Below are 56,181 nucleotides of genomic sequence, written 5' to 3' on the forward strand. Positions count from 1 at the left end.
CGACACCCTCACTAGTCGCAATAACCTCGCCAGCGCATACAAAAAGTCTGGACGTTTAAAGGAAGCGATCTCCCTCCATGTAGAAAACCTCAAAGCAAGCCTTCACGTGCTTGGTGAAAACCACCCCCATACGCTCACTAGTCGCAATAACCTCGCCAGCGCATACCGAGATACCGGGAGTTTAGACAAAGCCGTCCCCCTCTTTGAAGAAAACCTTGAAGCAAGAAAACGAATCCTTGGTGAAGACCACCCCGACACCCTCACTAGTCGCAATAACCTCGCCAGCGCATACAAAAAGTCTGGACGTTTAAAGGAAGCGATCTCCCTCCATGTAGAAAACCTCAAAGCAAGCCTTCACGTGCTTGGTGAAAACCACCCCGACACCCTCGCAAGCCGCAATAACCTCGCCAGCGCATACCAAGAGGCTGAGCGCATAGACGAAGCCATCCCCCTCTTTGAAGAAAACCTAGAAGCAAGTAAACGCTTACTTGGAAAAAACCACCCTTTCACTCAGACGGCTATTTCTAATCTAATGGCTGCCTATATAGAAGCTGGAAAATTTACGGAAGCATATCAACTAAAACAAAGTCATTAACAGCGTTCGCCCATTTCAAGACACTAGAATTCAAATCAACATTCACCTACGCCCTCGGGAATCAGCTTAGGAAACTGTGGAATATGCCAGTGAAATACTTGCCGGGAACTGTAAAACCGCTAACCTAGAAACGACAGCACATACTTAACCTAAGGAAAATCGTGAAAAACAAAGGTCTCCCTCTACTGGCAATATTGTCATTTGCTCTCCCCCTGGCTGCTTGTAGCAACACTCCTAATAGCGCAGACACACAACTACCAGCCTCATTATCCGATGCCAAAAAACAGCAAGCTGAAGCGCAAAACTCCTCTAACTCACAAACTGGAACTACAGTGACTAAAGACGAGGACGGGAGCACCACCACAACCACTCGAGCGAATCTAACCCCGACCGATATCCCAAACGTTTACAAGTCAGATACTAAGATCCCCCGGCCGCCCCTATCAGCAAAATACTCGAATCTAAAATACCCTGCAGAGGGTTACGTTAAATCTCTCGAGGGAGCCACAGAAGTAGCCAAATACTTTGAAGAATCTCTGACAATCTACACCATCGCTTCCGCTGACGTGAAGCTATTCAACGAAGTTTGTGATAGCAACTCAGAATTCTGCAGGCAGTTTGCTTTTATCACCGAAAATCAAACGGCGGACGGTAGCTGGTTCTCTGACTACACCCTCAACAAAATTGATTATCAGCCTGCAAAATACACTGACGATAACCAAATGGATGAAGTCGTGATAGCTTTTACCGCCCACCGTTCTGAATTTGAATATTTTAATGGCTCTGAGCTTACTTTAGAAGTTTTTCCCGCAGCCACTTTTAAACAGGAACTTATCTTAAAATACGTTGATGGTATGTGGAAAGTTACTGGATTCGAAACTAAAAAAGAGTAGGAAAACAGAATAAGTAAGCGGAGTGTTTGCGAGTTTCTTACTCGCAGGCTACCCCGTCGCCATCTCTATCTAAAGCCGGACGGTAGCCTGGCTGACCACGGTACAGTGGCGCAGCACCAGCATTTCGGGCTTCAGTGCAGTTCTTAAAATAGCTCTGCGCTGGAGCCTGTTGCTGTTGTTGCTGCACAGCTTGCTGTTGTTGCTGAATCTGTGCTTGACGCTGGGCTTCTTGCTGCCGCAAGGCTTCTTGACGGGCAGCTTCTTCTTGAGCTTTCCGTTCAGCTTCAGCGCGCTGACGAGCTTCTTCTTCAGCTTTGGCTTTCTGCGCAGCTTCTTCTTCAGCCTGTCGAGCGGCTTCTTCTTCAGCCTTACGCATTTCTTCAGCTTTGCGTTCTTCTTCCTTGCGAGCCTCTTCTTCAACCTGCGCTTTTTGGGTTTCTTCTTCATCGGTTAATTTGCTAAAGAAACCATCAGAATTACCACCGGAACAAGCAGAAACTAGCAAAGAAATAACTAAGAAACTTGCGCTGATTTTAGCCATAGCAATTTTACGCATGATAGACCTCTCAAACACTACGAAATGGGATATAAGTAGATACTAACAAGATACAACTTACTTCCCTATAACTCAAGTAGCAAAGGCATTATTTTGCACCGTTTTAGAAAAGCCCCACAGTCACCGCAACCGGATACCTAAAAGTTCCGAAATACAAGACTAAGGCGAATATTCAATCCGCCTAGAAACACAGACCTGGGAACATTCATATTGCAACACCGCAAAGATGCGGTTCAGGTAATATCCGCGTAAAACACTCTTATTACAGCAAAAATGCGGGTTGGGTTTCGCCGTAACTGGCGGAACCCAACCCGCAGGTTTAAGGTATTTACCTTTAGCAGATCTTTTTGCTTAGATTCTCTTCCCCGTTACATTCGAGCAACTTAGGGTATGCAGAACCTCAGCAGTTTAAGATCAGATGCCCTTGAGAACTGCTTTGCCTAACTGGCGGTTCAAGGTGGAGATTACGTCCAGAGGAATTTCCTTAGGACATACGGCTGCACATTCACCAATGTTGGTACAGGTACCAAAGCCTTCTGCGTCGTGCTGTGCCAACATGTTGGTTACACGGGTAAGGTTTTCAGGCTGACCTTGTGGTAGCAGGTTCAGGTGAGTGACCTTTGCAGAGGTAAATAGCATAGCGGAAGCATTTGGGCAGGCGGCGACGCAAGCGCCACAACCGATACATGCTGCTGCTTCGAATGCGCGTTCAGCTTTATCTTTAGGAACTGGAGTTGCGTGTGCGTCAGGGGCTGAACCGGTGTTTACCGAGATGTAGCCGCCTGCCTGGATGATACGGTCCAAGGCTCCGCGGTCAACTACCAGGTCTTTAATGACTGGGAATGCGGTGGCGCGCCATGGTTCGATGGTGATGGTGTCACCGTCGTTGAAGGTGCGCATATGCAACTGACAGGTGGTGGTGACTTCTGGGCCGTGGGCTACGCCGTTTACGACTACGCCACACATACCACAGATACCTTCACGACAGTCAGAGTCGAACGCTACTGGTTCTTCACCGCGTGCGAATAGTTCTTCGTTAAGGATGTCGAGCATTTCCAAGAAAGAGGAATCTTCAGAGATACCGGCAACCTTGTACTCGTGCATTGCGCCACGATCTTGTGGACCATTTTGACGCCAAATCTTGAGGGTAATGTTCACTTGTAGCTCCGCTGTTTCAGCTCGATGTTATTGTAAACTAGGTCTTCCTTGTGCAAAGTTGGGACGCCATCAGCGCCGAACTCCCACGCGGCGACGTAGAGGAAGCGATCGTCTTGACGCTTTGCTTCGCCTTCTTCTGTCTGAGATTCAGCGCGGAAGTGGCCACCGCAGGATTCTTCGCGGTGCAGTGCGTCAATACACATCAGCTCGCCCAGTTCAAGGAAGTCCACTAAACGACCCGCCTTTTCAAGGGACTGGTTCATTTCGCCAATGGACTTGCCCGGGATACGAACATCTTTCCAGAAGTCTTCGCGTAGCTTACGGATCATGCCGATTGCTTTCTTCAAGCCAGGTTCGGTACGTTCCATGCCACAGTATTCCCACATGATGTTACCCAGTTCTTTGTGGATTGAATCCACCGAACGGGTGCCGTTTACGGCCATCATCTTGTCAATACGTGCTTGGGTTTCATCCAAAGCTGCTTTAACTTCAGGAGTGTTTTCATCAACTTTATTGAAGCCAAATGCGTCGGCCAAGTAGTCGTTGATGGTGTTCGGTAGTACGAAGTAGCCATCGGACAGACCCTGCATAAGTGCGGATGCGCCCAGACGGTTTGCTCCGTGGTCAGAGAAGTTAGCTTCCCCGGCTACGTACAGACCTGGCAGGTTCGACTGCAGGTCGTAGTCAACCCACAGGCCACCCATAGTGTAGTGAACTGCCGGGTAGATACGCATTGGGGTTTCGTATGGGTTGTCACCGGTAATACGTTCGTACATGTCGAAGAGGTTACCGTATTTAGCTGATACAGCTGCCTTACCCATGCGGTTGATTGCGTCAGCGAAGTCCAGGTAAACGCCGCGGGCAACCCCGTCGATTTCTGGCCCTACGCCACGGCCTTCGTCACACATATTCTTTGCTTGACGGGAAGCGATGTCACGGGGAACCAAGTTACCGAATGCTGGGTAGATGCGTTCGAGGTAGTAGTCGCGATCTTCTTCAGGAATTTCGCGTGGATCCTTCTTGCAGTCTTCCTTGCGTTTTGGTACCCAAATACGGCCGTCGTTACGCAGCGATTCTGACATTAGGGTCAGTTTGGATTGCTGGTCGCCGTGCTGTGGAATACAGGTTGGGTGAATCTGGGTGTAGCAGGGGTTGCCGAAGTAGGCGCCCTTGCGGTGTGCACGCCACACGGCGGTGCCGTTACAGCCCATCGCGTTAGTGGAGAGGAAGAATACGTTACCGTAACCACCGGTTGCCAATACCACTGCGTCAGCGATGTGTACTTCCAGTTCACCAGTAACCATGTCACGAGCGATAATCCCGCGAGCGCGTCCTTCCACCACGATTAGTTCTACCATTTCGTGGCGGGCGTATTCGGTGACGGTTCCTGCTTTAACTTGGCGTTCCAGAGCCTGGTAAGCGCCGATTAGAAGCTGCTGTCCTGTCTGTCCGCGAGCGTAGAAGGTACGGGATACCTGTACGCCACCGAAGGAACGGTTGTCCAGCAGGCCACCGTATTCGCGGGCGAAGGGGACGCCTTGGGCGACGCATTGGTCGATGATTGCAGCGGATACTTCTGCTAGACGGTAGACGTTTGTTTCGCGTGCGCGGTAGTCGCCACCTTTTACGGTGTCGTAGAACAAGCGGTGTACTGAGTCGTTGTCGTTACGGTAGTTCTTTGCTGCGTTGATACCGCCTTGTGCTGCGATTGAGTGTGCGCGGCGGGCGGAGTCTTGGTAGAAGAATGCGGAAACTTGGTAGCCCATTTCGCCGAGGGACGCTGCGGCTGCCCCACCGGCCAGGCCGGTGCCGACGATGATTACTTTGAGTTTCCGGCGGTTAGCTGGGTTTACAAGTTTTGCGGTGAATTTGCGTGTTTCCCAGCACTGTGACAGAGGCACATCAAGAGGAGCCTTTGTGTCCGCGATTTTCTCGCCTTCGCGGTACAGGCCATGGATCATTTCAGACATGTCGCCCTACCTCAGTTAATGTATCCAATGGCGATAGCCACTGGAGGAGCCATAAATACTACGAATACTAGACCGGCCACAATGCCACCTGCGACGGTGGCTAGGTGCTGGGTGTTGCGACGGAGCCAGCCGATTGACTGGAGTGCAGACCAGATACCGTGTCCAATGTGCAGGGCCAGTGCGCCTACGAATACGGCGTACAACACTACCAGTGCGGGGTTGTTGAAGGCGCCGACCATACGGAGGTATGGGGATTCTTCGGTGGCGGGGAAGCCTGCTGGGATGTGTGCGGTGGTGAAGTGAAGAATGTGGAAGATTACCAGTAGTAGCAGGATTACTGCAGTGAACCGCATGGTGCGGGCTGCGTAGGATTCAGCTACGTTCTTCTTCACCGTGTAACGGTCTTTACGTGCTCGGTTGGAGATGTACCAGGTGTGGAAGGCTGCGCCAACGTGGATAACAGCCATGGTAATCATGGAGAGACGGAAAATTAGGATGAGACCACCGTGTGGGAGTAGTGGGTAGAAGGCGTCGCCTTTTAGCCAGTGTGCGTAGTGGTCGTATGCTTCTTGGCCGAAGAACATCTTCAAGTTGCCGTAAGCGTGAACGATAACAAACATAACGAAGAACAGGCCGGAGATTGCCATGAGCTGTTTTACGAAAACGTTTGTGCTCCAGGCTCGGCGCTGCTTCGGTGCAACAGATTTAGTAGACATACTTGAAGATTACCTAACACAGTGTCATTATTTATGCGCCGTGGGTCCTAGACTTAATCCGGGTTTTTCCAAAAACTGTATTTTCCTTGTAATAGAGGGGAAAAGTCCTTAAGGTTTGGTTTCTTCTTTCTGCTTTTTTGCGCTTGTGATTCAGAAAATTTCGCAGTTTTTTAAGCGATTTTCGCAAGCATGACTTTTCTAAATAGAAATAAGGTTAAAGATGTGCTGGTTTTTCTTTTAATTCTAAGATCATCACCAGTGCGTCCTCGACTGGGTTACGGTAGTAGCGTTTAATCTGCCCGACTTTTTCGAAGCCGAGTTTTTCGTATAAGACAATTGCCGGCTGGTTGGAAATGCGGACTTCTAGGATTAGTTTTTCCACTCGGCGGACGGGGCGGGTAATCTGTCCGGCACTGATAAATTCCACTTCAGTTGCTTTTTCGTCTTGGAAAAATACTTTTCCTTCGGGGGCGAAGCGGATTTTCTTAACTTGGTTGATTAGTTCTTTTACGAGGGCGGTTCCCAGGCCTTTTCCGCGTTGGGATGGAAGTATGCCTACGGTCATTACGTCTGAGTCTATTCCCAGCCGTACTCCGGCGTAGCCGATCAGGGTGTCTGCTTGAAAGGCTCCTAGGTAGAGTCTATCTGGGAGAGTTAGTTCCTCTGTGAGCATACTTTCAGTCCAAGCGTCGGCTGGAAATATCTGGGGTTCCAGCTCGATTACTTGAAATAAGTCGGCGGGGCCAAGCTGCCGATAGGTAATCTTTGAGGACATTTATACCTTACCGGTGTGTACGTCGGGGCGACGCAGGTAGAGTGGTTCGGTGTTAAAGTCGGTTTCTCCAGCTGCTAAACGGGTTTTCACCAGCCGGTAGGCTACCGCGATTTGCAGTGGTTTTACCGGTACGGCTGAGGCGAATACGTCACTGTAGATTTCGGTTCCTGCACCAACGAATTTAACGGGTTTACCCCTATATTGGTTGGCGATTTCACTGGCTTGGGCTACCTGCGGGCCATTTAGGCAAGTAACGTCGTCTGGGCCGTTAGCCAGGTAGTGGGCTGAGTAAACTTCTTTACGGCGAGCGTCAGTTACCACCACAAGTTCTTGGTCGGCTGCGAAATTATCTAGATATTGCCGCGCAATCACATCTAATGAACACACTCCACGAACGGGAACGTCACATACTTTCCCCAGGACTCGGGCAGTAACTAATCCTGCGCGTAAACCGGTGAACGGAGCTGGCCCTGTGCCAACAATAATCTGCGTTAAACCGGCCTTTTTCACCGGGGTGGGCAATCCTGCTTTAAGTAGCGCTTCAGAGATTAAAACTGACAACCGTTCAGTGTGAACTCTGGATGAGTTTTCTTCTACTACCGAGAGGATTTCTCCGCCGGTAGAGACAACTGCAACTGAGGCTCCGAATGAGGTGTCGATACACAAGGTAGTCATTAGTTTTCCTCCTGCGCAGCTTGTAGTGCCTGCGATAAAGTTTCTGCCAGTACTGCTTCATCCCACCGGCTGCCGATTGGTTTAAAACGGATTACTCGCTTACCGGTGTCTATATTTTCTAAATTAACGGTTTCTTCCGTATCAACCTGGGGTTCTAGAACTTCTGCCCGGATGGTAATTTCTAAGCGGTGTTCACTAAGGGATTCTGTTTTTCCTTCTCCCCATTCAACTACTACCACTGCTTCGGTTAAGAGCGTGTCCAGGTCAAGGGTTTCTAAATCGTCTAAGTCAGTAATTCGGTAGGCATCGACGTGAACTAAGTCCGGGCCTTTTACTCCGGCTTGATTCACCTGCCCGGCGTGGACGCGGGAAATAATGAAAGTGGGGGAAGCTACCCGTCCTGCGACATTCATTCCCCTACCCAGCCCCTGTGTGAAAGTGGTTTTTCCTGCCCCCAGGTCACCGCTTAACATCAGCAGGTCGCCGCCGCGAACTAAAGTTCCTAAAGCGTATCCGATCGCCTGGGTTAGTTCGGGTGAATCCACCTTAAGCTCAAACATTATCTTCCTTATTTCTTTAGCTTTTTAGCTTCTCTACTTGCCCAGCTTAAACGTATTCGCGGGGAACCCGCGACCCTAAGCGGGTTACTATCTCATAGTTAATAGTGTTACACGCTTTCGCCCAGTCATCTACGGACGGGCAGTTAGGGAATTTAAGCGGATTACCGAAAAGCACCGTGGCGTCTCCCGCCACTGCCGGTGGAGGTAACGCTTGCCCGTTTTCATCAACTGCTGGCCCTAAATCAATCATGAACTGGTCCATACAAACGCGTCCCACCACTTTGGCGCGTAACTGCCGCTGCCCCGAGTAAACAGAAACTTCTGCAGCATTTGAAGCGTGCCGAGGAACCCCGTCACCATATCCTAAAGGAACCAGTCCCAGCCACCTGTCAGTAGGTGCTTTCCAAGTCCCCCCGTATGAAACGGTTGCGCCGGCTACTACTCTTTTTACCTGCATCAAGTTGGCAACTAAGTTCATCACCGGCATTAAGCCCAGTTCAGCTGAAGTTGCTACCGCTGGGTTGGGAGTTAATCCGTAGAGTCCAATCCCGTCTCTGACCATGTCATAGCGCAGTTCAGGATGCCAAAGAGTTACCGAGGTCGCCCCTAAATGTCTTATAAAATCAGTTACGCCTGCCTCACTGAGCAGTTTACAACCAGCTTCAAAAACCTCTTTTTGCATAGCGGTAGCTTCTACACCGCCCTCGGAAAACTCATCTGCGTGAGAAAGATGCGACCAAATCCCCACTATTTTAAGTGAATCAGAAGCCAACGCCGCTTCAACTAAGGCGGGGAACTCTTCCAAGGTGGCTCCCGCTCGGCTCATCCCAGTGTCGATCTTCAGATGCAGGCGAGCCGGATTCTGCGGATTCGCGCAGTCGGCAAGCATAGCTACCTGCACCGCAGTGGAAGCGGCAACTTCAATTCCTCTTTCAATCGCTTCAGTTGCCACTAAAGTTCCATCTGCCGGAATCACCCAGGAAAATAAGGTTACATCGGAAAACCCCGCTAAATCTAAAGCATCTCTAACCGTTAAAGCTTCTTCAATTTGGGCTACCCCAATCGCCTGATAGCCGGCGCGTGCTAAAGCCACTGCAATGGAAGCGTGTCCGTGCCCATACGCGTCAGCCTTCACAATCCCCAAGTGGCGCGTCTGCGGAGCTTTTTGCATCAGCAACTTCGCATTATGCGTCAAAGCTGAAATATCAATCAACGCTCGGGCTGGATAGGAATAGACCACTGCAACTCCCCTACTACTTTTAATAACTTCTCTTATTTTATAACTTAATCGCAATTTTCCCGATTCTTGCCAGTCGCATTTTCACGCTCTTTCAGGCACAATTACAGGCGTGACCTATTATTCTGCCACTGAAAGCTCCACCCCTAAACCGGGTATTTTTGAGCATTTTTCCCGCCAAACATGGCGGCGTTTAGCCGCCGACGCGCCGCTTCCCCTAACCAGTGCAGATATTACTACCCTCACTTCCCTCGGTGACCGCCTGGACATTCGTGAAGCCGATATTATCTATCGCCCACTTTCGGCTCTTTTAGAAATGCATGTCGCAGCTAATCGAAAATTGGCTTTAGAAAGACAAGCATTTTTAAAACAATCCGCCGCTATCCGCACCCCGTTTATTATCGGCATCGGCGGTTCCGTAGCGGTAGGAAAATCCACGATCGCTAGGCTTTTGTTGGAATTGCTACGCCGTTGGCCTAATACCCCACACGTGCAGCTGGTAACCACTGATGGGTTCCTATATCCAAATGCGGTATTAGAAGAACGCGGTTTAATGACCCGCAAAGGCTTTCCCGAGTCCTATAACCGGGCGCAGTTACTGAGATTTCTAGCTGCTGTGAAAGCCGGCGAACCGGTAGTTACCGCCCCCATGTACTCGCACGTCACCTATGACGTTACCAGCGACGTAGCTGTCATCACTAACCCCGATATTCTTATCGTCGAGGGTTTAAACGTGCTCCAGCCGGCTCGTTCTGGGCCGGGCGCGTTGGGAACTGTCGCAGTTTCTGACTACTTCGACTTCTCTATCTACGTTGATGCAGACGCCACTGACATTCAAGAGTGGTACATTGAGCGGTTTAAGTCGCTGAGAGAAACTACTTTCAGCAGAGCAGACTCCTACTTCCACACGTACGCATCCCTTTCCGATGCGGAAGCAACCAGCAAAGCCCGGCAAATTTGGAAAACCATTAACCTGGTTAATCTGGAGGAAAATATCCTCCCCACTCGTGACCGTGCTTCCCTAATTATCCGTAAAGGCTGTGACCATCAGGTAGAGGGCCTGTATCTGCGTCGCCTTTAATCCACTCTGGGCAGTTTCCCTTTGAGGTAGTTTTCCCCTGAGGTATTTTTCCTCTGAGGTAGTTTGCCCAGAAATAGTCTCCCTTTGAGGTAGTTTTCCCGTGAGGTAGTTTCCTGCCCCTTATAAGTTCGCAATATCAACGCCCTCGGAAAAAACTAACTCGTATTCTCCACCCAAAATGATCTCTTGTTGGGCAGGAACTCGAACGCTAATAGTTTCCCCGCTGGCGCGCGCCACCACATCAACAACCTGCGAGTGCCCGTAAAAGTGAATACTGCGAGCTACCACCAGTTGTTCTTGCGGAACAGCCGTATCTGCCAAACGCAGCTGCACCTGTTCCGGGCGAATAAAACACTGATCGCCAGTAACCTGGGTCAGCAACTGCAACCCACCGCACAAAAGCCGGTTAGGGATCACCGATCCTTCCCCAATAAATCTTGCTATCGAAGCAGAAACCGGTTGGAAATAAACCTCCCGTGGTGACCCGCACTGCGCCACTAACCCGTCTTCTAAAATCGCCACCTGGTCAGCGGCGCTCAGAGCTTCACTGCGATCATGAGTAACAAGCAGAATCGGGATCTGCTGTTTGCGTAAAATTTGGAACACTTCAGCACGCACCTGCGTGCGAAGTTGCGCATCTAAAGCCGAAAACGGTTCATCTAAAAGCAGAAGCCGCGGCGACGGCGCTAAGGCTCGGGCTAAAGCAACTCGCTGGCGTTGTCCCCCGGAAAGTTCATGCGGGTAACGCTGCGCTAAAGTATCTATTTCTAAAAGCGCCAGCAGCTCTTTTACCCGCGGGTGAGCTGCCGCTTGTCGCTTGGAAACTCCGCGTAATCCATAGGCAATATTTTGCGCCACCGTAAGATTCGGAAACAGTGCCCCCTCTTGGGGAACCAACCCAATGCCTCGGGAGCGAATCGGAAGCTGCAATAGGTCGATTGGAGCAGTTTCACTATCACTGTAGATCGCTTCCCCAGCGTTAGCGGTATGTAACCCCGCCAGGACTCTCAAAAGCGTAGTTTTACCTGAACCAGATGCCCCTAAGACTGCGGTGACTTCACCGGTTTGCAATTGCAAATCGATACCTTTAAGTACTTCAGGCCCTTTTCCGTAATTTGCTTTAATGCCTTTAATTTCTAGCATTTCCGCTCCTTTTAACAAGGTATTTTTCATTCGTCCGAACAGGTGGTTCACTGCGGGAGGTCAGCTCAGTTGGTAACGCTTTTTTCACGCTGGCTGCTAAAAGCAAAGTGGGAACTATTCCTAAAGCTACCAGGACTACCCCAATCGGCGCTGCCGCCCCGTAGGCGTTAATGGAAGAAGCGTTCCACAGTTCAGTCGCTAAAGTCACTGTGCCAGTGGGTCGCAGCATCAATGTGGCGGGCAGTTCTTTCATTACTGAAGTCATAACTAAAAGCCATCCTGCGGCTATGCCTGGCCAAGCGTTAGGTAAGCAGAGCTTAAACCAGACGGCCAGTTTAGCGTCTCCTAAAGTTTGGGCTGTTTCTTCGACCTGCACGGGAAGTTGCGCAAAACTGGCACGGGCAGAGCCCACGGATTTAGGGATGAATAAGATTACGTAAGCAATCAGTAAAGATAAGGTCGTCTGGTAAATGCTGGGCATGAGACGCAAAGTTAAAGTCACCATCGCTAATGCCAACACTACTCCCGGAAGTGAGTTTCCAACAAAGGTAGCTGTTTCTAAAATGGCACTGTACCGTGTTTTTACGCGGGCTGTAAGATAGGCCAAAGACAGTCCAGCCACAGTGGCAATCGTCGCGGCAATAACCCCTAAAAGCAGGGTGGATAAAGCCGCTTCACCGATTCTTCCCCAGTCGGTTTCATAACGTTGATTGTTAAAGAAAGTATGTAAGAGCGCTGCTAGAGGAGCAACCACAGAGGTTAGGAAAACTGTCGTTAAGAAAACTATTCCCAGGGCATTTGCCCAAACGGGAGTTTTTTGTTGGTAACGATAGCTGCTGGTAGCAGTTTGGTTGTTAAAGGCACGGAGTTTTTGTTCCGCGTAAACAATCAGCCCAGCAGTTAAGGTTAGTATCAGCGCTAAAGAAGCGGCGCGGGCGTGTCCGGCGCCGCCGATTAGCTGGGAGTAGACTCCCACGGTAAGTGTTTCATAGCGCATCATCGAAGGCGCCCCGAAGTCTGAAAGTACGTAAAGGACCACGATTAAAGCTCCGGCGCTGGTGGCGGGGAGGATTTGGGGCAAGATTAGAGTGCGAAAGATCCGAAGGCGACTTTGTCCTAAGGTGAGGGCTACTTCTGCTGGCGCGTAGTCTGCTTTTGCGAAAGCGGCAATAGTGGGGACGGTGACAAAGGGAGTCCCGCAGAGGGTAAGCACTAAAGCCAGGGGCCAAAATCCGAATGCGGTGGGAAAACTTGATAGCCAAGCATAGGAGGCAACGAAGCTGGGAACGGCCAGGGGAAGGGCAGCTAAAGTTACCCAAAGTCGTTTACCTGAGATGGTCAGGTTGGTGATTATCCACGCGGTGGCAACTCCTAAGATGGTGGCGGCAGCTGCGACAGTGAAGATGAGCCATCCGGTATTGATAAAGAGTTCCAGCGTTCGAGGGCGCCACAGGGTGTTAAAGACTGCTTCTAACCCATCTGAAAAAGCGCGCCACAGTAGGTAGCTAATGGGAAGGACTGTAATTCCCGCGACGATTGTGGCAATTAGGTAATGGGTGGTGGAGACTACGGATTGTTGATGACGTGTCTGCATAGATTTATTAATTAAGCTAAGGGACTGCCCGCCTCTGCTTGGCAGGCAGTCCCTTATGGTTGCTTAGTTTAGAGCAAGCCTACTTTGGTGAGTAGTTTAATGGTTTCTTCCAGTGAATCTAGCTTAGCTAGGTCAATGTCAGCGCCACCAAGTTCAGCCAATGGAGGTACGTTTGCAGGTTCACCAATACCAGCTACCAGTGGGTATTCAGCAGTGTTTTCCATAAAGTACTTCTGAGCTTTTTCGGAAAGTAGGTATTCAGCGAAAGCGTATGCGTTTCCGTTGTTTTCAGCATTCTTCAAGATACCTACGCCGGTTACGTTAATGAGGGCGCCTACGGTGCCTGGCTTACCGAACTTAAGCTGTGCGCGCAGGGTCTTTGGATCCTGTTCGGAACGTGCCCAGTAGTAGTGGTTGATTAAGCCTAGTTTTACACCACCGGTGTTTACTGCTTCGAGGATTTCACCGTTCTTAGCGAACTTCTGAGGTTCGTTTGCGATGATCTTATTTAGCCATTCTTCGGCTTTTTCTTCGCCTTCAGCAACGCGTAGTGCGGTGACGAAAGATTGGAAGGAAGCATTTCCGGGGGCAATCCCAATTTGGCCCTTCCATTTTGGATCGGTTAGTTCCCAGATGTCTGCTGGTACTTCGTCTGCTTTTAGAGTCTGGGAGTCGTAGGCTACTACGCGGGCGCGTCCGGTTAGACCTACCCAGCTGTGGTCTTTAGCTGAGTACTTTGCATCAACTTTTTCTGCTAATTCGTGGGGGAAGTCAGTAAACATTCCTTTTCCGCCCACTAGCCCAAGTGCTCCTGCGTCCTGGGAAAGGAATACGTGAGCTGGGGTTTTGTCTGCTTCTTCAACTAGCTGAGCAGCTAGTTCAGGAGTCCCTGCGTAGCGAACATCTACCTTAATCCCAGTGTCTTTGGTAAATTCTTCCAGCAGTGGTCCCACAAGTTTTTCGTTACGTCCTGAGTAAACTACCAGGGTTTCGTCTTTGTTAATTTCTGGTTTTGTATGTGTGTGGGATTCACTCTTTGATTCAGTGGGCTTATCTTCTGCTTTTGGTGCTTGAGTGGCACCGCCGCAGGCAGCCAAGCTGAGAGTAAGGATTCCGGCAGTTGCGAATGTCGCTAGCTTACGGATTTGCATAGTTTGGGTCTCCTATTTGTTGATTAGTTGGGGTTTTCCTCCACCAACCCAGTTAGGCTAACCTAATAAGATTTATTTCGCAATAGTTTCATTTCCTAATTACCTGTAAGAAAGCTGAAGATTCCCTGTCTCCGACAAACGCAATCGGGAACAATCGCCTATTTTTTAAGGATTTGCACTTTCATTTTGTTTTTACGCAGCGGTTTTTAAGGCTACTTCGAATACCTCACATTTTTAAAGATTTTTGATTTTTACGCTAAAAATAGATTTTTTTAAGACAGGCAGTCACTTAATATTCGACTATTTTATAGGCTCCCTAACAGCCAATTTCTCCTCTTACTATTAGTCTCTTTATCAAACTTTCACTTTCAACTTAGAAACTATTTGGGCGCAAGGATTATCCTTACGCCCAAATAATCGAGTTATTTAATTTTCCAGTTTCAACCTGCCTTCAGCAAAGGCAGAAACCAATCGATTAATACCCTAAACGTTCTTTAACCACCCCTGCCAGAGCTTTCGCTTCCGTATCTGCAGCTTCCTGGGTCGCAGCTTCCACCATTACTCTAACTAATGGTTCAGTGCCCGATGGGCGAAGTAAAACTCGCCCGCTATTGCCCAGGCGTTGCTTAGTTTCTGCCACAGCTAATAGGAGCGCCTCATCTGTGTCGGCTCGGTTCTTATCTACTCCAGAGACGTTAATTAAAGTTTGTGGCAGGCGTTTCACGAAATCCGTAAGCTCAGCTAAAGTCTTACCGGATTCTTTAACCATCCGAGCAATGAGTAAGGAAGTGAGCACTCCATCTCCGGTAGTTGCGTGATGGGCAAAGATGGTGTGTCCGGATTGTTCACCGCCCAGGGTATATCCTGCTTCACGCATGGCTTCTAAAACGTAGCGATCCCCTACCCCGGTTTGGACTGTTTTAATTCCCTTTTCTTCCATTGCCAAAAGCAGGCCCAGGTTAGACATGACAGTTACCACCAGGGTGTCTTTTTCCAGCTGTCCACGTTTTTGTAGATCTACTGCTAAAGCACCCATGATCTTATCGCCGTCAATTAGATTTCCCAGATGATCAACTGCCAGGCAGCGGTCTGCGTCGCCGTCATATGCGACTCCGAAATCTGCATTCGCGGCAACTACAGCCGCCTGTAACTGTTCTGGATGAGTCGAACCGCAAGCTTCATTGATGTTGCGCCCATCGGGGGAAGCGTTAATTACTACTACTTCCACACCGGCTTCACGAAGTGCTTCAGGCCCCAGTTTCCAGGCAGCTCCATTAGCGCAATCAACTACCACTTTTAAGCCGGTTAGGTCTGCCCCCACCGCGTTTACTAAGTGTTCAATGTAGCTAGTTTCGGCGTGGGAGTCATTGTACTCAATTTCTCCAACTTCAGCGCCGATGGGGCGCTGCCAGTCAGTGTTGAGCAGGGCTTCAATCTGGTCTTCTACCGCGTCCTCCAGCTTATATCCTCCGTGGGCGAAGAATTTAATGCCGTTGTCAGGCATGGCATTGTGGGAAGCAGAGATCATCACGCCTAAAGCAACATCATCTTCGGTAGCGCTTAGGTGAGCTACCGTCGGGGTGGAAACTACCCCGATACGCACTACGTCCATTCCGGCAGCAGCAATTCCGGCTGCCAGGGCATGTTCTAAGAACTGCCCAGAAATTCGGGTGTCGCGCCCAATAATGGCTTTAAGTTTTCCGTGGGCAGGAGCTGGTTCATGTGCGTTAATGTAGCGAGCTACGGCTTCGCCCAGTTCCAGAGCTAAAGCTGGAGTAATTTGCCGATTGGCCAGTCCGCGCACTCCGTCGGTGCCGAATAATCTTGCCATCTGTTGCCTCCTCGAAGTCTTTTAGTACATAGAGTATTTTACGTGCTTAATCTAAAAATCAGCTCCATAGCACCTGATTTTTAACAACATCTGACGAATTTTAATGCTTTAGGTGCTTTGGAAAGGACTTTAGAAACGGAAAACCCCGCACCCAAAGGTGCGGGGTTTTGCCGAAAACGTCGAGTTGCAAATCAGCGCTTGGAGTACTGAGGTGCGCGACGAGCTTTCTTAAGACCAGCCTTCTTACGTTCGATTGCACGAGCGTCGCGAGTGAGGAAACCAGCCTTCTTCAAAGCAGGACGGTTTGCATCACGGTCGATTGCGTTCAGGGCACGGGAAATGCCCAGACGCAATGCGCCAGCCTGGCCGGAAATGCCGCCGCCGTCAATACGAGCAACAACATCAAAACGGCCGTCAAGATCTAATAGAACGAACGGAGCTTTAACTAGCTGCTGGTGCAACTTGTTAGGGAAGTATGCTTCCAAAGTGCGTCCGTTGATCTTCCATTCACCAGTGCCGGGAACCAGGCGTACACGTGCTACTGCACGCTTACGACGGCCCAAGCCTGCACCTGGAGCGGTGATGGACTTGCCTGCACCCGCAGGAGCGGATTCAGTTTCAGTTACATATGTGCTAGGGGTAGCTTCCTCTTCCAGCACATCGATTTCGGTGGTATCAGCCACAGTTCTCCTCAGTTTTCTTCACTGGCGTCCATAGCGCTGGGCGCTTACTGGGCGACCTGGGTGATCTGGTATGGAATTGGGTTCTGTGCTACGTGTGGATGCTCAGCGCCACGGTAGACCTTGAGCTTACGCATCTGTGCACGTCCAAGGGAATTCTTAGGGAGCATGCCTCGAACTGCCTTTTCTACGGCGCGTTCTGGATACTTTGCCATCAGTTCACGGTAAGAAACTGCCTTCAGACCACCTGGGAAACCAGAGTGGTGGTAAGCGAACTTCTTATCAAGCTTGTCGCCTGTTAGAGCAACCTTGTCAGCGTTAATGACGATAACGAAGTCGCCCATATCCATGTGAGGGGCGAAAGTTGGCTTATGCTTCCCACGAAGTAATTTGGCAGCTGCGGCTGCCAGGCGGCCGAGGACCAGGTCGGTAGCGTCAATGACGTACCACTGCTTGTTAGCGTCCTCTGGCTTAGGGCTGTATGTACGCAAGGGCGTGGCCTTTTCTCTAGTAATTCGGGGCGTTTCCAAGTTTAATCTACTACTTAGATGTAGCACCTGCTCGGAACGCTCACTTTAGCTTTTACTCGCGTCATTGCGTCCGGGCTGAAGACCAGCGAGTGGGAAAATATGACTGATCAGCGCACTCTGGACGCACAACATTTCTATGTTATCTACTTTTGTTACAGATAGCAAAGATAGCTATCTTTTAGTGGTAGACACCTCACTTTATTTTTCGCTTATTTCCTCAGCTTCGCAGAGGCTTCTAAAACGGCGTGTGAGACGCTGCTGGCTTTCCCATTCTTCAGCCGGCGGATAGTCTACTTTCGCTAAAGTAAGTCCGTGCGGTGGTGCCAGCGGAGCAGCCGCTTGGCGGGAAGGGTGTTCGATCAGGGACTGCAACCAGGTCAGCTCGCGTTTTCCCTTCCCTATTTCAACTAAGGCTCCCACGATGGAACGTACCATGGAGTGGCAGAATGCGTCCGCAGTTAAATGTACTTCTATCTCTGCTTCGGTGGCTCTTAGTTCCAACTTTTCTAAAGTACGTACTGTACTTGCGCCTTCTCTGGGTTTACAAAAAGAAAGAAAGTCATGTTCACCCAGCATCAGCTGAGCGCCCTCGCGCATCTTAGTTAAGTCCAGTGTTTCAGCTACCCACCAGGTGAAGTCTCCGCGCAGGGGGTCGTGTTTACCCGAGGTTGCCAGCCGGTAAATATAGTGGCGGCGTTTAGCTGCAAAGCGAGCATCAAAACTGGTTGGCACTTCGCTCAGTTGGTGCACAACCAGATCAGCTTGTCCGCCGCGTTTTTCCCGAGGGCGATCGATTAAGCGATTTAGGCGGCGCAGCAGGGCTTTTAATCCCTCCGCTACAGTATCAGTTTTGGTAACTGCGCTGAGCTCTGTAGCGTTCACCTCAAAATGAGCTACCTGGGCTTGCGCATGCACACCAGCGTCGGTACGTCCGGCAACGGTTAGTTCTATAGGGCGACGAAATACAAGTTCTAAGGCGTTTTCTAAAGTGCCCTGTACGGTGCGTTGTCCAGGTTGTTTTGCCCAGCCGTGAAAAGCGGTTCCCTTATAGGCACAGTCCAAACGGATCCGCGTAATGTTGGGAAGTTCAGTTGTTGCAGTCATATTTTAATAATACTCGGTGTACTTAGTGTCTTTTCTCTACGAAATTGCCGGTGACTACCCCGCCCGCCCAGTATCGACCATTATCGAAATGCCTTTTGGCTGGGAAATTGCAGGCGACCACCCTTTTTTACGGGGTGGTCGCCTGGGTTAGTCAGAAACTAGCAGTTCACTTGTCTTCTGAAGCTTCAGCTTCAACAACTTCTTCTGCTACTGCTTCTTCGGCTGCAGGTGCTTCTTCAGCTTCGGCAGCTTTCTTTGCAGTGTCTTCTGCTTTAGCAACAACGGCTTTCTTTTCTACCTTTTCGGTAACTAAAGAAATAACGCACATAGGGGCGTTATCGCCACGACGTGGGCCGATATTTACGATACGGGTGTAGCCACCTTGACGTTCTGGGTCAATAGATGGGGCAACAATATCGAAAAGACGGTAAAGTACGTCTTTGTTGCGGATGGTCTTAGCAACGGTACGGCGAGCGTGTAGGTCGCCGCGACGTGCCTTAGTGATCAGCTTTTCAGCCAGTGGCTGTAAGCGGCTTGCCTTGGCAACGGTGGTAGTAACCTTACCGTGTTCGAATAGATCTTGCGCAAGGTTCGCAATCATCAGGTTCTCGTGTGCGGCTGACTGGCCGAGACGAGGGCCCTTGGTGGGCTTAGGCATGATATCTCCTAGTTAAAACTCTCGATTGAAGAATGGTAAGAACCGTTCAGGACGTTTACTCGTCACTGAATTGAAGTGAGCCAGAGGATTCTGCTCCACCGGTGGGCAGTACGGAATCCTTCAAGGTCATACCCAAGCTGGCCAACTTCTCTTTGATCTCTTCAATGGACTTCAAACCGAAGTTACGGATGTCCAGCAAATCAGCCTCAGAGTGAGCAACCAGTTCGCCGACGGTAAGAATACCGCGGCGACGCAGCGCGTTGTAAGAACGGGACTGCAATCCCAGGTTCTCGATTGGCAGTGCCAGGTCAGCAGCCAGCGTCTCATCAGTTGCGGAAGGACCAATTTCGATACCTTCAGCTTCTACATTGAGTTCGCGGGCCAGACCGAATAGCTCTACAAGGGTCTTACCAGCAGATGCAAGCGCGTCGCGAGGGGTGATCGCAGGCTTAGTTTCCACGTCTACAATCAGACGGTCAAAGTCGGTACGCTGCTCAACACGAGTAGCTTCCACCTTGTAGGTCACCTTTAGGACTGGGCTGTAGATGGAATCAACTGGGATCCGAGAGATTTCAGCGTGGTCACTCTTGTTCTGGGTTGCAGAAACGTATCCACGGCCGCGTTCTACGGTTAGTTCGATCTCTACCTTGCCTTTTTCGGACAGGGTTGCCAAAACGAGTTCTGGGTTGTGAATTTCTACGCCAGCTGGAGGAGTGATGTCACCTGCGGTGACTACTCCAGCGCCAGTTTTACGTAGGTACATTACTACCGGAACATCGTTTTCGGAGGAAAGTACGATGTTTTTGATGTTGAGAATAATTTCTGCAACGTCTTCCTTCACACCCGGCACGGTGGAAAACTCGTGCTGGACTCCTTCGATGCGGATAGAAGTAACCGCAGCACCAGGAATAGAAGAAAGCAGGGTACGACGCAGGGAATTACCAAGAGTGTAACCAAAGCCTGGTTCAAGTGGTTCCAGAATGAAACGTGAGCGATTTTCGCTTACTTTTTCTTCTGTTAAAGTGGGGCGCTGTGCAATTTGCACGTCTTTTCCTTTCTTACCGACATCCGCTATATGACGCCGGTTCATTCTCCAGATTTCTGGAAGCAGGTGTTTATGTTACGAAGTATTAGCACTCGTAACTCGACGTGGAGACTACGAGGTCTCGATGAATACGCTCAGACGCGGCGGCGCTTGGGCGGACGGCAACCATTGTGTGCTTGAGGGGTAACATCCAAGATGGAACCAACCTCAATGCCGGTAGCCTGGAGGGAACGAATCGCGGTCTCACGGCCGGAACCGGGACCCTTAACGAAAACGTCAACCTTCTTTACGCCGTGTTCCTGTGCGCGACGAGCTGCTGCTTCTGCAGCTAGCTGTGCAGCGAAAGGAGTGGACTTACGAGAGCCCTTGAAACCTACCTGACCGGAGGATGCCCATGAAATAACAGCACCGGTTGGATCGGTGATTGAGACGATCGTGTTATTGAACGTCGACTTAATGTATGCGTGGCCGTGGGTAACATTACGACGCTCTTTGCGTCGTCCCTTACGGGCCACCGTTGAACGTGACTTAGCAGCCATTCTTTATCTCCTACGAGTTTAGTGGTGAACCCTACGGGTTACTTCTTCTTACCGGCAACCGTACGCTTTGGACCCTTACGGGTACGAGCGTTGGTCTTTGTACGCTGGCCACGAACAGGTAGGCCACGACGGTGGCGTAGCCCCTGGTAACAGCCAATTTCAATCTTGCGGCGGATATCTGCCTGAACTTCACGACGCAGATCGCCTTCAACCTTAAAGTTGCTTTCGATGTACTCGCGGAGCTTTACAAGATCTTCTTCAGTTGCGTTCTTAACGCGCAGGTCTGGAGAAACACCAGTAGCTTCTAGAGTTTCAGCGGCGCGGGTGCGTCCAACGCCGTAAATGTAAGTAAGCGCAATCTCCATTCGCTTTTCGCGAGGGAGGTCAACGCCGGCAATACGTGCCATATTTGACTCCATTAGTCAGGGAGGTGGTCACTTCACTATCTGCTCAGCGATTGCTTCCAGCCCCGGCCTCCTGTCCGAGGGTCCCGGTTGTTTCCCAGAAACTAACCGGCCAGTGAAATGCTTATTAAGTTAGCTACACGCTCAGGGATTAACGGCCCTGACGTTGCTTATGTCGCGGGTTGTCACAGATGATCATGACTTTGCCGTGGCGACGAATCACCTTGCAGTTGTCACAAATCTTCTTGACACTCGGCTGTACCTTCATGGTTATACCTCCGCCGGATAACCGGCTTAGTGTCTGATCACTTGTAACGGTATACGATACGCCCGCGGGTCAGATCGTAGGGGCTTAGCTCCACAATCACACGGTCCTCAGGCAGGATACGGATGTAGTGCTGACGCATCTTCCCTGAAATGTGAGCTAGAACGATATGCCCGTTAGCCAACTCCACATTGAACTTGCCATCGCGAAGAGACTCAACAACCGTGCCTTCCATTTCAATGACGCCGTCTTTTTTCGCCATATCCTCTATCGTTTCCTTACAGTTAACTAGCATTCTGAACGCGGCTGCGCCCAGCGAGTTCTCCTCTGAATATCCGTGTATGCAGATAGATAACCCGAATTACTACTTTAGTAAAGATACCGGCTAAAACTAAAGCCCTGGGAGTGTTAAATCACTCACTAAGCTATTAATTGTAGTCGCAGAACGTCCTTTTGAGACGTAGTTCCTAACCGCCCTCGGAAATCTCTTCAGAAATCGCTTAGGAAAGTGGCGTGGGTTTAATCCCAAAAGGAGCCAAACCAGCCACCCCACCATCGGGTGCAGTAAGCACCCAAATCCCCCGGGTAGTAATCGCCACAGTATGCTCCCACTGAGCTGCCAGCGACCCATCGACTGTAACGACCGTCCACTCATCAGCTAGAATCTCCGTCTGCGCACTGCCCGCGGAAATAATCGGCTCTACTGCCAAAACCATTCCCGGTTGCAGTTTCGCAGAACGCCCCGCCGCCGCATAGTTCAAAACCTCCGGAGGCATATGCATGGCAGTGCCAATCCCATGCCCGGTGTATTCTTCGACAATGTCGCCAGCGAAACCTTCTGCAACGTAATCTGCCAGCACGGCCTCGACGGCCTCCCCCACAGCGGAAACGTATTTGCCGGTGGTGAGGTTAGCTAGGGCTGTCCACATGGCTTCTTCAGTGAGTTTATTTAACTGACGAGCCTGCGTCGAGCCGTGTTCATCACCGCCCACAATCATCGTGAATGCTGCGTCAGCGTGCCACTGTTTGCCTTCTCTTTCCACGTAGGCACCGCAGTCAAAAGTCACTAAGTCACCAAGTTTTAGTTTTTCTGCGGTGGGGATCCCATGCACCACCACGTCATTTACAGAAATACACACGGTAGCGGGGAACCCGTGGTAGCCCAAAAAGTTTGATTTTGCGCCGTGTGCTTTAATCGTCGCGGCACTTACCGCGTCAAGTTCCAGCAGACTCACTCCCGGCTGGGCGGCTTCACGCAGTGCTTTATGCATGGCAGCGACCACCAGGCCAGCTTCACGCATATACCGTAGTTGCTGCGGAGTTTTCAGTTCAATTCTTGCCATTTTTGCTTCCGTTATTTTGCCTCATGTTAGCGAGGTTTTGCTTATCACAAGTGCCCACGCCAGAAGGCAATGGGCACTTGTTCTTGTTTTATTTTCAGTTTTTCGAGGGCGTTAAAAGCCTAGTTAGCTTTTTGCAAACCTGCTTCAGCTAGGACCGCTTCGATCCGTTCCCAGACCTCATCAATAGTGCCCATCCCATCTATTTGGATTAGCTTATCCTGATCCGCATAGTAGGTTGCCATTGGTTCGGTAAGTTGGTGATAAACCTGCATCCGGTGGCGAATCACTGATTCAGTATCGTCTTCGCGGCCTTCAATCTCAGCACGTTTTAGAAGTCGCTTAATAACTTCTTCTTCATCAGTTACCAGCTCAATCACCAGATCAACGTCACGATCTCGTTTAGCTAAAGCGTCCCGAAGGTAGTGTGCCTGCTCTAAAGTACGCGGATACCCGTCCAGCAAACAGCCGTTTACCACATCGGGAGCTTCCAAACGGGCCGCCACCATGGGGTTGGTAACGGTGTCCGGCACAAATTCACCTTTTGAGATGAAGCGGGAAGCCCGTAGTCCCAGCTCAGTTTCTGCCTTAATGTTCTGGCGGAAAATCAGGCCGGTGGAGATTGCCGGAATCTGAAGGTAGTCGGCAATTCTTTTTGCTTGAGTTCCTTTACCTGAACCGGGAGCACCCAGTAACAAGATAAGCGGAGCAGATGCATTTGTAGTCATTAGACCAAGAATCCTTCGTAGCTGTGCTTTTGCAACTGAGAGTTAATTTCTTTAACAGTTTGCAGACCAACGCCGACAACGATTAGTAAAGTGGTTCCCCCAAATGGTAGTCCGCCTTCACCCAGGTTCATCATAATCATCACGATTGCGGGGATCATGGCTACTGCCAGCAGGTAGAGCGCTCCGGCAGAGGTGATGCGGCTAATCACGTAGCTTAAGTACTCTGCGGTGGGGCGACCAGCGCGAATCCCGGGGATGAATCCGCCGTAGCGTTTCATGTTATCGGCAACTTCTTCAGGGTTGAAAGTGATTGAAGTGTAGAAGAAGGTGAAGAACAGGATTAGCAGACCGTCTAAAAGCAGGTAGAGCCAAGAAGTTTGGCTTAAATTATCGCGAACCCAAGCGGTAGTTGCACTATTAGGGTCACCGAAGTTAGTCAGTAATGCAGGCATTGCCAAGATGGAGGTTGAGAAGATAACTGGAATAACCCCGGCCATGTTAATCTTCAGCGGAATGTAGGTAGAAGATCCGCCCATTACACGTCGGCCTACCATACGTTTTGCGTATTGTACGGGGATCCGGCGCTGTGCTTGTTCCACGTAAACCACTGCAGCGGTGATAGCTAGGATGAGAAGCACGATTCCGGCTACGCGCAGCCAGCCAGCTCCAATCCCGATGTTGTATAGCTGAGCAGGTAGGGTGGCGGTGATGGAGGTGAAAATCAGGAGGGACATACCGTTACCGATACCGCGTTCGGTGATTAGTTCTCCCAGCCACATGATTACGCCAGTTCCGGCGGTCATGGTTAGTACCATCGCAATGAAAGTAAATGGGGTGCTGTTCGGAACTACCGGGTGGGGGCAACCTGGGAACAGTGCATTAGAAAATGACAAAGAGACGATGCCGGCGGACTGTAGTACACCAAGGAAGATAGTTAGGTAGCGGGTGTACTGGGTCAGGGTAGCCTGTCCCTGCTGTCCCTCTTTGTGTAGGTCCTCAAAACGTGGGACTGCCACACGCAGCAACTGGATAATAATCGAGGCCGTAATGTACGGCATGATTCCCAGTGCAAAAATGGAAAGCTGCAGTAATGCTCCCCCAGAGAACAGGTTTGCCAATGCCAGCAGTGAAGTTTGTTCGTTCACGGCCAGACATTGCTGCACGTTTACGGTGGAGACACCCGGAGCGGGAATGAAGGACCCCATCCGGAAAAGACCCATAATCAGTAGGCTGAACAAAATCTTCGCACGTAAATCGGGGGTGCGGAATGCCTGCATGAAAACAGCAGGAATAGATGGCTTGCGGAACGCTTGTCCTTGGTTGTCTAACAAGCTTCCTCCTTTAGAATCTAAAAATAAAACAATAATCCACATCAAGGTTACATTATTTGTTTGTTTTAATCGAGACAGTTTTTGGTGAGCAATTAAGCAAAACCATTTTTCTCTCAGTTGGATTTACAAACTTAAGCAAAACTTAATGGGAATTAGTTGTGTGCTCCCCCGCTAAAGCGGAGGAGCACACAAACTCGTTTTATAGATCAGCGAGTGGTTAGAGAACCGCCTGCAGCGGTAATCTTAGCTTCTGCGGAGGCAGACCACTTATCAACTACAAGGTTGAACTTAGCGGTAACTTCACCTTCACCCAGAATCTTAACCAGCTGACGGGGGCGCACGGCACCCTTTGCTACTAGATCTTCAACAGTAATCTCTCCACCTTCTGGGAAGAGACGCTGCAGAGCGTCTAGGTTTACAACCTGGTATTCCACGCGGAATGGGTTCTTGAAACCACGTAGCTTAGGCAGGCGCATATGCATTGGCATCTGGCCACCTTCGAAACCTACTGGAACCTGGTAACGAGCCTTAGTACCCTTGGTACCACGTCCAGCAGTTTTACCCTTGGAACCTTCACCACGACCCACGCGGGTCTTAGCTTTCTTAGAACCAGGAGCTGGCTTCAAATCGTGGAGACGGAGAATTTCTTCAGCCATTATCAGTTGACCTCCTCTACCGTAACCATGTGACGAACAGCGAGGATCTGACCACGCAAAGTTGGGGTGTCCTTGTGAACGACCGACTGGCCGATCTTACGAAGACCCAAAGCTCGCATAGTGCGACGCTGTTCCTGTGGGCGACCGATATCAGAACGGACGCGGGTAATCTTTAGGTTAGCCATTATTTGCTCACTCCTGCCGCTGCCGCTTCGTTTTCGGTCTTTTCAGCTTGGGCGCGCTTTTCAGCTTCACCTTCTGCGCGTGCACGCAGCATGGAAGCAGGAGCTACGCGCTCCAATGGTAGTCCACGACGTGCTGCTACTGCTTCAGGCTGTTCCAGCTGCTTCAGAGCGGCAATAGTTGCGTGGACGATGTTGATTGCGTTTGAAGAACCAAGTGACTTCGAAAGTACGTCGTGTACACCGGCGCATTCCAAGACGGCGCGAACCGGACCACCGGCGATAACACCGGTACCTGGAGCGGCGGGACGAAGCAGAACTACGCCTGCTGCATCTTCACCCTGTACCAGGTGAGTAATGGTACGACGGATCATAGGAACGCGGATGAAGCTCTTCTTAGCTTCTTCAACGCCCTTAGCAATAGCTTGAGGAACTTCCTTAGCCTTGCCGTAACCTACACCAACGGTACCTTCCCCGTCACCCACGACAACAAGTGCGGTGAAGCTAAAGCGACGACCACCCTTAACTACCTTGGATACGCGGTTAATGGTAACTACACGTTCGATGTACTGGTTCTTTTCTTCGTTGCGACGGTTGTCGCGTCGTTCAGACTGACGTCCTCCGCGGCGTTCACGACGTTCAGTGTCGCGGCCTTCAGAGGTGTCCTGAGCTTTGTTTCGCTGCGCTGCAGCCATCAGTATGCCTTCTTCCTTCTGGTCGCTTAGAGCGCCAGGCCACCCTCGCGGGCGCCTTCTGCTACAGCTGCGACACGGCCGTGGTACTTGTTGCCACCGCGGTCAAAGACCACAGCGGTGATGCCAGCTTCCTGCGCACGGGCAGCAATCAGTTCACCGACTCGGCGAGCTGCTTCAACCTTAGTGGAGGAACCGTCGAATGCTGCTTCCATGGTGGAAGCAGAAACTAGAGTGTGTCCCTTGGTGTCATCAATAACCTGTGCAACCATGTGACGGTTGGAACGGGTTACTACCAGACGGGGACGCTCTGCAGTACCGTTTACGTTCTTACGAACGCGCTGGTGGCGGCGCTTACGAGCAACTACTTTGCCCTTGCCCTTAACGGTGTAAGACATTACTTACCAGCCTTTCCGACCTTGCGACGTACGTTTTCGCCTGCGTAGCGAATACCCTTACCCTTGTAAGGTTCAGGCTTACGGATCTTGCGAATATTCGCAGCGACCTCGCCAACAAGCTGCTTATCAATACCGTTAACCGAGAACTTAACCTGGTTATCGACCTTGAATTCGATACCTTCTGGAGCTTCAACAACTACTGGGTGAGAGAATCCCAGAGCGAATTCCAAAGAGGTGCCTTTTGCGGTTACACGGTAACCGGTACCCACGATTTCCAGCTTCTTTGAGTAACCTTCGGTTACGCCGGTAATCATGTTAGCGATCAGGGAGCGGGTTAAACCGTGGCGTGCACGGGAATCGCGCTGATCGTTTGGACGGGAAACCAGAATCTGGCCTTCTTCGATTACAGCGGTGATTGGAGAAACGATTACGTGTTCCAAAGTTCCCTTAGGACCTTTAACAGTTACGTTAGCGCCTTCAATCGTTACGTCAACACCAGCAGGGATGGTGATGGGAGCTTTACCAATACGTGACATGGGTTTCCTCCTTACCAGATGTAGGCGAGGACTTCCCCACCTACTCCCCTGTTAGCTGCTTCACGGTCAGTCAGCAAGCCGGAGGAGGTTGACAAGATTGCAACACCCAGGCCGCCGCGTACGCTTGGCAGTTCGGTGGACTTTGCGTAAACGCGCAGACCCGGCTTGGAAACACGCTTCACGTCGGTGATAGCGGCTTCGCGGCGCGCGTTGTACTTGAGTTCGAGTGTCAGGGTCTTACCCACACGTGCGTCCTCAACCTTAGCTTCAGAGATGTAACCTTCAGCTACCAGGATTTTAGCAATTGCTGCTTTTAGCTTGGAGTGAGGCATGGACACCGATTCGTGGTGTGCCGCACTCGCGTTACGCAGACGCGTTAGCATATCTGCGATTGGATCAGTCATAGTCATTTTGGGGATGTCCCCTTCCTCATCGGGGTTTCCGGACAGTGGTTCGCACTGACGGACCTACGATGTAGTCGTTACCAGCTACTCTTAGTCACGCCTGGCAGCTCGCCCTGATGAGCGAGTTCACGCAGGCAGACACGGCACAATCCGAACTTGCGGTAAACCGAACGTGGGCGACCACAACGGTTACAGCGAGTGTAAGCGCGCACTGCAAACTTTGGTTTGCGAGCGGCCTTTACCTTCAGCGAAGTCTTTGCCATGGTCAGTCCTCCTTGAATGGGAAGCCCAGGGCGCGCAGAAGCGCGCGGCCTTCTTCGTCGGTCTTAGCAGAGGTGACAATGGTGATATCCATGCCACGAACACGGTCAATGCTGTCTTGGTCAATTTCATGGAACATAGACTGTTCAGTTAGACCGAAAGTGTAGTTGCCGTTACCGTCGAACTGCTTTGGGGACAGGCCACGGAAGTCGCGGATACGTGGCAGAGCCAACGTGATCAAGCGATCCATGAATTCCCACATACGGTCGCCACGCATAGTTACGTGTGCGCCAATAGGCTGACCTTCACGCAGTTTGAACTGTGCGATAGATTTACGAGCCTTAGTTACAACTGGTTTCTGACCGGTGATAGCGGTCAGGTCACGCAGTGCACCGTCAAGTGCCTTAGAATCACGAGCTGCTTCACCAACACCCATGTTTACAACAACCTTTACCAGGTTGCCGACCTGCATTGGGTTAGCGTGTCCGAATTCCTTTACCAGCTGAGGGCGGATTTCGTCGACGTATTTAGTCTTCAAACGAGGGGTCATGCGCCGATTTCCTTTCCAGTTTCGAGGCCGCGCTTAGCGCCACCACGAATCACGCGGATTGGCTTACGGCTTACGCGCTTGCCGTTTTCGTCAACGTCAATGCGGAAACCAACGCGCACGCGCTGCTTGGTTTCGGGATCAACCAATGCCACCTTGGAAAGTGAGATAGGAGCTTCAATTAACTGAATTCCCCCAGTCACCTGTCCTTGAGCGGACTGCCCTTCACGAACGTGACGGGTCTTTAGGTTTACGCCTTCAACCAGAACCTTCTGTTCTTTAGGGAAGACCTTGATTACGCGACCTTGCTTGCCCTTATCGCCTGGCTTAATTGGTTCTAAGCCTTCAGCTGCACGGCGTGCATTGCGTTCGTCGATCTTCTTCTGGTCTGCGGTGCGACCAGCAATAACCTCTACCAGGTCACCTTTTTTAATCTTGGCTGCCATCAGATCACCTCCGGAGCGAGGGAAACGATCTTCATGAACTTCTTATCACGAAGTTCACGACCCACTGGGCCGAAGATACGAGTTCCACGTGGTTCGCCATCGTTCTTCAAAATGACAGCTGCGTTTTCATCAAAACGGATGTATGAACCGTCTGGACGGCGACGTTCCTTACGGGTACGTACTACTACCGCCTTAACGACATCACCCTTCTTCACGTTGCCGCCGGGGATAGCGTCTTTCACGGTAGCGACGATAGTATCGCCTACTCCCGCGTAGCGCCGACCCGAGCCACCGAGCACGCGAATGCAAAGGATTTCCTTAGCACCCGTGTTGTCGGCAACCTTTAGTCGCGACTCCTGTTGAATCATTCGTTTTCTCCTGTCGTCGAGCTGGTTCTGTGACGGAAACTCCGCCATAGCCTAGCCGAACGTGTACGGACTTTTACGTAACGGTTGTTACGTAACTACTTCAGTTGTGCAGACGCGAGATCACTACTTCTCAACGAAGTGGAGCACGGTCTCTGCACAGAAAGAAGGTTGTCTACTTGCATTCACAAGGTTTAGTTGTATCAGCTGAAGTATGCGGACACACTCCACCTGCACAAAATAAACTGCAACCTATCTAGATTACGCTAAAAAGGGGGAAAAAGAAAAGTTTTTTCTAATAAAACTGGCTGTGCAGTGTCTCACCACTTTCACCTGCTTGCTGTAGCTTCTCTTCCCCACCTGCGTTAATCTTTACTACGGGTGTTACCCACGGAAGGAGAGAGCAGATGAGCGACCGATTAGAAACGGAACAGCGCCTCATCGAAGCAACCAAACGCATTATGGTTACTCACGGTGTGGAAGGGTGTACGTTAGAACGCATCACCGAAGCGGCGGGATTTACACGCGGCGCCTTCTATTCAAATTTCCGTTCCAAAGAAGAACTTTTCGTAGCAGTTGCCGAAGACGAATACGCCATCGGGATTAGACGAATCAAACAGTTCGGCGAACAGTGGGCCGGACACATGGCTGACCACCCCCTCCCCAAACCGCTCACCACAGAAATAAGCGCCTACATTTTTGCTGACGCACTGCGTAAATTCTTAGCGCATATGGAGCTAAATCGAGAGTTTTTCATTCTTCATTCCGAGTTCATGATCCGCTCTGCCCGCGTTCCCGATTGGGCTGCTCTCTTTGCGGAAATTAACCGCCAGTTTGTACTTGCTTTAGGTGAAGTTCTAAACGTAATCGTTGATTCTTTAGGACTCCAGCTCACCCATTCCGCAGAAGCCCTGTCTCAGGCAGTAATCGGCATCGTCCTCCGCGCCAACGGGGTGGCTTCTTGGGAGCAAATCCAGGCGCAAGCTACCTTAAATACAACGACGAAGAAACACTTCAGTTCCTCTATCGCCATAGAAGTAACTGAACTGATTGTTCCCCTACTCTTAGGCTGCACTAAACCGCAAACTGCAGAGTAAATCGTCCACTTTTCCCACCTTAGACTTCATATTTTCGAGGGCGCCTCGCAGCGTCCTCGAAAAATTTTATCCCCCGCGACACGACCCGGTGTGCTAGGTTTCACAAAATACAAAAATGTATCCGCTTGTAAAACTGTTTTTTCCCCGTATTTCTCCACTAATCCTCAAAGCAAGCAAATTTCCCACAGACAAAAAACAATAATGTATTTCCTCTCAAATTAGGCATGTTCTACCGTTAATAAAACGTGTAAACGTAAAGAAAGACAAGGTATGCCGAAGGAAATATTCTTCTGTCCAGTATTGGATTCCACCCAGTTAGAGGCGCAGCGCCGCCTCCACTCAAGCTACTTAACCAGCGCCCCAGGAGTGCTCTACCACGTAGCTACCGGACATCAAACTGCAGGCAGAGGACGTTTCACCCGCAATTGGGAAGACCTTCCACAAACCTGCTCCCTTTCTTCCACCGTAGTAAAACTACCCCAAACTGCTCTGAAAAACGCGCACTGGCTGACCATCATTGCAGCCCTTAGCGTAGTTGAAACCGTGCACGGTTTCTTCCCCCACACCCAGTCTTCCCTGAAACTAAAGTGGCCCAACGATGTGCTGTTTCAGGGAGCCAAACTCGGCGGCGTACTTGCCACGGTACTACCTACAACCGACCCTCAGTACGCCTACATCAGCCTTGGGGTGGGAGTGAATCTCCTCCAAGAAAGCTCTCACCTACCCACCCCTACGGCAATTTCCCTAAAAGCAGCGAAGCTCACTCCCCTTCCAAAAGTTAAACAGTTCAACCAAGAATTCTTTGAGATTCTCAACCAAAACCTTGAGATCTTCGTCAAAGCCAACTGGGAAAGCGACTTCTTCCAAGCCCCCTACCAAAGCCTATTAAGCGGAATCGGTGAACTGGTGGAAGTAACTCACCTCAGCAGTGAAGCTCCCAACTCAAATGCAGAAACTGCCGGAAGTAAAAGCCCCAACACCTACACAGCTACATTCCTGGGAATCTCCCCCAACGGGTGGGCGCAACTCCAACCCGCAGCTTCCCCGGACACAATCATAGAAGTTTCCAGCGCAGACATCACTTTTAGTCCTAACTCACCCGAAAACTTTCCTTCCACACAGCCCCTGTCCGCTCCCCTTACCCCCGATTTACAAGAGGTAAAATGAGTTTTTCACACACTCTACTGGTAGCCAATCGCGGTGAAATTGCCGCACGCATTTTCCGAACCGCCAGAGAACTTGGGATACGCTCCATCGCGGTTTACACTCAACATGAAACAGACGCTGGCTGGGTGAAATTAGCAGACGAAGCTTTCCGGTTAGAAGGCACTACCGCCGCAGAAACCTACCTCAACCAAACCCAGCTTTTAGAAGTAGCCAAAACAGCCGGAGCCACTGCAATTCATCCCGGCTATGGTTTTCTCTCAGAAAACGCCGAATTTGCGGGTGCAGTACAAGCCGCTGGGCTGACCTGGATTGGCCCAGCACCTGAGGTTATCAACGCCCTCGGGAATAAAGCAACTGCCCGCCAACTGGCAATCTCACAAAATGTGCAAGTAATCCCCGGCACCCAAACTCCCCTGCGGAACTTCCAAGAACTCATCGACTTCGGCAACCAAGTTGGTTTCCCAATTATCAGCAAAGACCCAGCCGGAGGCGGCGGAAAAGGGATCATCGAATACGCTTCTTCTGAAGCAGCCACCCAATTCTTTAATGAGCGTGGCCTGCCCACTGACACAGATCTGCCAGCCGATAGCCTACTGGCAACTTCCTTCCTGGAAAAACGGTTAGTACACGCTCGCCACATCGAAACCCAATGTCTGCGCGATAGCCACGGAAATTTCTGGCTTGCCTCCACCCGCGACTGCTCAGTGCAGCGACGCAACCAAAAACTAATTGAAGAAGCACCCGCCAGCGGGCTAAACCCAGAAACTCTCACTAACCTCCAACAGTGGTCAAAAACCCTCTTTGAAGCCGTAAACTACGTAGGAGCAGGCACCTGCGAATTCTTAGTAGACGAAGCTGGAAACGCCTACTTTTTAGAAGTAAACCCGCGCCTGCAAGTTGAACACACAGTCACTGAAGAAATCACCGGAGTAGACTTAGTTGCCCTGCAACTAGCCGTCGCCACCCAAGGATCTATAAAAGACTTAGTTAGCTCAGCAAATCAACCACGCGGTCACTCCATCCAACTACGAATCACCAGTGAAGACCCCGCCCAAAATCTACTCCCGCAAGCTGGAAAACTTCATTCAATCACCTGGCCCAGTGGCGCAGGCATACGCATCGACGCAGCCTTAGTGGCTTCAGAAGAAATCCCCGTCGCCTTTGACTCACTCATCGCTAAACTAATCGTCACAGCCCCCACCCGTGCTTTAGCGATCGCCAAAGCAAAACGTGCCCTGGCTGAAACCAAGATTAGCGGAGTCCCCACCTCTATTCCCCTTTACGAACAAATCCTCTCAGAAGAAAACTTTGCTTGCGAAACTGGAAAAATCCACACTCGCTGGCTAGAAGAAAACCTCCTTACACCTGAAAACCTAGCAAAGTTCGCCGCAGAAACTACACCCGCGAATTCCCCTACCACTCAAACTTCCAATGGGGGAACCGCCAGCACACCGAAACTTAGCTTAGCTAACGCCCTCGAAATCCCAATTGAAATCGATGGAAAACGCAGCGTACTTCGCCTGCCCAGCGGCCTGTTACAACACCTTTTCCAAGCAGAAAATAACCTTGGGATAAATCCAGCAGTACCTGCTTTAAATGGATTAAACAACGGTACTTCCGCCGGAGTAGTCCCCACGCAAATTCGCCATAACCGCAGAGGAAGTAAAGATACGCTTGCCGGTGGTTCAGCAGCAATCACAGCTCCCATGCAAGCCACTGTCACTCGCGTGAATGTCACCGTAGGGCAAACTGTTTCAGCCGGAGACCTGGTTTGCGTGATTGAAGCAATGAAAATGGAACAGCCGCTTTACGCGGCCATCGCCGGAGTCGTTAAAGAAATCAAAGTTAATCCCAGCGAAGCAGTCACCAGCGGTCAAATCCTCTTAATCATCGATGAAAACGAAAGGGATGAAAAATGAGTCGTTCCATTCTTTCAATTGCCCGTGAAAGCCTAGCCAAAGCCTTTCACTTCCCCGCGCATTCGCAGGTAGCTGAACCTGAAGTTAGTGCCTCCCACAGCTTAGATGAGCTGGAAGATATTGCCGAGCAGCGGGCACGTGCCATGCAGCACCCGAAAGGAAAGCAAACTGCCAGAGAACGTATTAACGCTTTAGCTGACGCAGGTACCTTCGCGGAAATCAACCGTTTTTTAGGTGGCGATATTGACGCTGGGTATTTGGGTTCTGGAGTTATCACCGGATTCGCCAAAATAAGTGGGCGTTCCGTAGCCATCTATGCGCAGGACTTTTCGATTCGCGGTGGCTCATTAGGTGAAGTTGAGGGCCGGAAAATCCTGCACCTAATGGAACAGGCTCTAATCATGCGGATCCCCGTAATCGCCATGTTAGATTCAGGTGGGGCGCGTATCCAAGAAGGCGTAGCCGCGCTGGCTCAATACGGGCGCATCTTCAAAAAATCCTGTGAACTATCCGGAGTAGTTCCACAAATTTCGATTATTTTAGGTCCCTGCGCCGGCGGAGCAGTTTATGGGCCCGCCCTAACCGATTTCGTGATTATGGCGAAAGAATCTTCCTTCATGTTCGTAACTGGACCAGAGGTAGTTAAAGCAGTTACTGGTGAATCCGTTTCATCAGAAGAACTGGGCGGCGCAAAACTGCATTCCGCGATCACCGGAGTAGCCCACTACATGGCTGAAGATGAAACTGACGCACTGGACTATACTCGGTCGCTACTGTCCTACCTGCCTTCTTCTTTTGAAGAACCCGCCCCCTGTTTCGCCTACGCCCCAACTGCTGAAGATGAAGAACGCGCGAAATTGGTTGCTTCTTTAGTGCCAAAATCTCCAAAACAGCCCTACGACATGGTTGAAGTAATCGAACATTTAGTTGATCACGGAGAATTCCTACAAATTCAAGAACTTTTCGCTCCGTCCATTGTGATTGGATTTGGCGCATTTAATGGGCGTTCAGTGGGGGTAGTTGCCAACCAGTCAATGGCAGATGCCGGCACGTTAGATGTGAATGCCTCTGAAAAAGCCTCCCGCTTTGTACAGTTCTGTAACGCATTTTCTATTCCCGTAATCACCTTAGTTGATGTTCCGGGATACCGTCCGGGAACTGAGCAGGAAAGAGCTGGGATTATCCGTCGCGGAGCGAAAATGATTACCGCTTATTCTACTGCCACCATTCCGTTAGTCACCATAATCTTACGTAAAGCGTACGGCGGAGCCTACATTGTGATGGGTTCTAAAGCCATGGGCGCCGATCTTAACTTCGCCTGGCCCGATGCGCAGATTGCCGTGATGGGGGCCGAGGGCGCTGTGAACATCGTCCACCGGAAAGATCTACAAACTGCTAAGGAACAGGGGCAAAACGTAGATGAACTGCGGATAGAACTGGAAGAACGCTACGCATTCCAGTCAGTCAATCCGAATCTCTCCTTAAAGATTGGGGAATTAGATGGGTTGATTCGCCCCGAAGATACTCGCAGCGTGATTATTTCTTCACTCACTGTTTTAGCTGGGAAACGTCGCCCGTTCAGGGAACCGCGCATCACCGCTAATCCACCTTTATAAGCCAGCAAATACCAAAATCAGAAAGAACTTTTAAAATGACTGTTAATAAGACGTACCCAACCTTACGACAGGTTCCACTTACCTTGGTTTTTGCCGGTCAAGCAAGTGGCTGGGAAAAAGTAATCGCCCAAGCAGTAGAAGCTGGGCACGGAACCTACTTACATTCCCTACTGCAAGAGGCACGAGTTTTACTTGCACCACTGGCGAAGGAAGTTGCCACGGCGGTTACCGGAGCCAGCCAACGGTTGGAAGAACTGGTTACAGAAGTAAAACCTACTACCTCAGTAATTGACATTACTCCCGCAGTTTCCATGCCAGCGATCACCCTAACTCAGATTGCTCTAGTAGAAGAACTGGTTGCCTCTGGGATTTCAGTAAGCGAAACTCAAGTAATCGGACATTCTCAGGGTGCTTTGGGGGCAGATATTATCGCCGCCTACCAGCAGGACTCCCCTGCTCTTCGCCAACAGGAGCTAGCGAAAGTAGTCGCCCAATCCCTGCTGCTAGGCACAGCTTTAGCAACTTCATTACGCCAGGTTTCCCCTGAAAATACCGCTTCACAAATGCTCAGCGTCCGCGGACTTTGTGAAACTGCGATCCGCGAAGGCTTAACCCAGATTAACCAGCTAACCAGCTATCCAGTTAGCCTTGCGGTTAAAAATAATAGTCGCCATTTCATTCTCTCTGGCACCACCGAAGATTTAACAGTGGCTCGTAACTTCTTCAACACTGAAGTAACCGCCCACAATGAGAAAATCACCGCAAAGTTAAAAGGCGGTTCCCTCTTACAACCAATCTGGGATGAACTTCCCGTCGCAGCGCCTTTCCACAATGAGCTTTTAGCTGAAGCGAAAAACTTGGTGACTAACTGGGCGCAAAAATTAGCTGCAGCTGCGGTACTTCCTAATCTGGAAAATGCGGCGCAGGCTCTTTTCCTTGACCACTTCGACTGGGTACAGACTGTGAGTGAAGCAACTGCTTCTAAAGAACGTGTTTTACTTTGCTTGGGGCCTGGTAAAACTGTCCTAAATCTGGTGACGCCTTTAGTTGAAGGTAAGGGACTGGTAGTTGTCGATGGGACTGACTTTGACGCCCTCGATAAAATTTTAATTCCCGGAGCTGCCCTGCCTGCGCCCACAGTTTCCTGGGATCGTTTTACTCCGCAGCTGCTTGAACTTCCCAGCGGTGAAGTAGTTGTCGAAACTGCTTTTACAAAACTCACTGGTAACTCACCGATCATTTTGGCAGGCATGACCCCAACCACGGTGAATGCTGACATTGTTGCCGCTGCAGCGAACGCTGGTTTCTGGGCGGAAATGGCTGGGGGCGGACAGTACTCTGCCGAAGTATTTGAGAAGAATAAAGCTGATTTAGTGTCTCAGCTTGAACCGGGTCGCTCTGCGCAGTTTAACTCCATGTTCTTTGACCGCTATATGTGGAACCTGCAGTTTGGGGCGCAGCGAATCGTCTCTAAAGCCCGTTTAGCCGGCGCTCCAATCAACGGGGTAACTGTTTCAGCGGGTATTCCAGAAGTCGAAGAAGCCACTCAGCTGCTAGATGATTTAACTGCGGACGGTTTCCCCTATGTCTGTTTCAAACCTGGAACCGTAGAACAGATCCACAACGTTTTGAAAATTGCGGCGGCTAACCAGCATCGTAAAATCATTATGCAAGTTGAAGATGGGCACGCGGGCGGACACCACTCTTGGGAAAACCTAGATGACCTGCTGATTGCTACTTACGCGCAGATTCGTAAACATGAGAATGTGATTTTGCTTGTTGGAGGTGGGATTGGAACCCCGCAGCTAGCTGCTCACTATCTGCTGGGGATTTGGTCTGAAGCTGCTACCGGTGTGCGGATGCCCGTAGATGGAATTTTGGTGGGCACTGCGGCGATGGTCGCTAAAGAAGCTAAGACTTCCCCCGCTGTGAAACAACTGCTGGTGGATACCCCGGGGATTACCCTTGCTCAGCAAGGTGGCTGGGTTGGTAAAGGACAGCTTGCCGGGGGAATGACCTCTGGCCTGTCGCACCTCCACGCGGACTTATATGAGGTGGCTAATGATTCAGCGGCTTGTTCTAAACTTTTAGCTGAAGTTGGCTCAGATATTAGTGAGATTAACTCACGCCGTGCAGAGATTATTGCGGCTTTGAATAAGACTGCCAAACCTTACTTTGGGGAAGTTACTGAAATGACTTACGCGCAGTGGGCGCAACGAGTTGTTGATTTAGCTTTCCCCTGGGCTGATCCTACTTGGTCGGATCGTTTCTTTGACCTGTTACAGCGGATTGAAGCGCGTCTGCACCCTGCTGATAAGGGTGAGATTGAAACCCTTTTTGCTTCCGTGGAAGCGGTTGAAGATGGGCCAGCTGCGTTAGAGAAACTCCTGGCTGCCTACCCGAGCGCACACACTACCATGGTGGGTGCAAAGGACGCGGCTTGGTTTATCCGCCTGTGCCGCAAGCACCATAAGCCATTTCCTTTCGTGCCGGTAATTGACGCTGATGTGGCGCGCTGGTGGGGGTTAGATACTCTCTGGCAGTCTCAGGATGCGCGTTACCCAGCTGAGTCGGTGCGGATTATCGCTGGCCCAGTTTCCGTGGCGGGGATTACTGAAGTAGATGAGCCGATTGCTCACCTCTTGGGCCGGTTCGAATCTGCTTGCGTAGCTTCGCAACTTTCCGAGGGCGCCGCCGCTAAGCCCGTATTTTCCAGATTGTCCTCTGCCGCAGATGCCTATAGTTTCTTACGCGGAGCACCGCACTTGGTGTGGAATGGGCATCTTATTGATAACCCGGCACATACTTTAGCTGAAGAAGCTTGTTCGATTGTGGAAACTGAGGCTGGGTTTGAGCTGGTAATTAACTGTGACACTTACTGGGATGATTTGCCTGAGCCGCATCCTTACGCGGTGAAGCATGTGCGGATTCCAGTGGATCTTCCTGACTCCACCTATACGGGGGCTTCTCCGGTCGTTTCACGCGAACGCCTCCCTGAAGCTGTTTACGAACTGTTAGCGGGGGTTGCTGGAATTGGCGCGCAGTCAGTTGGGGGCGACCAGTTGCAGGCTTTGCCTTTGGTAACTAAAGCCGGTGAAGTGACTCCTGATGGAGTAGCTGCCCACCTGCCTTTCGGGACAGTTTCTGACGTGGTTTCCCTTAACCCGCAGATGTTTGCTACCCATTTTGCCGCTACCGGGCAAAGAGCAGCCGCAGGAAATGAAACCCAGTTAGATAGGCTTCCAAATGCGTTAGCTGATGCGCTGGTAGGGCCATGTTGGCCAAGCATTTATGCGGCTTTAGGTTCAGCTCATCTACCTGATGGTTACCCGGTTATTGAGGGTCTTTTGAACGCGGTTCATTTGGATCACTGCGTGAGTTTAGAAGCTCCTTTAGAGGAGATAGTAAAGTACTCGCGTCTGCTGGTTCGTACCCATACTTCAGAGTTAGAAGAATCTTCCTCTGGCCGGATTGTAAGTGTGAATGTGGCTTTATATGCTCCCGCTGATGAAAATTCCACTCAGGTAGGGGAACTTTTGGTCACTATGTTGGAGCGTTTCGCTATCCGCGGGCGGATTACTTCTGCGGCTACTCCTTCTGCAGCAGCAGGTTGGGGTGGGAAGATTAGTGATGTTGCAGCTACCCCACGGAAGTTTATTCGCCGGGCACTGGTAAAAGCCCCTGCTGATATGACTGCGTTTGCGATTGCTTCTGGCGACTACAATCCGATCCACACTTCAGAGCGAGCTGCTGGATTAGTGAGCTTAGCCGCACCTTTGGTGCATGGAATGTGGCTGTCTGCTACTGCCCAAGCTGTTGCTTTAGCTGGTTTAGGTAAAGATGAAGTTGCTTCCTTACAAGGTTGGAGCTATTCCATGTACGGAATGGTGCAGCTTGAGGATGAAGTTGAGATTATCGTTGAACGGGTGGGTAAGCGTTTTGGAGCTGCCGGGCTTGAAGTTACCTGCCGAATCGGTGAAAATGTTGTTTCTCGCGCCACTGCTTTACTTGCTGCCCCTCGGGTTGCTTACGTTTACCCGGGGCAGGGAATTCAAAGCGTCGGCATGGGCGCTGCAGATCGTGTGAAAAGTGCAGCTGCTAAAGCTGTGTGGGAACGGGCTGATGCCTACACTCTTTCAGCACTCGGTTTTAGTATTCGCCAAATCGTTGAGCAAAATCCCACGGAAATTACTGTGAAGGGAACGGTTCTGCGTCATCCGCAGGGGGTTTTGAATCTAACCCAGTTCACCCAGGTAGCTTTAGCGGTAGTTGCCTACGCTCAGACCGCGCGTTTAGCTGAAGAGGGTGCGTTAGTGCCCGGAGCTATCTATGCGGGACACTCTTTAGGTGAGTACACTGCGTTAGCTTCCTGTGCGAATATCTTCGATTTAGAAGCTGTGATTGCTGTTGTTTATTCCCGTGGTTCTGCGATGCACACGCTGGTACCGCGTGACGCACAGGGGCGTTCCAACTATCGACTGGGAGCGCTTCGTCCGGATCAGTGCGGAGTGAGCGCTACGGAAGTGGTTGATTTCGTCGCTAAAGTCGCGCAAGAAAGTAATGAGTTCTTGCAGATTGTTAATTTCAACTTAGCGGGACAACAGTATGCGGTGGCTGGCACTGTGCGTGGTTTAGAAGCCTTGGAAGCTGCTGCATTGGAAGCTGCTAACGCAGTAGGTGGGAAGCGTCCTTTCATGACGATTCCGGGAATTGACGTTCCTTTCCATTCCTCAGTCCTCCGTGATGGGGTGCAGGCTTTTGCTCAAACCTTAGATGAAACTCTCCCCGCTGAGATTGATGTTGAGGCTTTAGTGGGCCGGTATATTCCGAACCTGGTGGCGCAGCCTTTTGCGCTTACTCGCCAGTTCGCGCAAGCGATTTTGGATACGGTTCCTGCCGTTGCGTTAGAAGATCTCTTAGCTGAGGGCGATAAGTTTGAACAGTTGGCTGAAAATGAGCCTGGTCGTTTAGCGCGGATTCTTCTGCTTGAGTTACTTTCTTGGCAGTTCGCGTCTCCGGTGCGTTGGATTGAAACCCAAGACTTGCTGCTTAAAGCAAAGCAGCTGGGTGGCCTGGAAGTTTCCCAGATTATCGAGGTCGGTTTAGCTTCAGCGCCTACTTTAGCTAACCTGGCGACAAAGACGCTTAACCTGCCGGCCTACCAGTTAGCTAAAGTGGTGGTGCGTAACGTAGAGCGTGATGAAGCTAGCGTTTATGCCTCGGATGCTTTAGCTGTTCCAGCGCGTGAAATAGCTGCTGCAGATATGGACTTAGATACTACTAGTGTCAGTGAGGATGCTTCTTCACAAGCAGCTTCTGAAGCTACCTCAGCAGCAGAAACTGCGCCGACTGTGGAAGAAACCCCAAGTGCCCCATCTGCTCCAGCCTCCGGTGGAACTGGTTCCGCTTTGGCGGCGCCCTCGGATATTAACTTCGACCCGGAAGCTGCTTTACTAACTCTCATTGCCCTCCAGACCAAGCTGCGCTTGGAACAAATCGGAGCAACTGATACTGCGGATTCCATTACCAACGGGGTTTCTTCTCGCCGTAACCAGCTGCTTATGGATATGGCAGCTGAGCTGGGAGTTCCCTCTTTGGATGGGGCAGCTGAAGCTGATATTGCCACCATCTGCCAGCGCGCTAATCAAGCAGCCCCAACCTATCAGCCATTCGGTTCTGTGCTGGGTGAACTGGTGCGCGCTAAACTGCGTCCGCTAGTTGCCGGAGTGGGTTTGAAACCAACTGCCGTAGCGGAACGGATCAGCGAAGTTTGGAAGCTGCCTGCTTCGTGGATTTGCCCGGTTGAAGCACAAATCGTGTTAGAAACTCGCGTGGGGGAATCGGTTCGCGGCGGAACCTTAGGGACTTTGGCGGAACTTCCAACTGGTTCTAAAGCGCAAGTCTTTGAGCTGATTGACGCCGCCGTACAGCAGGTAGCTAATCGACAGGGGGTTTCTGTAGCCAAAGCCGGCGGAGGATCTGCCGGAGGAACTGCCGTAGTAGATTCACAGGCGCTGAATGCTTTTGCGGAACAAGTTACTGGAGAATCTGGGGTTTTAGCGGCGATCGCTAACACGATTGCGACTAAACTCGGTTTGCAACCAACTGAAGCTCCGGTCGAGTCGGAAGATTTCTCTGCTTTAGTAACTGCTGTAGAAGCCGAGTTAGGGCCTAAGTGGCTGCAGTCAGTCACCCCCGCATTTACGAACGAGAAAGTGGTTCTCTTTGATGACCGTTGGGCAGTAGCCCGCGAAGAACTGGCTCGGGCCGGCGCACAAAAACAAGCGGTTGATCCGCAGCGGTTTACCGGTTTAGGTGAGACAGTTGCGCGGCACGCTTCCTGGTGGGCAAAGTGCACTGCAGGGGAAGTTAGTGAAGCCTTTGCGGCTGCCTCCGCCTGCGCTGCAACCGAGTTCACGGGACGCTACCGCGGAGAAATAGCGTTAGTTACCGGTGCTTCTCCTGGTTCGATCGCCTACTCTGTTGTGGAGTCTTTGCTGGCTGAGGGCGCTACCGTGGTGATGACTACTTCGCGTTTAACTCCTACGCGCGTGGATTTAGCGCGCCAGCTCTACGCTAACCACGCGGCAGCTGGTTCAGCCCTGTATGTTGTGGAAGCGAACCTATCATCTTTCCGCGATGTGGATGCGGTAGTCGATTGGATTTCCACTGAGCAAACTCAAACGCGTGGTAACCAAACTGTAGTTACCAAACCAGCGTTACTGCCGACTTTAGTATTCCCCTTCGCTGCACCGAGCGTATATGGGTCTTTAGCTGACGTAGGTGGTGTAGCTGAAGCTCAGGCACGCCTGTTGCTGTGGAGCGTTGAGCGTTTAATCGCTAAGTTAGCTGAGCGGATTGTTAATACGGTTAATGCTCCGCGAGCGCATATTGTGCTCCCGGGTTCCCCTAACCGTGGTACTTTCGGCGGAGACGGCGCTTATGGTGAAGTTAAGGCTGCTTTTGACGCGATTTTGAATAAGTGGCAGGCTGAATCCGGTTGGGTTAATGGGGTTACTTTAGCGCAAGCTCGGATTGGTTGGGTGCGCGGTACTCATCTGATGGGGGGTAATGACGCGTTAGTTCCTGCCGCTCAGGCCGCTGGGATTCATGTTTATACTCCGGCGGAGATCACGCGGGAACTGCTGGCCCTGTGTTCTGAGGAAGCTAAAGTAGCTGCTTTGGAAGCTCCTTTGGATGTTGATTTAACCGGTGGTTTAGCTACCGCACAGGTTTCTTTGCCGGAGCTTGCGAAAACTGTGCAAGCTCAGCAAAGTCAGAGTGTTGCCAACGCCTTAGCTGGGGAAGAGACGTTCATTAGGGCGCTTCCGAATGTGCCGTCACGGACACTGCCAGCTTCGGTGCCTTTGGGTGAGGTGACTGCTTCACTGGAGGACATGGTGGTAGTTGTAGGTGCTGGTGAAGTGAGTGCCTGGGGTTCTGCTCGGACTCGGTTAGAAGCAGAGTTAGGGATTGAACGCGATGGTTCTGTTGCTTTAACGGCGGCGGGAGTTTTGGAACTTGCTTGGATGATGGGGTTGGTTTCTTGGAATGAAGATCCTGCTCCGGGCTGGTATGACGCTAAGGGTAGTGAAGTTCCGGAAGAGTTAATCTTTGAGCGTTTCCACGATGAGGTTGTGGCTCGTTGCGGGGTGCGTTCGTTCCCGAATGATTCCACTCTTATCGAGGGCGGTTCAAATGACGTGGCGACCATCTACCTGGATAAGGAAATTACTTTCACCGTTGATTCTGAAACTGAAGCGTTAGAGTATCAGTTGGCTGATCCTGCTACACAGATTGCTAATGTGGCTGGTGAGTGGCAGGTAACTAAGCCGGCTGGGACTGTTGCGCGGGTTCCTAAGCGAGCTACTTTGTCTCGTACCGTAGGGGGCGCGCTGCCTACTGGTTTTAATCCTGCTAACTGGGGTATTCCCGCTAACATGGTTGATTCTTTGGATCGGATTGCGGTTTGGAATCTGGTTACCACCGTTGATGCTTTCCTTTCGTCTGGTTTTACGCCAGCGGAGTTGTTGCAGGCTATTCACCCGTTGGATGTGGCTTCTACGCAGGGCACTGGCATTGGGGGGATGGAGTCTTTGCGACAGGTATTCCTTTCTCGGTTCTTGGGTGAGGATCGGCCGCAGGATATTTTGCAAGAAGCGCTTCCAAATGTGGTCGCCGCTCACGTTATGCAAGCCTATGTGGGTGGTTACGGGGCGATGATTCACCCGGTGGCTGCCTGTGCGACTGCTGCTGTTTCGATTGAAGAAGCGGTTGATAAGATTCGAGTTGGTAAAGCCCAATTCGTTGTTGCCGGTGGGATTGATGATATCTCAGTTGAGTCTCTAACTGGCTTTGGTGATATGAATGCTACGGCTCATTCACAGCAGATGGCTGATAAGGGCATTTTGGAGCGCTTCTACTCGCGCGCTAATGATCGTCGCCGAGGCGGGTTCGTTGAAGCTGCTGGCGGTGGCACGGTGCTTTTGGCTCGCGGTGACGTGGCAGCTCAGTTGGGTCTTCCGGTTTTGGCGGTTGTAGCGCATGCGGCTTCATATTCTGATGGGGCGCATACTTCGATTCCGGCTCCGGGGATTGGGGCTTTGGGGGCTGCTCGTGGAGGGAGCCAGTCACCTTTGGCTCGTTCATTGCGTTCGCTTGGTTTAACTCCTGACGATGTTAGGGTGATTTCTAAGCACGATACTTCTACGAATGCGAATGATCCTAATGAGTCAGAGTTGCATACGCGCCTGTGGCCGGCGATTGGTCGGAGCGTAGGCAATCCGCTGTTTGTGATTAGTCAGAAGTCTCTTACCGGACACGCGAAAGGTGGGGCTGCTCTGTTCCAGGTAGCTGGTTTGCTTGAGGTGCTTGCCTCTGGTGTGATTCCGGGTAACGCTGCTTTGGATTGTGTTGATCCTGAGATTGCTCCGAAGGCAACTGACTTAGTTTGGTTGCGGACGCCTTTAGCGTTAGGGGTAGGCAGTGTTAAAGCTGCGGCGCTTACTTCGCTTGGTTTTGGGCACGTGGCTGCCTTGGTGGTTTTGGCCCATAGCAGTGCTTTCGAGGTCGCTTTGGCTCAGGCTGGATTTGATGTGGAAGTTTGGCGTCAGCAAGCTAATGCCCGCTTGAATGCGGGAGTGCGCCGTTTAGAAGCGGGTATGTTAGGGCGTGCTGCCCTCTACGAACAACCTGCTTCCCGTCGTCTCCCCGCAGTAGATGCACACGGGGCAGAAGTGAGTCTGCTACTGAATGCAGAAACTCGTTTAGGTGCTGACGGAGTTTACCCGCTGTAGTGAATGTTGGGTGGGGTTTGGATTTATCTGAACCCTACCCAACCTTCTATTCTTTGTCCGGTTCGATAAGTTAGTTTCACCTACAGTTTTTTAGCTTGTGGGTGTTGTGATTAGGTTGGTAAATGGGTATGGGTGAGGACTTTTCTGGCAGTGAGGCGCCTCAGTTTGGAAACTTATTTGCGGTTCCGGCGCAGGCGGTAGGGGCTGATTTGGTGCATATTCCTGCTTTTGCTTTGCAGTGCCAACAGCCTGGTTCTGCTTTCACGAAAGTTTTTTCTCGAGCAGAGTTAAGGTGGGCGCATCGTAACTGTCAGCAGGATCCATTTTCAGCTGCTGAGGAGCATTTGTGGGCTCCTCATTTGGCGGTGCGTTGGGCGGCCCGTGAAGCCTTTATCAAAGCCTGGTCTAACTTTCTTTATGCTCAGCCTCCCGTGTTGGCTGATGACCCAAGCCTTTTTCGCTCCATCACCGTAGTTTCCGATCTGTGGAATCGGCCGGCAATAAAAATCTCTGGGAAAGTGGCGGAGGCTTTCGGGCTTTCTTGTCCGCAAATGTCTCCCCTACTTTCCCTCTCCCATGAAAATGAATATGCGCTGGCGGTAGTTACGTTGGCGTCACAACAGAAATGAGAAAAATATGAGTGTTGTGTTGGATAAGCAAATCTCTGGAGTGTTAGCTGATCGTTTAAGTGTCGGCAAACCTCAGCTTATTACTGATACTGGTTTAGTTTTGGCTGGTGCTTTACTGGTGGGAATTTTGGCGCAAGTGTCGATTCCGCTGTGGCCGGTACCAATTACTGGGCAGACTTTAGGTGTTAGTTTAGTGGGGGTAGCCCTGGGGGCTCGTCGTGGGGCGCTCTCTTTAGCTACCTACGCGTTACTTGGCGTCGCTGGGGTACCTTGGTTTGCAAACTTTGGGGGCGGGCCAGCTTACTTGTTGAAGCCGTCTTTTGGGTACATTTTAGGGTTCATTGCGGTAGCTTGGCTGGTTGGTTATTTTGCTGAACGCGGCTGGGATCGGACTGTGTTGCGCAGTTTCTTCATGTTCTTTGGTACGTCTTTAGTGATTTTCTTCGTGGGCGTACATTATTTGTGGATGGCTTTGAACGTTACGGGAGTATCTACGGGCTACTTACAGGCGTGGATGGTGGGTTTTGTTCCCTTCCTCATCGGTGACGTGATCAAGTGTGCGATTGCGGCTGGTTTGGCTCCTGCCGCGTGGAAGTTAGTTAATCACACTAACCAGTAGTCCCTTAATCTAATGATTTGCGCTCCTGTAGGGTAGCTTCCAGGTCGCTAGATTTACTGATAGGGGAAGCCCCCACCGGATTATCCGGTGGGGGCTTCCTGGTGTCTTTAGAAGATGGTTCGATCACTTAGCGCGTTCGATAACCTCTACTACACGCCAGCGCTTGGTGGCGGATAGTGGACGGGTTTCCATGATCAGAACGTAGTCGCCTACGTGAACATCATTGTGTTCATCGTGTGCCTTAACTTTGTTCTTACGGGTCATAACCTTGCCGTATAGAGGGTGCTTTACGCGGTCCTCTAGTTCGACAACAACGGTCTTATCCATCTTGTCAGATACAACGTAGCCGCGACGAACTTTACGTTCGTTACGTACTGCAGTGGTGTCAGTCACTTGGCTCACTCCTTGGTGTTAGGGGCGGTGCGGATGCCAAGCTCACGTTCACGCGCCACGGTGTAGATACGTGCGATTTCAGCACGCACGGCATGCATGCGGCCGTGGTCTTCCAGCTGGCCCAGTGCCTTAGAGAAACGCAGGTTGAATAGTTCAGCCTTAGCCTTTTCTAGTGCCTTTGCAAGCTGCGCGTCATCCATCTTGTCGAGCGGTGCAGTCTTCTTGTCTTTAGCCATCAGTTGTCACCACCCTCTCGGACTACGAATCGGGTCTTCATGGGGAGCTTGTGCTGTGCACGGCGCATAGCTTCGCGAGCTACGTCTTCTGGCACGCCCTTCAGCTCGAACATGATCCGACCCGGCTTAACATTTGCGATCCAGAATTCTGGAGCACCCTTACCAGCACCCATACGGGTTTCTGCTGGTTTTTTGGTCAGTGGGTGGTCTGGGAAGATGTTGATCCAGACCTTACCGCCACGACGAATGTAACGGGTCATTGCGATACGAGCAGCTTCAATCTGACGGTTGGTGATGTAGGCTGGTTCCAGAGCCTGGATACCGTAATCACCGAAGTTGATTTCGAAGCCACCTTTTGCCATACCACTGCGGGTAGGACGGTGCGGTTTGCGGTACTTAGTCCGCCTTGGGATAAGCACGGCTAGGCCTCCGTTCCGTTAGATTCAGCTGGAGCAGCAGCTTCTTCAGCTACTGGTGCTTCAGCTGGAGTGTTCTTCTGCTGTTCGTTGCGACGACCTCCACGGCGGCCACCTCCACGGCGTTCGCCGCGACGTGCGCCTCCACGATTGCCAGCTTCTAGTTGTTGCTGAGCGAATTCACGTTCGGTAACGTCACCCTTGTAGATCCAAACCTTCACGCCGATACGACCGAAGGTGGTCTTAGCTTCGAAGGTACCGTAGTCGATATTTGCACGTAGGGTGTGCAATGGTACGCGACCTTCACGGTAGAACTCTGCGCGGGACATTTCTGCGCCGCCGAGACGACCGGAACACTGTACACGAATACCCTTTGCACCGGCGCGCATTGCGGACTGCATTGCTTTACGCATTGCGCGGCGGAAGGAAACACGAGCGGAGAGCTGTTCAGCAATCCCCTGTGCTACGAGCTTCGCGTCAAGTTCTGGGTTCTTAACTTCGATGATCTTAAGCTGTACCTGCTTGCCGGTCAGCTTTTCAAGCTGGATGCGTAGACGGTCAGCTTCTGCGCCGCGGCGACCGATAACGATGCCTGGGCGAGCTGCGTAGAGGTCAACGCGAACCCGGTGGGTGGTACGTTCGATTTGGATACGAGCAACACCGGCACGTTCCAAGGTTTCGTTCAGAAGTTTGCGGATTGCAACGTCTTCTGCAACGTAGTCACTGTAGCGCTGTCCAACTGTGGTGGAGTCAGCGAACCAGCGGGAGCGGTGCTCGGTGGTGATACCGAGACGGAACCCGGTGGGATTTACTTTTTGACCCATTACCGGCCTTCCTTCCCATTGTCCTTAGTGCCTACCACTAGAGTGATGTGGCTCGTACGCTTGAGGATCTGAGAGGCGCGTCCCTGTGCACGAGGGCGGAAACGCTTCATAGTTGGACCTTCGTTTACGTAGGCTTCAACTACAAAGAGATCTTCTACGCGGAGGGTTTCTCCGGCGCGAGATGCCTTTTCCTGTGCGTTAGCAACAGCGCTCATCAGAATTTTGCGGACATCAACGGCAACTGCCTGCGGTGCGAACTGCAGTAAGTCGGCTGCCGCTAGTACGCTCAGGTTGCGAACTTCGTTCACAACACGGCGTGCCTTCATTGGCGTGACGCGAACAAACCGCGCCTGTGCCTTGGCTTCCATATTTACCTGCCTTACTTCCTATAGCCTCGTAAGTGCGGCGCCTCAGCGGCGACGGCCCTTACGGTCTTCTTTCACGTGGCTACGGAAGTTGCGGGTTGGAGCAAACTCACCGAGTTTGTGGCCAACCATTGATTCCGTAACGAAGACTGGCACGTGCTTACGTCCGTCGTGCACCGCGAAGGTGTGTCCCAGGAAATCTGGGGTAATGACGGAGCGACGAGACCAAGTCTTGATGACATTCTTAGTACCCGCTTCGTTCTGAGCGTCCACCTTTTTCTGTAGGTGGTCGTCTACGAATGGGCCTTTTTTCAGACTGCGTGGCATATTCTAGCTCCCCTATCAGCGCTTCTTGCCAGTCCGGCGACGACGCACAATGAGCTTGTCGCTAGGCTTGTTTGGACGACGGGTACGGCCTTCAGGCTTACCCCATGGCGATACTGGGTGACGACCACCAGAAGTACGGCCTTCACCACCACCGTGTGGGTGGTCAACCGGGTTCATAGCAACACCACGTACGTGTGGGCGACGACCCTTCCAGCGCATACGACCTGCTTTACCCCAGTTAATGTTGGACTGCTCTGCGTTGCCAACTTCACCTACGGTTGCACGGCAGGTAACTTCAACGTTGCGGATTTCGCCAGATGGCATACGCAACTGAGCGAAGCGTCCTTCACGAGCAACAAGCTGCACTGAAGTACCTGCAGAACGGGCGATCTTTGCGCCGCCACCAGGCTTGAGTTCAACTGCGTGCACAACGGTACCAACTGGAATGTTGCGTAGTGGCAGGTTGTTACCTGGCTTGATGTCTGCAGCTGGGCCGGATTCTACCAGGTCACCCTGGTTCAGTTTGGCCGGTGCTAGAATGTAACGCTTGGTGCCGTCTGCGAAGTGGAGCAGCGCGATACGAGCGGTACGGTTTGGATCGTACTCGATGTGTGCAACAGTTGCTGGTACACCATCTTTGTCATGACGACGGAAGTCGATCATACGGTAGGCGCGCTTGTGGCCGCCACCACGGTGACGAGCGGTAACGCGACCGTTCGAGTTACGACCACCAGTTTTGGTCAGTGGACGCACTAGGGACTTTTCTGGGGTGGAACGAGTAATTTCCACGAAGTCCGCTACGGATGCGCCACGACGACCTGGTGTCGTTGGCTTTAATTTACGAATTCCCATTGTTTTCCTCTATTCTCCGGTTCTCAGGCAAGATCGCCGAAGATGTCGATGGTGCCTTCGCTTACGGTGACAATGGCGCGCTTGGTCGACTTACGCTGACCAATTCCGTTCCGAGTGCGGTAACGCTTGCCCTGTCGATTCTGCGTCGCTACGTGAGAAACCTTTACTCCAAAGATTGCTTCAATTGCGAGGCGGATTTCAGTCTTGTTGGAGCGTGGATCTACCAGGAAGGTGTACTTCCCCATGTCCATCAGTCCGGAAGACTTTTCGGTAATAACCGGTGCGAGGATGATGTCGCGTGGGTTCTTTGCCTTTTCGAGACTCACTTGTTGTCCTCCTTAGCTGACAGGAAGGTTTCCAGTGCTGCCTTGGTGAAGACCACATTTTCAGAGCGCATTACATCGTAGGTGTTGAGCTGGTCAACGAATAGTACGTGTACCTGAGGTAGGTTACGTACGGATAGTACTGCGGTTTCTTCATCGCGGTTAACCACGATCAGCGCGTTGCGCAGAGCGCAAATGCCTTCAATCAGTTTACGTGCAGCCTTGGTGGATGGCTTATCGCCTTCGACCAGAGCGGATACGACGTGGATACGTTCGTTGCGTGCACGATCAGACAGTGCGCCGTAGAGGGCGCCAGCCTTCATCTTCTTAGGAGTGCGCTGGCTGTAGTCACGTGGCTGTGGGCCATGTACTACGCCACCACCAGCGAACTGTGGTGCACGGATGGAACCTTGACGTGCCCGACCGGTACCCTTTTGGCGGTAAGGCTTACGTCCACCACCGGAAACCATTGCACGAGTCTTCGTAGCGTGGGTACCTTGGCGTGCAGCTGCAAGCTGAGCTACTACAACCTGGTGGATTAGAGATACGTTGGTTTCAGCGTCAAAGTATTCTGCAGGCAGTTCAACAGTGCCAGCAGCTTTGCCGTTAACTCCGGTGATTTTTACATTCGCGGACATAATCACGCACCTTTCACGGAGTTACGAACCAGTACAACTGCGTTCTTTGGACCAGGAATAGCGCCGTGAATCAGAAGTAGACCCTTTTCTGCATCAACTGCGAAAATGTTCAGGTTCTGTACGGTACGCTTTACGTTGCCCATGCGACCTGCCATGCGAACGCCCTTAAATACGCGTCCTGGGGTTGCACAAGCACCGATGGAGCCTGGCTTACGGTGGTTGCGGTGTGCACCGTGAGATGCTGGAGCACCGCCAAAGCCGTGACGCTTCATAACGCCAGCAAAGCCTTTACCCTTAGTGTTTCCAGATACGTCGACCTTATCGCCAGCTTCAAATACGGAGGCAAGTAGTTCCTGCCCGAGTTCGAAAGCGTCTACTTCGGAAGTGCGAACTTCAACGAGGTGACGGCGTGGCGCAACGCCTGCCTTTTCAAAGTGTCCAGCCAATGGCTTGGTAATACGGCGAGCATCTACCTCGCCAAAACCGATCTGTGCGGCAGTGTAGCCGTCTGCTTCTTCGGTGCGCACCTGCGTTACGACGTTGGTGCCCACCTGCACAACCGTTACTGGGACGACGCGACCGTCTTTGTCCCATACCTGGGTCATGCCGAGCTTGCGACCGAGAAGCGCCTTAACTGGCGCAACCGCATGCTTGGTGTCTTTAGTCATTTTTACAGGTTTCCTCAGAGTTTGATATCGATTTTTACATCCGCTGGAAGGTCTAGGCGACGCAAAGCATCAACTGCCTTCGGAGTCGGATCGATAATGTCAATGAGACGCTTGTGTGTGCGCATCTCGAAATGTTCGCGGCTGTCCTTGTACTTGTGTGGCGAACGAATAACAACGAAAACGTTCTTTTCCGTTGGTAGTGGCACTGGGCCTACTACAGTTGCGCCTGCACGCTGTACAGTCTCGACGATCATACGCGCCGAGCTGTCGATGACCTCGTGGTCATAGGACTTCAGCCGGATGCGGATCTTCTGTCCCGCCATACCGTCTTACCTCTCTTAACTTGACCGGACACCCGCACTCGGGCGTGTCGCACTAAGCATTACCAAAATGCAGACTATTCCCTCGTGAAATATCCGATCTATTTGAACAACTTGGAGCAGATTGCCCCTTTTGATACACCCAACCTCTGGATGATCATTTCTGCTTGGTAGCAATACTCCCACCAAGACAACTACTCTAGTTTGCCATGAATGAAGAGATTTTCCAAGTGGGTTAAGGAAATCTCCGCTGTGAATCAGCTCGCGTTCCCCCATTGACTCCCCAAGCCAATCCGCCGAAGAGGAAAATTTCTAATACTCCATACCTGCATCTGTGATGCACTTTACAGGTAAGATAGAAATACCACCCCTTTAGTTTTTGAAAGGAGTGTAAAAATGAAAAAATATTTTGTTTTTTGGCTATTGTTCCCAATCTTGGGCGCGGTGGCAGCGGGGCTGGTTTCTTCGTACCTAGACTCAACGCTGAGGCTAACACTTACCACAGGCTTCATCACCGGAGCGATTCTTTACTTTTTAGGGTATCTAATTGCTTGGCAAGATGAACGCTTCAAACGGATGGAAGTATTCACGATTTTTTCAGCTTTCGTAATGATGCTTCTCACCGCGATTGTGATTTGGAATGTCTGTTGTTAATTCTTCAGCCGCAACTCTAAGACTTATCCAGATGAGATACCTCTGTGACCTAGGATAGTTTTAGAATCTTCCTTATAAGGCAACTAAATTAGTTATTACCCATTTACATAAAGTTGTTCCCCCAAGAAAACCTTGGGGGAACAACTTTTAAGTAGATAACTTAGAAGTTAGCTTACTTGATGATTTCGGTTACACGACCGGAACCAACGGTACGTCCACCTTCACGGATAGCGAAGCCGAGGCCTGCTTCCATAGCGATCGGCTGAATCAGCTGAACGGTGATTTCGGTGGTGTCACCAGGCATAACCATTTCGCGGCCTTCTGGCAGTTCGATGATGCCGGTAACGTCGGTGGTACGGAAGTAGAACTGTGGGCGGTAGTTGGAGAAGAATGGCTTGTGACGGCCGCCTTCTTCCTTCTTCAGGATGTAAACCTGGCCCTTGAAGTCGGTGTGTGGGGTGATGGAGCCTGGAACAGCTACAACCTGGCCACGTTCAACTTCGTCACGCTTGGTGCCACGCAGCAACAGACCACAGTTTTCGCCTGCCTGTGCGTAGTCCATCTGCTTGTGGAACATTTCGATACCGGTAACGGTGGTCTTCTGTGGTTCACGAATACCGAGGATTTCAACTTCGGAGTTGATGTTCAAGGTACCGCGTTCTGCACGACCGGTAACAACGGTGCCACGACCGGTGATGGTGAACACGTCTTCGATTGGCATCAAGAATGGCTTGTCCAAGTCGCGTTCTGGGGTAGGAATGTAGGAATCAACGGTGTCCATCAGTTCCTTGATCTTTGCGCCCCATTCTGCGTCGCCTTCAAGCGCCTTCAGAGCGGATACGCGGATGATTGGAGCATCTTCGTCGAAGTTCTGGGAAACCAGCAGTTCGCGGATTTCTTCTTCAACTAGTTCCAGCATGTCTTCGTCGTCAACAACATCGGACTTGTTAAGTGCAACCAAGATCTTTGGAACGCCAACCTGGCGTGCCAACAGAACGTGTTCGCGAGTCTGAGCCATTGGGCCGTCAGTAGCAGCAACAACCAAAATTGCGCCGTCCATCTGTGCAGCACCGGTGATCATGTTCTTAACGTAGTCAGCGTGGCCTGGAGCGTCGATGTGTGCGTAGTGACGTTCTTCAGTCTGGTATTCAACGTGGGAAACGTTAATGGTAATACCACGTTCACGTTCTTCTGGTGCGTTGTCTACCTGATCGAATGGGGTGTATTCGTTCAGTTCTGGGTAAACGTCGTGCAGAACCTTGGTGATTGCTGCAGTCAGAGTGGTTTTACCGTGGTCAACGTGACCGATGGTACCGATGTTTACGTGTGGTTTAGTACGTTCGAACTTGGCCTTAGCCACTTGGTCCTCCTGGACTTGGGTAGATGATATTCAGCCTTTGGCTACTAATAGATTAGCACCAGAGTGAATACCACGCTACAGGGTTTTCTCTTAGTGTGTGCGTTTTAACGCGAATAATATTCCCGAGGGCGGTTTGTAAAATCCCTCAATTAAGAGGCTAACTCTATATTAAAGGGCAACTTACCGCCCTCGGAAATATCGAAAAACTCTGTTTGGAAGCCACCTGACTCCCGCGCAGAAAACGGGATCAGGCGCCCGTAGCCTTGCCGATTACCTCGTCAGCAACTGCGCGAGGAACTTCGGCGTAGCTGTCGAACTGCATTGAGTAAACAGCGCGACCCTGGGTCTTGGAACGCAAGTCACCCACATAACCGAACATTTCGGAAAGTGGAACCTGCGCACGGACAACCTTAATGCCATGTGCATCATCCATGGACTGGATCATGCCACGACGAGAGTTCAGGTCACCGATTACGTCACCCATGTATTCTTCTGGGGTACGTACTTCAACGGCCATGATTGGTTCAAGAAGAACTGGGTTAGCCTTCTTAGCACCTTCACGGAATACCATTGCACCGGCAATCTTGAACGCCATTTCAGAGGAGTCAACATCGTGGTAAGCGCCATCCATCAGCGTTGCCTTGATGCCAACCATTGGGTAGCCTGCTAACACGCCATTTTGCATTGCATCCTGGATACCCAGGTCTACAGATGGAATGTATTCGCGTGGAACGCGGCCACCGGTAACTTCATTTGCGAATTCGTAGGTGTTTTCGCCTTCTACTTCAAGAGGCTCAAACTTACACAGAACCTTCGCGAACTGACCGGAACCACCGGTCTGCTTCTTGTGGGTGTATTCAACCTTTTCCACAGTCTTGCGGATGGTTTCGCGGTAAGCAACCTGTGGTTTACCAACGTTTGCTTCCACCTTGAATTCACGACGCATACGGTCAACTAGCACGTCCAGGTGAAGTTCACCCATACCACCGATAACAGTCTGACCGGTTTCGTCATCTAGCTTCACAGAGAAGGTTGGATCTTCTTCGGCAAGCTTCTGAATAGCGGTGGATAGTTTTTCCTGGTCGGCCTTGGATTTTGGTTCAATAGCCACGTGGATAACTGGATCTGGGAAGGTCATAGATTCCAAGATAACTGGTGCTTCTGGAGCACACAGGGTATCACCGGTGGTTACGTCCTTTAGACCAATGAATGCGTAGATGTGACCTGCGTGTGCAACTTCAACTGGGTTTTCCTTGTTGGAGTGCATCTGGAACATCTTACCGATACGTTCTTTCTTACCCTTGGTGGAGTTAATCACCTGAGTACCGGAATCAACGGAACCGGAGTAAACGCGAATGTAGGTAAGTTTACCGAAGAATGGGTGTACCGCAATCTTGAAAGCAAGCGCTGCAAATGGAGCGTCTTCAGAGATTGCACGGGTAACCACTTCTTCTTCGTTGTTGGGCAGGTGGCCTTCAACTGCAGGTACGTCCAGTGGGGATGGCAGGTAAGCGATTACGCCATCCAGCATTGGCTGTACACCCTTGTTCTTGAAAGCAGAGCCACAGAATACCGGGTAGATTTCAGAAGCAATGGTGCGCTTGCGGATACCTTCTTGGATCTGTTCAATGGTGAGTTCACCATTTTCCAAGTATGCGTCCATCAGTTCGTCAGTTGCTTCAGCGGCAGCTTCAACCAGTTCTTCACGGTAGGCTTCTGCCTGGTCCTGGAGGTCAGCTGGGATTTCAGCGTATTCCAAAACTGCACCGTTAGTTGGGTTGCCCTTTTCATCGGTTTCTGGGAAGTAGATAGCACGCTGGTTGAGCACGTCTACTACGCCCTTGAAATCAACTTCAGCGCCGATTGGCATAGCCATCACAACTGGAGTTGCGTGGAGGCGTTCACGAATGGTCTTTACAGAGAATTCGAAGTCAGCGCCCAGTTTGTCCATCTTGTTGATGAAACAAATACGAGGCACGTTGTACTTGTCTGCCTGACGCCATACGGTTTCGGACTGTGGTTCTACACCTTCTTTACCGTCGAACACTGCAACAGCACCGTCAAGCACGCGCAGAGAGCGTTCAACTTCAACGGTAAAGTCAACGTGTCCAGGGGTGTCGATGATGTTGATCTGGTTGTTGTCCCAGTAACAGGTGGTTGCTGCGGAGGTAATGGTGATACCGCGTTCCTTTTCCTGTTCCATCCAGTCCATGGTGCCAGCACCATCGTGGGTTTCGCCCAGTTTGTAGTTAATACCGGTGTAGAACAAAATACGTTCTGACACAGTGGTCTTACCAGCATCGATGTGTGCCATGATGCCGATGTTGCGGACCTTCTTTAGGTCGGTAAGCACTTCGAGTGCCACGTTCTTTTCCTTCGCTCTTAGGTTTGCTTAGGACCGCGGTGATTACCAGCGGTAGTGAGCGAAAGCCTTGTTGGATTCCGCCATCTTGTGCATATCTTCACGACGCTTACATGCTGCACCCAAGCCATTGGATGCGTCAATGATTTCGTTCATGAGACGTTCGGTCATGGTGTGTTCGCGACGCTGACGGGAGTAGTCAACGAGCCAGCGCAGTGCCAAAGTGGTGGCGCGAGCTGGGCGAACTTCAACTGGAACCTGGTAGGTTGCGCCACCCACACGGCGGGAGCGAACTTCCAGGGTTGGGCGGATGTTGTCCAGAGCGCGCTTTAGCACGGTTACTGGATCCTGTTCAGTTTTCTTAGCAACGCCTTCGAGCGCACCGTAAACAATGCGTTCTGCAACGGACTTTTTACCGTCGAGTAGGACGCGGTTAACTAGCTGAGAAACTACCTTGGAGCCGTATACTGGATCATCTACCAGTGGGCGCTTGGGAGCTGGGCCTTTACGTGGCATTACTTCTTCTCCTTCTTAGCACCGTAGTGGGAACGTCCCTGCTGGCGGTTACGAACACCCTGGGTGTCGAGTGCGCCACGGATAATGCGGTAACGCACACCTGGCAAGTCCTTTACACGACCACCGCGCACTAGCACGATGGAGTGTTCTTGCAGGTTGTGGCCTTCGCCTGGGATGTAAGCGGTTACTTCAACACCGGATGAAAGGCGCACACGAGCAACCTTACGCAGTGCGGAGTTTGGCTTCTTAGGGGTGGTGGTGTACACACGGGTGCAAACACCGCGACGCTGAGGGCTTCCCTTCAACGCTGGGGTGGCTGCCTTCGCGCGCTTGGTGCTACGTCCTTTACGCACCAACTGCTGAATAGTAGGCACTATCTCTCCATACTTTCGATCTTTTATCTTCAGTCTTCGCGACGCCGGTTTGAGAGGTACTAGGTTCGTACCCTCCCCCATTCGGACATACTGGTGTCCGTCAGGGGCCGGTGCGCCATGACGATTCGCAAGCAAGTGCGATTCGGAGAATAACGCCCGGAGCT

General features: G+C 51.2%; 60 protein-coding genes and 1 pseudogene. 12 read left to right on the forward strand and 49 right to left on the reverse strand.

The annotated features are described in order from the left end of the window. Both NXS08_RS03580 and NXS08_RS03585 read left to right on the forward strand, forming a co-directional pair. Positions 1 to 595 (forward strand): tetratricopeptide repeat-containing protein (locus NXS08_RS03580; protein ID WP_259137391.1); only part of this gene is annotated, 595 nt, incomplete at its 5' end. Positions 596 to 756: 161 nt separating this feature from the next. Continuing rightward, positions 757 to 1,488: a DUF6318 family protein gene (locus tag NXS08_RS03585; RefSeq protein WP_259137393.1), complete on the forward strand. Its 732-nt coding sequence runs from the start codon at positions 757 to 759 to the stop codon at positions 1,486 to 1,488. Positions 1,489 to 1,525: 37 nt separating this feature from the next. Here the strand turns inward: NXS08_RS03585 and NXS08_RS03590 are convergent, their stop codons facing one another. The 8 genes from NXS08_RS03590 to alr form a co-directional block, all read right to left on the reverse strand. Further along, a complete protein-coding gene (locus NXS08_RS03590; RefSeq protein ID WP_259137395.1) occupies positions 1,526 to 2,044 on the reverse strand; it encodes an excalibur calcium-binding domain-containing protein in 519 nt (172 codons plus the stop codon). A gap of 414 nt (positions 2,045 to 2,458) precedes the next feature. Continuing rightward, complete coding sequence (locus NXS08_RS03595; RefSeq protein ID WP_259137398.1) at positions 2,459 to 3,202, reverse strand: succinate dehydrogenase/fumarate reductase iron-sulfur subunit; 744 nt, start codon at positions 3,200 to 3,202, stop codon at positions 2,459 to 2,461. Continuing rightward, positions 3,199 to 5,172 (reverse strand): fumarate reductase/succinate dehydrogenase flavoprotein subunit, encoded by a 1,974-nt coding sequence (locus tag NXS08_RS03600; RefSeq protein WP_259137400.1) that lies wholly within the window; start codon positions 5,170 to 5,172, stop codon positions 3,199 to 3,201. The genes NXS08_RS03595 and NXS08_RS03600 overlap by 4 nt, the downstream gene beginning before the upstream one ends. Before the next feature lie 11 nt (positions 5,173 to 5,183). Then, positions 5,184 to 5,888, reverse strand: coding sequence for a succinate dehydrogenase cytochrome b subunit (locus NXS08_RS03605; RefSeq protein WP_259137402.1), 705 nt, complete (start codon positions 5,886 to 5,888; stop codon positions 5,184 to 5,186). 214 nt (positions 5,889 to 6,102) lie between these two features. Further along, positions 6,103 to 6,663, reverse strand: coding sequence for a GNAT family N-acetyltransferase (locus tag NXS08_RS03610; protein ID WP_259137406.1), 561 nt, complete (start codon positions 6,661 to 6,663; stop codon positions 6,103 to 6,105). After that, positions 6,664 to 7,338, reverse strand: a complete 675-nt coding sequence (tsaB, locus tag NXS08_RS03615; RefSeq protein ID WP_259137409.1) for a tRNA (adenosine(37)-N6)-threonylcarbamoyltransferase complex dimerization subunit type 1 TsaB — start codon at positions 7,336 to 7,338, stop codon at positions 6,664 to 6,666. After that, positions 7,338 to 7,898: a tRNA (adenosine(37)-N6)-threonylcarbamoyltransferase complex ATPase subunit type 1 TsaE gene (tsaE, locus tag NXS08_RS03620; RefSeq protein ID WP_259137412.1), complete on the reverse strand. Its 561-nt coding sequence runs from the start codon at positions 7,896 to 7,898 to the stop codon at positions 7,338 to 7,340. The genes tsaB and tsaE overlap by 1 nt, the downstream gene beginning before the upstream one ends. A 46-nt stretch (positions 7,899 to 7,944) precedes the next feature. Next, entirely contained in the window at positions 7,945 to 9,138 is a 1,194-nt protein-coding gene (alr, locus tag NXS08_RS03625) for an alanine racemase (RefSeq protein WP_259137415.1), read from the reverse strand. 109 nt (positions 9,139 to 9,247) lie between these two features. Between alr and coaA the strand changes: the two genes are divergently transcribed. Next, positions 9,248 to 10,216 carry a type I pantothenate kinase gene (gene coaA / locus NXS08_RS03630; RefSeq protein WP_259137417.1) on the forward strand — a complete coding sequence of 323 codons (969 nt, stop codon included), beginning with the start codon at positions 9,248 to 9,250 and terminating at the stop codon, positions 10,214 to 10,216. Between the two features lie 635 nt (positions 10,217 to 10,851). On the opposite strand, the pseudogene NXS08_RS07410 reads toward coaA, so the two are convergent. The 7 genes and pseudogenes from NXS08_RS07410 to truA form a co-directional block, all read right to left on the reverse strand. Continuing rightward, positions 10,852 to 11,389: pseudogene (locus tag NXS08_RS07410) on the reverse strand (ABC transporter ATP-binding protein); the annotation flags it as partial. Beyond that, positions 11,346 to 12,953, reverse strand: a complete 1,608-nt coding sequence (locus NXS08_RS03640) for an iron ABC transporter permease (protein ID WP_259137421.1) — start codon at positions 12,951 to 12,953, stop codon at positions 11,346 to 11,348. The gene NXS08_RS03640 and the pseudogene NXS08_RS07410, both read right to left, overlap by 44 nt. Before the next feature lie 68 nt (positions 12,954 to 13,021). Further along, positions 13,022 to 14,104 carry an iron ABC transporter substrate-binding protein gene (locus tag NXS08_RS03645; RefSeq protein WP_259137423.1) on the reverse strand — a complete coding sequence of 361 codons (1,083 nt, stop codon included), beginning with the start codon at positions 14,102 to 14,104 and terminating at the stop codon, positions 13,022 to 13,024. 475 nt (positions 14,105 to 14,579) lie between these two features. Further along, positions 14,580 to 15,935 carry a phosphoglucosamine mutase gene (gene glmM / locus NXS08_RS03650; RefSeq protein ID WP_259137425.1) on the reverse strand — a complete coding sequence of 452 codons (1,356 nt, stop codon included), beginning with the start codon at positions 15,933 to 15,935 and terminating at the stop codon, positions 14,580 to 14,582. Between the two features lie 191 nt (positions 15,936 to 16,126). Continuing rightward, a complete protein-coding gene (gene rpsI, locus NXS08_RS03655) occupies positions 16,127 to 16,618 on the reverse strand; it encodes a 30S ribosomal protein S9 (RefSeq protein WP_259137427.1) in 492 nt (163 codons plus the stop codon). Between the two features lie 44 nt (positions 16,619 to 16,662). After that, positions 16,663 to 17,106 carry a 50S ribosomal protein L13 gene (gene rplM / locus NXS08_RS03660; RefSeq protein ID WP_259137429.1) on the reverse strand — a complete coding sequence of 148 codons (444 nt, stop codon included), beginning with the start codon at positions 17,104 to 17,106 and terminating at the stop codon, positions 16,663 to 16,665. A gap of 237 nt (positions 17,107 to 17,343) precedes the next feature. Further along, positions 17,344 to 18,249 (reverse strand): tRNA pseudouridine(38-40) synthase TruA, encoded by a 906-nt coding sequence (truA, locus tag NXS08_RS03665; RefSeq protein WP_259137431.1) that lies wholly within the window; start codon positions 18,247 to 18,249, stop codon positions 17,344 to 17,346. 25 nt (positions 18,250 to 18,274) lie between these two features. Between truA and NXS08_RS03670 the strand changes: the two genes are divergently transcribed. Continuing rightward, the gene (locus tag NXS08_RS03670) at positions 18,275 to 18,400 is read left to right on the forward strand and encodes a hypothetical protein (protein WP_259137433.1); all 126 of its coding nucleotides are present in this window, start codon (positions 18,275 to 18,277) and stop codon (positions 18,398 to 18,400) included. Positions 18,401 to 18,415: 15 nt separating this feature from the next. Here the strand turns inward: NXS08_RS03670 and rplQ are convergent, their stop codons facing one another. From rplQ to rplN, 19 genes are all read right to left on the reverse strand, one after another. Continuing rightward, a complete protein-coding gene (gene rplQ / locus NXS08_RS03675) occupies positions 18,416 to 18,907 on the reverse strand; it encodes a 50S ribosomal protein L17 (RefSeq protein ID WP_259137435.1) in 492 nt (163 codons plus the stop codon). A 55-nt stretch (positions 18,908 to 18,962) separates the two neighbouring features. Then, positions 18,963 to 19,952, reverse strand: coding sequence for a DNA-directed RNA polymerase subunit alpha (locus NXS08_RS03680; RefSeq protein WP_259137437.1), 990 nt, complete (start codon positions 19,950 to 19,952; stop codon positions 18,963 to 18,965). 134 nt (positions 19,953 to 20,086) lie between these two features. Next, the gene (rpsK, locus tag NXS08_RS03685) at positions 20,087 to 20,491 is read right to left on the reverse strand and encodes a 30S ribosomal protein S11 (RefSeq protein ID WP_259137439.1); all 405 of its coding nucleotides are present in this window, start codon (positions 20,489 to 20,491) and stop codon (positions 20,087 to 20,089) included. Between the two features lie 38 nt (positions 20,492 to 20,529). Then, entirely contained in the window at positions 20,530 to 20,898 is a 369-nt protein-coding gene (gene rpsM, locus NXS08_RS03690) for a 30S ribosomal protein S13 (RefSeq protein ID WP_259137442.1), read from the reverse strand. A gap of 148 nt (positions 20,899 to 21,046) precedes the next feature. Continuing rightward, complete coding sequence (gene rpmJ / locus NXS08_RS03695) at positions 21,047 to 21,163, reverse strand: 50S ribosomal protein L36 (RefSeq protein WP_006547420.1); 117 nt, start codon at positions 21,161 to 21,163, stop codon at positions 21,047 to 21,049. Positions 21,164 to 21,200: 37 nt separating this feature from the next. Continuing rightward, complete coding sequence (gene infA / locus NXS08_RS03700) at positions 21,201 to 21,422, reverse strand: translation initiation factor IF-1 (protein WP_259138019.1); 222 nt, start codon at positions 21,420 to 21,422, stop codon at positions 21,201 to 21,203. A 238-nt stretch (positions 21,423 to 21,660) separates the two neighbouring features. Then, positions 21,661 to 22,503, reverse strand: a complete 843-nt coding sequence (map, locus tag NXS08_RS03705) for a type I methionyl aminopeptidase (RefSeq protein WP_259137445.1) — start codon at positions 22,501 to 22,503, stop codon at positions 21,661 to 21,663. A 119-nt stretch (positions 22,504 to 22,622) separates the two neighbouring features. Further along, positions 22,623 to 23,228 carry an adenylate kinase gene (locus tag NXS08_RS03710; RefSeq protein ID WP_259137447.1) on the reverse strand — a complete coding sequence of 202 codons (606 nt, stop codon included), beginning with the start codon at positions 23,226 to 23,228 and terminating at the stop codon, positions 22,623 to 22,625. Further along, a complete protein-coding gene (secY, locus tag NXS08_RS03715; RefSeq protein ID WP_396232249.1) occupies positions 23,228 to 24,505 on the reverse strand; it encodes a preprotein translocase subunit SecY in 1,278 nt (425 codons plus the stop codon). The genes NXS08_RS03710 and secY overlap by 1 nt, the downstream gene beginning before the upstream one ends. Positions 24,506 to 24,765: 260 nt before the next feature. Further along, complete coding sequence (gene rplO / locus NXS08_RS03720) at positions 24,766 to 25,215, reverse strand: 50S ribosomal protein L15 (RefSeq protein ID WP_259137449.1); 450 nt, start codon at positions 25,213 to 25,215, stop codon at positions 24,766 to 24,768. Between the two features lie 2 nt (positions 25,216 to 25,217). Beyond that, positions 25,218 to 25,400, reverse strand: coding sequence for a 50S ribosomal protein L30 (gene rpmD, locus NXS08_RS03725; protein ID WP_310546930.1), 183 nt, complete (start codon positions 25,398 to 25,400; stop codon positions 25,218 to 25,220). Then, positions 25,400 to 26,092 (reverse strand): 30S ribosomal protein S5, encoded by a 693-nt coding sequence (rpsE, locus tag NXS08_RS03730; protein WP_259137451.1) that lies wholly within the window; start codon positions 26,090 to 26,092, stop codon positions 25,400 to 25,402. The genes rpmD and rpsE overlap by 1 nt, the downstream gene beginning before the upstream one ends. 26 nt (positions 26,093 to 26,118) lie before the next feature. Next, complete coding sequence (rplR, locus tag NXS08_RS03735) at positions 26,119 to 26,487, reverse strand: 50S ribosomal protein L18 (protein ID WP_259137453.1); 369 nt, start codon at positions 26,485 to 26,487, stop codon at positions 26,119 to 26,121. Then, entirely contained in the window at positions 26,487 to 27,023 is a 537-nt protein-coding gene (gene rplF / locus NXS08_RS03740) for a 50S ribosomal protein L6 (protein ID WP_259137455.1), read from the reverse strand. The genes rplR and rplF overlap by 1 nt, the downstream gene beginning before the upstream one ends. An 11-nt stretch (positions 27,024 to 27,034) precedes the next feature. Then, positions 27,035 to 27,433, reverse strand: a complete 399-nt coding sequence (rpsH, locus tag NXS08_RS03745; protein ID WP_259137457.1) for a 30S ribosomal protein S8 — start codon at positions 27,431 to 27,433, stop codon at positions 27,035 to 27,037. Between the two features lie 71 nt (positions 27,434 to 27,504). Continuing rightward, complete coding sequence (locus NXS08_RS03750; RefSeq protein WP_259137459.1) at positions 27,505 to 27,690, reverse strand: type Z 30S ribosomal protein S14; 186 nt, start codon at positions 27,688 to 27,690, stop codon at positions 27,505 to 27,507. A gap of 2 nt (positions 27,691 to 27,692) precedes the next feature. Next, on the reverse strand, positions 27,693 to 28,238 hold the full coding sequence (gene rplE, locus NXS08_RS03755; RefSeq protein WP_259137461.1) for a 50S ribosomal protein L5: 546 nt from the start codon (positions 28,236 to 28,238) through the stop codon (positions 27,693 to 27,695). Next, positions 28,235 to 28,681 (reverse strand): 50S ribosomal protein L24, encoded by a 447-nt coding sequence (gene rplX / locus NXS08_RS03760; protein ID WP_259137463.1) that lies wholly within the window; start codon positions 28,679 to 28,681, stop codon positions 28,235 to 28,237. Before rplX ends, rplE begins: the two co-directional genes overlap by 4 nt. Then, positions 28,681 to 29,049 carry a 50S ribosomal protein L14 gene (gene rplN / locus NXS08_RS03765; protein WP_006547406.1) on the reverse strand — a complete coding sequence of 123 codons (369 nt, stop codon included), beginning with the start codon at positions 29,047 to 29,049 and terminating at the stop codon, positions 28,681 to 28,683. Before rplN ends, rplX begins: the two co-directional genes overlap by 1 nt. A gap of 404 nt (positions 29,050 to 29,453) precedes the next feature. Between rplN and NXS08_RS03770 the strand changes: the two genes are divergently transcribed. The 7 genes from NXS08_RS03770 (at position 29,454) to NXS08_RS03800 (ending at position 45,389) form a co-directional block, all read left to right on the forward strand. Further along, positions 29,454 to 30,143 carry a TetR/AcrR family transcriptional regulator gene (locus tag NXS08_RS03770; protein WP_259137467.1) on the forward strand — a complete coding sequence of 230 codons (690 nt, stop codon included), beginning with the start codon at positions 29,454 to 29,456 and terminating at the stop codon, positions 30,141 to 30,143. Positions 30,144 to 30,413: 270 nt separating this feature from the next. Next, complete coding sequence (locus NXS08_RS03775) at positions 30,414 to 31,310, forward strand: biotin--[acetyl-CoA-carboxylase] ligase (protein WP_259137469.1); 897 nt, start codon at positions 30,414 to 30,416, stop codon at positions 31,308 to 31,310. Then, positions 31,307 to 33,229 (forward strand): biotin carboxylase N-terminal domain-containing protein, encoded by a 1,923-nt coding sequence (locus NXS08_RS03780; protein WP_259137471.1) that lies wholly within the window; start codon positions 31,307 to 31,309, stop codon positions 33,227 to 33,229. The genes NXS08_RS03775 and NXS08_RS03780 overlap by 4 nt, the downstream gene beginning before the upstream one ends. Continuing rightward, positions 33,226 to 34,845 carry an acyl-CoA carboxylase subunit beta gene (locus tag NXS08_RS03785; RefSeq protein ID WP_259137473.1) on the forward strand — a complete coding sequence of 540 codons (1,620 nt, stop codon included), beginning with the start codon at positions 33,226 to 33,228 and terminating at the stop codon, positions 34,843 to 34,845. Before NXS08_RS03780 ends, NXS08_RS03785 begins: the two co-directional genes overlap by 4 nt. A gap of 35 nt (positions 34,846 to 34,880) precedes the next feature. Beyond that, positions 34,881 to 44,141 carry a type I polyketide synthase gene (locus NXS08_RS03790; protein ID WP_259137475.1) on the forward strand — a complete coding sequence of 3,087 codons (9,261 nt, stop codon included), beginning with the start codon at positions 34,881 to 34,883 and terminating at the stop codon, positions 44,139 to 44,141. Positions 44,142 to 44,269: 128 nt separating this feature from the next. Beyond that, positions 44,270 to 44,770 (forward strand): holo-ACP synthase, encoded by a 501-nt coding sequence (locus NXS08_RS03795; protein ID WP_259137478.1) that lies wholly within the window; start codon positions 44,270 to 44,272, stop codon positions 44,768 to 44,770. A 7-nt stretch (positions 44,771 to 44,777) separates the two neighbouring features. Further along, positions 44,778 to 45,389: a biotin transporter BioY gene (locus tag NXS08_RS03800; RefSeq protein WP_259137479.1), complete on the forward strand. Its 612-nt coding sequence runs from the start codon at positions 44,778 to 44,780 to the stop codon at positions 45,387 to 45,389. Between the two features lie 123 nt (positions 45,390 to 45,512). On the opposite strand, the gene rpsQ is transcribed toward NXS08_RS03800, so the two are convergent. From rpsQ to rpsJ, 11 genes are read right to left on the reverse strand one after another with little or no spacing between them, the layout of a single operon-like run. Beyond that, entirely contained in the window at positions 45,513 to 45,782 is a 270-nt protein-coding gene (gene rpsQ, locus NXS08_RS03805; protein WP_259137481.1) for a 30S ribosomal protein S17, read from the reverse strand. A 5-nt stretch (positions 45,783 to 45,787) separates the two neighbouring features. Beyond that, on the reverse strand, positions 45,788 to 46,018 hold the full coding sequence (gene rpmC / locus NXS08_RS03810; RefSeq protein ID WP_259137483.1) for a 50S ribosomal protein L29: 231 nt from the start codon (positions 46,016 to 46,018) through the stop codon (positions 45,788 to 45,790). Continuing rightward, a complete protein-coding gene (gene rplP, locus NXS08_RS03815) occupies positions 46,018 to 46,437 on the reverse strand; it encodes a 50S ribosomal protein L16 (protein WP_259137485.1) in 420 nt (139 codons plus the stop codon). Before rplP ends, rpmC begins: the two co-directional genes overlap by 1 nt. 2 nt (positions 46,438 to 46,439) lie before the next feature. Next, positions 46,440 to 47,258 carry a 30S ribosomal protein S3 gene (gene rpsC, locus NXS08_RS03820; RefSeq protein ID WP_259137487.1) on the reverse strand — a complete coding sequence of 273 codons (819 nt, stop codon included), beginning with the start codon at positions 47,256 to 47,258 and terminating at the stop codon, positions 46,440 to 46,442. Beyond that, positions 47,258 to 47,626, reverse strand: a complete 369-nt coding sequence (rplV, locus tag NXS08_RS03825) for a 50S ribosomal protein L22 (RefSeq protein ID WP_259137489.1) — start codon at positions 47,624 to 47,626, stop codon at positions 47,258 to 47,260. The genes rpsC and rplV overlap by 1 nt, the downstream gene beginning before the upstream one ends. Before the next feature lie 42 nt (positions 47,627 to 47,668). Then, a complete protein-coding gene (rpsS, locus tag NXS08_RS03830; RefSeq protein WP_259137491.1) occupies positions 47,669 to 47,950 on the reverse strand; it encodes a 30S ribosomal protein S19 in 282 nt (93 codons plus the stop codon). Positions 47,951 to 47,965: 15 nt separating this feature from the next. Continuing rightward, positions 47,966 to 48,802: a 50S ribosomal protein L2 gene (rplB, locus tag NXS08_RS03835; RefSeq protein ID WP_259137493.1), complete on the reverse strand. Its 837-nt coding sequence runs from the start codon at positions 48,800 to 48,802 to the stop codon at positions 47,966 to 47,968. A 23-nt stretch (positions 48,803 to 48,825) separates the two neighbouring features. Then, positions 48,826 to 49,128, reverse strand: coding sequence for a 50S ribosomal protein L23 (gene rplW, locus NXS08_RS03840; RefSeq protein WP_259137495.1), 303 nt, complete (start codon positions 49,126 to 49,128; stop codon positions 48,826 to 48,828). After that, complete coding sequence (gene rplD, locus NXS08_RS03845; RefSeq protein WP_259137497.1) at positions 49,125 to 49,763, reverse strand: 50S ribosomal protein L4; 639 nt, start codon at positions 49,761 to 49,763, stop codon at positions 49,125 to 49,127. The genes rplW and rplD overlap by 4 nt, the downstream gene beginning before the upstream one ends. A 2-nt stretch (positions 49,764 to 49,765) precedes the next feature. Then, positions 49,766 to 50,431, reverse strand: a complete 666-nt coding sequence (gene rplC, locus NXS08_RS03850; RefSeq protein ID WP_259137499.1) for a 50S ribosomal protein L3 — start codon at positions 50,429 to 50,431, stop codon at positions 49,766 to 49,768. Between the two features lie 14 nt (positions 50,432 to 50,445). After that, a complete protein-coding gene (rpsJ, locus tag NXS08_RS03855) occupies positions 50,446 to 50,754 on the reverse strand; it encodes a 30S ribosomal protein S10 (protein WP_259137501.1) in 309 nt (102 codons plus the stop codon). Between the two features lie 393 nt (positions 50,755 to 51,147). Here rpsJ and NXS08_RS03860 point away from each other — a divergent pair, with 393 nt between their 5' ends. Next, positions 51,148 to 51,405 carry a hypothetical protein gene (locus NXS08_RS03860; RefSeq protein ID WP_259137503.1) on the forward strand — a complete coding sequence of 86 codons (258 nt, stop codon included), beginning with the start codon at positions 51,148 to 51,150 and terminating at the stop codon, positions 51,403 to 51,405. Between the two features lie 172 nt (positions 51,406 to 51,577). On the opposite strand, the gene tuf is transcribed toward NXS08_RS03860, so the two are convergent. The 4 genes from tuf to rpsL all read right to left on the reverse strand — a co-directional run bounded on the left by tuf (position 51,578) and on the right by rpsL (position 56,017). Next, on the reverse strand, positions 51,578 to 52,765 hold the full coding sequence (gene tuf / locus NXS08_RS03865; RefSeq protein WP_259137505.1) for an elongation factor Tu: 1,188 nt from the start codon (positions 52,763 to 52,765) through the stop codon (positions 51,578 to 51,580). Positions 52,766 to 53,012: 247 nt separating this feature from the next. Further along, positions 53,013 to 55,130, reverse strand: coding sequence for an elongation factor G (fusA, locus tag NXS08_RS03870; protein WP_259137507.1), 2,118 nt, complete (start codon positions 55,128 to 55,130; stop codon positions 53,013 to 53,015). A 42-nt stretch (positions 55,131 to 55,172) separates the two neighbouring features. Continuing rightward, the gene (gene rpsG, locus NXS08_RS03875; RefSeq protein ID WP_259137510.1) at positions 55,173 to 55,643 is read right to left on the reverse strand and encodes a 30S ribosomal protein S7; all 471 of its coding nucleotides are present in this window, start codon (positions 55,641 to 55,643) and stop codon (positions 55,173 to 55,175) included. Next, the gene (gene rpsL / locus NXS08_RS03880) at positions 55,643 to 56,017 is read right to left on the reverse strand and encodes a 30S ribosomal protein S12 (protein WP_259137513.1); all 375 of its coding nucleotides are present in this window, start codon (positions 56,015 to 56,017) and stop codon (positions 55,643 to 55,645) included. Before rpsL ends, rpsG begins: the two co-directional genes overlap by 1 nt. Positions 56,018 to 56,181: the final 164 nt, after the last annotated feature.

This window comes from Gleimia sp. 6138-11-ORH1, from assembly GCF_024814355.1.
GTDB lineage: Bacteria > Actinomycetota > Actinomycetes > Actinomycetales > Actinomycetaceae > Gleimia.

What these genes read in the sequence shown, in the direction of transcription:
- rplQ (WP_259137435.1), bottom strand. Translation starts at nt 18,907, where the DNA reads ATGCCTAAGCCCACCAAGGGCCCTCGTCTCGGCCAGTCAGCCGCACAC.
- rpsM (WP_259137442.1), bottom strand. Translation starts at nt 20,898, where the DNA reads ATGGCACGTATTGCCGGCGTTGACCTCCCTCGCGAAAAGCGAATGGAG.
- rpmJ (WP_006547420.1), bottom strand. Translation starts at nt 21,163, where the DNA reads ATGAAGGTACAGCCGAGTGTCAAGAAGATTTGTGACAACTGCAAGGTG.
- NXS08_RS03780 (WP_259137471.1), top strand. Translation starts at nt 31,307, where the DNA reads ATGAGTTTTTCACACACTCTACTGGTAGCCAATCGCGGTGAAATTGCC.
- rpmD (WP_310546930.1), bottom strand. Translation starts at nt 25,400, where the DNA reads ATGGCTAACCTAAAGATTACCCGCGTCCGTTCTGATATCGGTCGCCCA.
- rplX (WP_259137463.1), bottom strand. Translation starts at nt 28,681, where the DNA reads ATGGCAGCCAAGATTAAAAAAGGTGACCTGGTAGAGGTTATTGCTGGT.
- NXS08_RS03785 (WP_259137473.1), top strand. Translation starts at nt 33,226, where the DNA reads ATGAGTCGTTCCATTCTTTCAATTGCCCGTGAAAGCCTAGCCAAAGCC.
- rpsK (WP_259137439.1), bottom strand. Translation starts at nt 20,491, where the DNA reads ATGGCTGCTAAGTCACGTTCAACGGTGGCCCGTAAGGGACGACGCAAA.
- rplR (WP_259137453.1), bottom strand. Translation starts at nt 26,487, where the DNA reads ATGTCTTACACCGTTAAGGGCAAGGGCAAAGTAGTTGCTCGTAAGCGC.
- NXS08_RS03800 (WP_259137479.1), top strand. Translation starts at nt 44,778, where the DNA reads ATGAGTGTTGTGTTGGATAAGCAAATCTCTGGAGTGTTAGCTGATCGT.
- rplV (WP_259137489.1), bottom strand. Translation starts at nt 47,626, where the DNA reads ATGGAAGCCAAGGCACAGGCGCGGTTTGTTCGCGTCACGCCAATGAAG.
- rplF (WP_259137455.1), bottom strand. Translation starts at nt 27,023, where the DNA reads ATGTCACGTATTGGTAAAGCTCCCATCACCATCCCTGCTGGTGTTGAC.
- rplN (WP_006547406.1), bottom strand. Translation starts at nt 29,049, where the DNA reads ATGATTCAACAGGAGTCGCGACTAAAGGTTGCCGACAACACGGGTGCT.
- rplO (WP_259137449.1), bottom strand. Translation starts at nt 25,215, where the DNA reads ATGGCTGAAGAAATTCTCCGTCTCCACGATTTGAAGCCAGCTCCTGGT.
- NXS08_RS03645 (WP_259137423.1), bottom strand. Translation starts at nt 14,104, where the DNA reads ATGCAAATCCGTAAGCTAGCGACATTCGCAACTGCCGGAATCCTTACT.
- rpsJ (WP_259137501.1), bottom strand. Translation starts at nt 50,754, where the DNA reads ATGGCGGGACAGAAGATCCGCATCCGGCTGAAGTCCTATGACCACGAG.
- NXS08_RS03610 (WP_259137406.1), bottom strand. Translation starts at nt 6,663, where the DNA reads ATGTCCTCAAAGATTACCTATCGGCAGCTTGGCCCCGCCGACTTATTT.
- rplD (WP_259137497.1), bottom strand. Translation starts at nt 49,763, where the DNA reads ATGTCCGCGAATGTAAAAATCACCGGAGTTAACGGCAAAGCTGCTGGC.
- infA (WP_259138019.1), bottom strand. Translation starts at nt 21,422, where the DNA reads ATGGCGAAAAAAGACGGCGTCATTGAAATGGAAGGCACGGTTGTTGAG.
- NXS08_RS03860 (WP_259137503.1), top strand. Translation starts at nt 51,148, where the DNA reads ATGAAAAAATATTTTGTTTTTTGGCTATTGTTCCCAATCTTGGGCGCG.
- NXS08_RS03590 (WP_259137395.1), bottom strand. Translation starts at nt 2,044, where the DNA reads ATGCGTAAAATTGCTATGGCTAAAATCAGCGCAAGTTTCTTAGTTATT.
- rpsE (WP_259137451.1), bottom strand. Translation starts at nt 26,092, where the DNA reads ATGGCTGCAGCGCAGCGAAACAAAGCTCAGGACACCTCTGAAGGCCGC.
- map (WP_259137445.1), bottom strand. Translation starts at nt 22,503, where the DNA reads ATGGCAAGAATTGAACTGAAAACTCCGCAGCAACTACGGTATATGCGT.
- NXS08_RS03600 (WP_259137400.1), bottom strand. Translation starts at nt 5,172, where the DNA reads ATGTCTGAAATGATCCATGGCCTGTACCGCGAAGGCGAGAAAATCGCG.
- rpmC (WP_259137483.1), bottom strand. Translation starts at nt 46,018, where the DNA reads ATGGCTAAAGACAAGAAGACTGCACCGCTCGACAAGATGGATGACGCG.
- NXS08_RS03605 (WP_259137402.1), bottom strand. Translation starts at nt 5,888, where the DNA reads ATGTCTACTAAATCTGTTGCACCGAAGCAGCGCCGAGCCTGGAGCACA.
- rpsG (WP_259137510.1), bottom strand. Translation starts at nt 55,643, where the DNA reads ATGCCACGTAAAGGCCCAGCTCCCAAGCGCCCACTGGTAGATGATCCA.
- NXS08_RS03640 (WP_259137421.1), bottom strand. Translation starts at nt 12,953, where the DNA reads ATGCAGACACGTCATCAACAATCCGTAGTCTCCACCACCCATTACCTA.
- rpsC (WP_259137487.1), bottom strand. Translation starts at nt 47,258, where the DNA reads ATGGGTCAAAAAGTAAATCCCACCGGGTTCCGTCTCGGTATCACCACC.
- rpsS (WP_259137491.1), bottom strand. Translation starts at nt 47,950, where the DNA reads ATGCCACGCAGTCTGAAAAAAGGCCCATTCGTAGACGACCACCTACAG.
- truA (WP_259137431.1), bottom strand. Translation starts at nt 18,249, where the DNA reads ATGACTGCAACAACTGAACTTCCCAACATTACGCGGATCCGTTTGGAC.
- secY (WP_396232249.1), bottom strand. Translation starts at nt 24,505, where the DNA reads ATGCAGGCATTCCGCACCCCCGATTTACGTGCGAAGATTTTGTTCAGC.
- NXS08_RS03750 (WP_259137459.1), bottom strand. Translation starts at nt 27,690, where the DNA reads ATGGCAAAGACTTCGCTGAAGGTAAAGGCCGCTCGCAAACCAAAGTTT.
- tsaB (WP_259137409.1), bottom strand. Translation starts at nt 7,338, where the DNA reads ATGACTACCTTGTGTATCGACACCTCATTCGGAGCCTCAGTTGCAGTT.
- tsaE (WP_259137412.1), bottom strand. Translation starts at nt 7,898, where the DNA reads ATGTTTGAGCTTAAGGTGGATTCACCCGAACTAACCCAGGCGATCGGA.
- rplE (WP_259137461.1), bottom strand. Translation starts at nt 28,238, where the DNA reads ATGACCCCTCGTTTGAAGACTAAATACGTCGACGAAATCCGCCCTCAG.
- rpsH (WP_259137457.1), bottom strand. Translation starts at nt 27,433, where the DNA reads ATGACTATGACTGATCCAATCGCAGATATGCTAACGCGTCTGCGTAAC.
- NXS08_RS03770 (WP_259137467.1), top strand. Translation starts at nt 29,454, where the DNA reads ATGAGCGACCGATTAGAAACGGAACAGCGCCTCATCGAAGCAACCAAA.
- NXS08_RS03795 (WP_259137478.1), top strand. Translation starts at nt 44,270, where the DNA reads ATGGGTGAGGACTTTTCTGGCAGTGAGGCGCCTCAGTTTGGAAACTTA.
- rplC (WP_259137499.1), bottom strand. Translation starts at nt 50,431, where the DNA reads ATGACTAAAGACACCAAGCATGCGGTTGCGCCAGTTAAGGCGCTTCTC.
- NXS08_RS03790 (WP_259137475.1), top strand. Translation starts at nt 34,881, where the DNA reads ATGACTGTTAATAAGACGTACCCAACCTTACGACAGGTTCCACTTACC.
- glmM (WP_259137425.1), bottom strand. Translation starts at nt 15,935, where the DNA reads ATGGCAAGATTATTCGGCACCGACGGAGTGCGCGGACTGGCCAATCGG.
- NXS08_RS03710 (WP_259137447.1), bottom strand. Translation starts at nt 23,228, where the DNA reads ATGACTACAAATGCATCTGCTCCGCTTATCTTGTTACTGGGTGCTCCC.
- rplB (WP_259137493.1), bottom strand. Translation starts at nt 48,802, where the DNA reads ATGGGAATTCGTAAATTAAAGCCAACGACACCAGGTCGTCGTGGCGCA.
- NXS08_RS03775 (WP_259137469.1), top strand. Translation starts at nt 30,414, where the DNA reads ATGCCGAAGGAAATATTCTTCTGTCCAGTATTGGATTCCACCCAGTTA.